Genomic DNA, 57,671 nt, shown 5'->3' on the forward strand with positions numbered 1-57,671 from the left:
AAACCGTAGTAACCCCAACCCCGCACATTTTAGCAATATCGATAATTGTAATTGAAGCCATGTCCGATCTTCCCTTACATTATAATCTTTCCTTCATATACTCATAGAAAATATAGCAATTAACCCCCCGGAAAACAAGGGCGGATACAAAAAAGCAGGGTTTCCCGGCAAGTTATTCCCCGGTAAAGAACCCTGCTTCGCCCGCTGCGTCTATTGCCTCGGGCATTGTTTCTGACCTTAACCTTTAACAGCGCCGGCAACGACGCCCTCAATAATATATTTTTGACAGAACAGATAAAAGATTACGATAGGCAAAATAGCCAATACCAGCATCGCCATCATCGCGCCCATATCAATTGAGCCATAGCCGCCCTTCAAGTATTGAATCGCGATCGGAATCGTTCTGTGCTCGGTGCCGATGACCAGCATAGGCAGCAAGTAGTCGTTCCAGATCCACATGACATTGAGGATAGCCACTGTAATCGCAATCGGCTTCAATATAGGCAGAACCACTTTAAAGAAGGATTGGATCGGGTTACAGCCGTCGATCAGGTCCGCTTCTTCGATTTCAAGCGGTATCGACTTCACGAACCCGCTGAACAGGAACACCGATAATCCGGCCCCGAATCCCAGATAGATGAAAATGATGCCGACCAAATTATCCACGTGCAAAATGTTAGCCACTTTCGACATCGTAAACATGACCATCTGAAAAGGAACGATCATCGAGAATACAAAAATGAAGTAGAGCATTTTAGTGAATTTCGTTTTGACCCGGGTAATGTACCAGGCGGTCATAGCGGTAAGCAGCACGATGACGGCCACGGAGCATACCGTAATAAACAAGGAGTTTCCGAAAGCATTGAAAAATCCGATCTTGGCAACGCCGCCCGTATAGTTTTTAAGGCCAATGAAGGTTTGGGCATCGGGAAGCTTGAACGGAGTGTCGCTGATGAAGAACTTTCCTTTGAAGGAGTTCATCAGCACGATCAGGATCGGTGCCAAAAACAGTACGGCTAGAATGAATAGCACTGTAACTACAACAGAATCTCTGCCCCTTGTTTTTTGCATCAGCTCTCAACCTCCTTGCTTCTTGTTGCGACAAGTTGAATCAATGCGATCAGGGCGACCAGTACAAAGAATACAACCGCTTTGGCTTGGCCGACGCCTTCCCAGCCTACGCTGCCGTAGAACGTGTTATAAATATCCAGCGCCAGCATCGAGGTTTCCTTCGACGGTGCCCCGGCTGTTAGCGCCAGGTTCTGGTCAAACAGCTTAAACGAGTTCGATAGGCTCAGGAACAAACAGATCGTAATGGAAGGCATCACGAGCGGGATAGTCACGTTGCGCAATATACCGAAACGGGTACTTCCGTCGATCATGGCCGCTTCAATAACGTCCTTGGACACATTTTGAATGCCGGCGATATAAATGATCATCATATACCCGATTAATTGCCAATTCATAAGTACAACAAGTCCCCAAAAGCCGTAGTTGGCGCTGGAGGTCAAAGTTACATCGAATTTAATCAGTACGCCGTTAATGATAAGCTGCCAAATGTAACCCAGCACGATTCCGCCGATCAGATTTGGCATGAAGAAAATCGTTCTGAACAGATTGGTCCCTTTCTTTCCCCGGGTCAACAGCATGGCCAGAAGAAACGCGAACACATTGATCGTTAACACGGAGACAACCGTAAACTTGACCGTGAACCACAATGCATTCAGAAATTCTTTATTCGAGAAGGCTTTAAGATAATTGCTGAGGCCTACCCATTTCGCATCCGTGACTGTCGTAAATTCCGTAAAAGACAAGTACACGCCGAGAACAAACGGAATGATGAACATGACCGTAAAGGCCAGAACTGTCGGTAATGCAAAAAGGGCGAAATATCTTTTTATCGATTTCTGCATGGTGTTCTTCTCCTTACCCAGGATTAAAAAAATTGCGAGGCAGAAAGAGGTCCTCTATAAGTAACCGGTCATAAAATATGCCACGGTGCACCGGTTTGGCCCACCGTGGCATGAGAGTACATGCTAATTACTTGGCTTTTTCGGCTTTCCAGCTGTCTTTAAAGATCGTTACGACTTCGTCCCAAGTTTTGTTGCCTTGAGCATATTGCAGCAGTGCGTCGCCGAATACGTTCTTGAACTCTTCACTAGGGAATGCGGCGAACGTCCAAGGTACGGATACGATACCGTCTTTGGCCATCCAGTTCGTTACTTCTTTGGCCAGCGGATCGGCCGGTTTTTCGTTTTCGTTGAAGGTGTTGAAAGGAGCGATAAATCCAAGCTCATTCGTTACGTAAGCTTTACCTTTGTCACTGGAGAACAGCCATTCCAGGAAAGCGATCGAAGCTTGTTGTTTTTCAGGAGATACCTTACTGTTGATGGAGAAGTAGTTCTCCGTACCGATAGCCAGACCTTGATTTTCTTCGCCCGTTACACCGGTGTAAATAGGCAGGAACTTGATGTCTTCGGCTTTAACTACGTTACCGTCCACTTCGTTGATTTGGGACCATCCCCAGTTTCCGTTTTGAACCATTGCGGATTGACCCAGTGCGAACTCGGCCATCGAGTCGGTTACAGATTTACTGCCCAAGAGGGAGCCTTTCGTAACCGAGTTGTTGATGTAGAGATCAAAAATGTTTTTGAAGTTCGGATTGTATTTGAATTCGACTTCGTTGGAGGCAAGACCGGCCAAAATCGTGTTGTCATATTCGGTGTTATCTTTGAATTCATAGTACAGCGGCATATTGGCCAAGTGAGTTTGCCATCTCCATTGTTCGCCGGCAGCCAGCGAAGTGGAGGAGAACACGCCCTTGATTCCTAATTGGTCTTTCTTCGCGGTCATATCTTCAACAACCGCTTTCAAAGTATCGAAGTTTTTGACATCGGCCATCGAGGATACCGAAACGGCTTTATCCGACAACTCGAAGTATTTCTTCATAATCGCGTCATTGTAGATAATGCCATAGCCTTCTACGACATAAGGAATCCCGTAAACGCCGCCTTCATTAGTTACGGCAAGGCTTTGGTCGGACAAGTAGCTGTAAAGCTTGGTGTCTTTCAAGTCGAGGGAGTAATCCTTCCAGTTCTGATAACCGACAGGACCGTTGATTTGGAAAATCGTCGGAGCGTCAGATTTGGCGATTTCAGCCTTAAGCGTAGTCTCATAAGTTCCGGCAGCCGCGGTTACGACTTTCACTTTCACGCCTGTTTCAGCTTCATAATCCTTGGCGATCTTCTCGTAAACCGGAGCAATTTCCGGCTTAAAGTTCAGGAAGTAGATCTCTCCGGCTTTGGCTGGAGCGGTTCCTGAATTGGCCCCCGAGTTCGTTGTGTCGGATCCTTCGTTTTTGTTACCGCAGCCGACCGCAAGTCCGGCGACCAAAGTTAAAGCCAGCATCAAACTCCATAGCTTTCTGACTTTCATGTGTACTTTCCCCCTCGAATGTATTCGAATTATATAGCGGAATGAATGCGCTTCCGATAATTCCGGTTTCGTTTTCGGTAATGGTTCCGAAAACGTGTCCGGCATCCTTTTCGGTAACGTTTTCAATCTCAACGTCATATTAGCACACACCTCAGGAATTCGGCAATATAAAGTTTAAAATTTCATTTATGTCGGAGTAAATCCGACGGTTTCGCTAGGTACGGTTTTCGATAGATGTTGATAACTATGCTCCCCATTGGATATCTCCAATGAAAAAGCATCTAGCCGTTTAACATCTGTGTTTTGATTGGATATTTCCAATGGAGTAAAGGAAAAGCCAACCACACACCACTGGTACGTACGGATCACTAAGGTTGGCTCTTGGGATGACAAATGGGTTCCTATGGGTCACGAACGTAACTCCCCACGCCACACATGTATCAAGCACAATTCGCCACTCAACCCGCCCACCTTAAAGAATCACAAAAAAACCGGGCTCATTCGCCCGGTTTTTAACACTATTCCACAATGCTCGATAGTTACACGCCCAGCCAGCGTTTGAACATATGCTTGCTGGTCGCCTTGTTCATTTCGGCGATGGAAGTGGTCAGCGGAATGCCCTTCGGGCATGCGCGGACGCAGTTTTGCGAGTTACCGCAGCCCTCGATGCCGCCTTCTTCCATCAGCGCCTCCAGACGTTCCTCCGCGTTCATTTCACCAGTAGGATGCGCATTGAACAAGCGCACCTGGGAAATGGCCGCAGGGCCGATGAAGTCCGTCTTCTCGTTGACGTTAGGGCACGCCTCCAGGCAGACGCCGCAGGTCATGCACTTGGACAGCTCGTAAGCCCACTGGCGCTTCTTCTCCGCCATCCGCGGGCCTGGCCCAAGATCATACGTGCCGTCGATCGGAATCCAGGCTTTGACGCGCTTGAGCGCGTTAAACATCCGGCTGCGATCGATGACCAGGTCGCGCACGACCGGGAACGTCCGCATCGGCTCGACGCGGATCGGCTGCTCCAGATTGTCGATTAACGCTGCGCAAGCCTGGCGCGGCTTGCCGTTGATCGTCATCGAGCAAGCGCCGCACACTTCCTCCAGACAGTTGGACTCCCAACATACCGCAGAGGTGTTCTCGCCTTTCAAATTGACCGGATTCCGCTGAATTTCCATCAAGGCGCTGATGACATTCATGCCCGGACGGTAATCGAGCTCAAACTCTTCCGTATAAGACGCCGACTTGGGATCATCCTGGCGAGTAATCACAAATTTCACTTTCTTCGCCGTTAATTTTGTATCCGCTGTTGCCATAGTCTCTCCCCCCCTATTTGTCCTTCGAATAATCGCGTACCCGCGGCGGGATCAAAGAGACGTCCACTTCTTCATAAGAGATCTGCGGACCGTCAGGCGTCCACGTCGCCTTGGTTGTCTTCAGGAATTCCTCATCATTACGAGTCGGGAACTCCGGTTTATAATGGGCCCCGCGGCTCTCGTTACGGAGCAGCGCGCCGAGCGTCATCGCTTCGGACAGCTCCAGCATGTTCCACAGCTGGCGGGTAAAAGCGGCGCCGGCATTGTTCCAGCGGGACGTATCGTTAATATTGATATTTTTGTAACGCTGCTTCAATTCCTTGATCTTGCCGATCGTCGCTTCCAGCTTGCTGTTTGTACGAACTACGGTCATATTTGCCGTCATCCATTCGCCCAGCTCCTTATGCAGCACATACGGATTCTCCGTGCCGTTCATGGCCAGCAATCCTTCGTACTTATCTTCTTGCGCTTTACGATAGCTCTCATAAATCTGCGGGCTAAGATCCTCCGCCGATTTTTTCAGGCCGCGGATGTATTCCACCGCTTTCGGCCCGGCCACCATACCGCCATAGATCGCGGAAACCAACGAGTTGGCCCCAAGCCGGTTCGCACCGTGATACTGGTATTCGCATTCCCCTGCCGCAAACAAGCCGGGAATGTTCGTCATCTGATTGTAATCGACCCACATGCCGCCCATGGAATAATGGACCGCCGGGAAGATCTTCATCGGAATCTTGCGAGGGTCATCGCCCATGAACTTCTCATAAATCTCAATAATGCCTCCGAGCTTCACGTCGAGTTCTTTCGGGTCCTTATGGGACAGATCGAGGTATACCATGTTCTCCCCGTTAATCCCCAGCTTCATATCGACGCAGACGCTGAAGATTTCCCGGGTCGCAATATCCCGCGGAACCAGGTTACCGTACGCCGGATATTTTTCCTCCAGGAAGTACCATGGCTTGCCGTCCTTATACGTCCAGATCCGTCCGCCTTCCCCGCGCGCGGATTCAGACATCAGCCGCAGCTTGTCATCTCCGGGAATCGCCGTCGGGTGAATTTGGATAAATTCGCCGTTCGCGTAGTTCACGCCCTGCTGATACACCGCGCTTGCCGCTGTTCCTGTATTTATAACCGAGTTCGTCGTTTTGCCAAAAATAATGCCAGGGCCGCCCGAAGCCAAAATGACCGCATCGGAAGCGAAAGTAACGATTTCCATCGAACGCAGGTTTTGCGCGCAAATCCCGCGGCATACGCCTTCATCATCCAAAACGGCAGACAGGAACTCCCAGTTCTCATACTTGGTGACCAGACCTTCCGCTTCATAGCGGCGTACCTGTTCATCCAAGGCATAGAGCAACTGTTGTCCCGTTGTCGCACCGGCAAATGCCGTCCGGTGGCGCTTCGTGCCGCCGAACCGGCGGAAATCGAGCAAGCCTTCCGGTGTCCGGTTGAACATGACGCCCATCCGGTCCATCAGGTGAATAATCCCCGGCGCCGCCTCACACATCGCCTTAACCGGCGGTTGGTTCGCCAAGAAGTCTCCGCCGTATACCGTGTCATCAAAGTGCTCCCAAGGGGAGTCGCCTTCGCCTTTCGTATTTACGGCCCCGTTAATGCCGCCCTGCGCGCAGACGGAGTGGGATCTCTTCACCGGAACGAGCGAGAACAGATGCACCTGTACCCCGGCTTCCGCCGATTTTATCGTAGCCATCAGGCCGGCCAGACCGCCGCCGACAATAATTACGCTTTGTTTAGCCATCTCTATCTTCAACTCCTAAAAGAGGTTGTTCAAAAATCAACTTTGAACTCTCATCAATTGTTTTATATAGCCATTATCCTACGAATACACGAAGCGTCTCCAGCAATGCCGTCCCATCCGCCTGGAATTCCACGCCCCGGAAGGCGAACAGCGACCAGGTGAAGAGTACCGACACAATAACAAACAGGGTCATGCAAATATAAGAAGAAACCCGTTGGGCCCGCGGACCGACCGTGATACCCCAACTGACCATGAACGACCAAAGTCCGTTGGCAAAGTGAAATGCCGCTGAGAGCACTCCGATCAAATATAGAATGAAGAAGAACGGATTCATCACGATATCGTGCATCACCCCGCCGAGTTCTTCATGAGTTACATTACCGATAGCGACCTGAAAGCGGGTCTCATAGAGATGCCAGATTACGAACGCAAAGACAAGCACTCCTGTGATCCGCTGAAGCAAGTAGCGCAAATTGCGTTCATTCCGGAACCGCGTATTGTTCGGCTTCGCCTGGAAAGCGATGAACATACCGTAAACGGCATGATACAGCAGCGGTAAAAAGATCCCAAAAATCTCAAGTACAAGGACCAGAGGCAAGCTATTAAGAAACGCGACGCTGTCCTTAAACCCTTGGCTTCCTCCTTCAACCGCGGAAAAATTCGTAATCATGTGTTCCAGAATAAAAAAACCGAGCGGGATGACACCCAGAAGCGAGTGCAGTTTTCTGGAATAAAACCCTTTCATAAGTCCATGTGCCCCTTTCCGTTTCCATCGTTCCTCTAATAATCTCATCATTCAACAAATGTCGACCGCTTGACGTATATGATAAATTACACAAAAGCGCGGTCTTATTCCCTTGTTACAAAAGTAACATGTGAACATCTTGTGTCATATTTCATGTTACTCCTTTTTATCTTATAATGGAATTGCAATATACTTATTAATACTTATAACAAATTAACATAAGGAAGGTTGGCCACGGCTATGATTGAAGATTTGCTGGTGTTTACCACGGTCGTTGAGCAATCCAGTTTAAACAAAGCTTCCAAGCTGCTTAATTTGTCACAGCCCGCACTGTCCAGAAAAATTGCCAAGCTGGAGGAAGAATGGGGAGTCTCTTTATTCTCGCGAAAAGGAAAGCGGCTGGAGCTCACCCGCGTCGGACATGAAGCCTATATCTATGCCTTGGAGCAGCGGCAGCGCCATCAGAACTTCCTGCAATCCGTCTCCAGGTTCAAGGCGAGTGAACGCAGTGTAGTTACGCTTGGCGCCAGCCTCACTACAATTCAAACGACGCTCCCGCCGCTGGTTACGGCATTAATGAACAAGTTCCCCGAAATAGAGCTTAAGCTGGTTACCGGGAAGACGCATGAGATCGTCTCCTATGTCCGCGACCGCAAAGTCGATATCGGTGTTGTCGCCTCCTCAATCAGCGAAACGGGACTCCGGTGCATTCCCTTGTTCCAGGACCATTTGGAGTTAGTGGTCCCACGGGGGCATGAGCTGGCGGGCAATCGCCGCGCGGCAATGGAGGATCTGAACGGCCGGCCGATGATCATTTTCTCGAAGGGCACCTGGTATCGGAAGCTGATCGACGATCTGTTCGGTCGTTACGGGATCATTCCGGACATCCGGATGGAGATCGATTCTTTTGAAGCGATCGTCCGCTTGCTGACCACTTGCAAGGCTGCGGCCCTGCTGCCGAAATCGTACTTACGCAAGCAATTGCTGAAAGACAACGACCTCGTCGCCGTTCCGATGAAGGAGCTTGAACAGACGCGCAGAGAAACATGCCTTGTCTACGGCGACAAATCGGAACTGAGCAAAGAAACGATGGAATGGTTTACGGGCATTAAAGAGAGTCTTGCAGAAGTGCTTTCTCAATAGAATAGAAAATTCCAGTATTCAATGCAGCAGTCGGATGATCCGGCTGCTTTTTTCATGATCTGACCCTTTGCCTGTTGACAATTCATTCCTATGGTTGTATGGTTAGTTACATAAGTAATTAACCAACATGGTGGTGAAGAAATGGGTGTGTTAAGCGACGATGGTCGGCCGATTTTTCAGCAAATTGCCGAAAAGATCGAAGATGACATTATTGAAGGTAGATTGCCCGAAGAAGCCCAGGTGCCTTCTACCAACCAATTTGCGGCCTTTTATCAGATCAACCCGGCTACGGCGGCCAAAGGCGTTAATTTGCTGGTGGATCAGGAGATTTTGTACAAGAAAAGGGGGATTGGCATGTTCGTTGCGTCGGGAGCACAAGCGGTTTTGGTCGAGAAGCGGAAGCAGCAATTTTTTGACCAGTATATCGTAGTCATGCTACGTGAAGCGGCTAAATTGGGAATATCGCCGCGGCAGATCGCGGAAATGATTCAAAAGGCAGAGTCTGCCGATTCATGAGGACGAGAGGAGAAATTGTTGTGAATTCTATTCTGGAATGCCGTCAAATTGCTAAAAATTTCGGCAGTACCGAAGCTATCCGAAACGTGACCACGACTTTTGAAGAAGGAGCCGTTCACGGGCTTCTGGGAGCCAATGGCGCCGGCAAGACAACCTTGCTTCACATTCTCTCCGGCCTGATCTATCCGAGCCAAGGGCAAGTCCTCTACGACGGCCAACAGGTCCATGACAACCCCGCCGTCACCCCGAACATCTGCCTGGTCAAGTCGGATGAACGTTCTTGGGCCGATTATAAAGTCAAAGATCTGATGCATTATTGTTCACTGCTGCTTCCGTACTGGGACGAAAAGCTCGCAACCGAGCTGCTTAGAAAATTCCGCTTGCCCGCCAAAAAGAAATATAAGCAGCTTTCCAGAGGCATGCAGTCGATGGTAGGGATCGTGAAAGGACTGGCCAGCGGCGCCCCATTGACTTTGTTCGACGAGCCGACCCTGGGGCTGGACGCCGACATGAGAGAAACTTTTTACGAATTAATGATTAACGATTGCGGTCAACGGGAGCGGACGATGATCCTGTCGACCCACCAGATCGATGAATCCTCCAATCTGTTCCAGTACATCACGCTGCTGGAGCAAGGGGTCATCACCTCCCATATGGATAAGGATGCCTTTGTGGCACAGGCGCATTACCTCCAAGGCGATTCTTCGCAGCTGCTGGCATTGGTATCAGACCCGCATGTGCTCCACGAAGAATCACTGGCCGGAACAACCGTCCTCGTCTGGTACGGGGAACTGGATAACCGGGTCGAACTGGAACGCCGGGGTATCAAAATCAGCTCAGTACCGCTGCAAAAACTGTTCGTTTATTTGACCCGCAAAGGGAATCTGAATTCGGAGGAAACAAATAATGGTTACTTCTCGTAAGATGCTGCGATTCTATTGGATGGATAACTTCAAACCGGTGACGTATTTTTGGTCTATCCTTCTGCTGGTTGATATCGCACAAGTGGTAATCATGCTTTATTTTCCGGAAATTATGAACTCCACTAACAGTTTTCTGTTCTCAGCCAACTTCGGAGCCATCGCCATCTATCTTTTGGTCTACGGCATTTTAATTGCAACGAACAGTTTCCCTTTGATGATGAGCTTTGGAATTCCCCGGCAGAGGTTTTATCTCTCTGTGATCGGAACGACGGCCATACTCTGTGCCGCCATGGCCTTGATGCAAAATATCGTCGTCTATGTAGGTTATGGGGTGACGTCGCTGTTAGGACATTCTATTGAAGAAAGCATCCCTGCGTTCTTGTCCTTATGGTACTCCCAATTTGCATTCTACCTGTTCGACATGTTTCTGTTCATCCTGCTTGGTACCGTTTTTTACCGGTTTGGCACGCTTCCCGGCTTGATTACAATCGCTTTTTACGTACTGATTTTAAACCTCAGCCCCGGAAACATGGACTTCGCGGAAAACTTTGAATTGTCGGCGCCAGGAATGTCCAACGTGATGGTTTCTCATCTATTTCTGGGATTAACCGTCATTCTGATCGGAATCGGCTGGATGCTTTACCGCCGGGCCCCGGTCCGTACTTATTAATCCAAGGAACCGGAAACCGACCCGTAAAATTAAAAGAAGCTGCCAGCAAAAGCCCTAAGGCTTTGCCGCAGCTTCTTTGATTTCGAGGCCAAGCTTTCGCGCCGCCCAGGCTGTCGTGCTCGCCTGAACGATAATCGTAAGCACGATCGCCATGAACGTAATCGCCGCAATGATCTCGGCATGCGGGACGCCCATTCCGACAATCATTCCCGACAACGCAGCCGGTATAACTCCGGTTTCGCGGACCCAGCACATAAACAGCAGCTCCCGCCAGGTCCACTTCACTTTCCGGTCCGGAAGGGCGCACAGCAGGATGGTCAACGGACGGGCTACAAACATAAGCAGCAGCACCGCCCCCAGACTCTGCCACAGGTAATGGCCCAGCGTGCCGAAATTAACCTGACTGCCCAGCAGAACGAAGATCAGCATGCGCATCATCACCGTGATATTTTCCGCAAAAGAGCCGACCTCGATATGTCTTTCCTTCATTGAAAGATTAAAGGTTTCCGCATTACCCCAAATGATCCCGGCCACAAACGTCGCCATAAACCCGCTGACATGCATCAGGTCGGCAATCAAGTAACTCGACAGGGCGCAGACAAGCATTACGATAGTCGTATATTCCCGCAGTACGCCATGCCGCGCATGTCCCGTGAAATAGGCCAGCAGCCCGGAAATGATCAGCCCGATCACAATTCCGCCGAGCGCGGTTTTTACAAAGTCCAAGGTCATCGCGCCAAAATGGAGTTCGCCGCCGCCCGCGACCGCCGCCAACAAAGCAAACGTAAGAATCGAACCCGTTGCATCATTAAATGCCGATTCGCTCTCCACCGTCTCGCGGACACGCTCCTTGATCTTCACCTGTTTGAAGATGGGGATGATCGATGCCGGGTCCGTAGATGCAATGACCGCAGCTGCGAGGAAGGCAAAAATCCAATCCACCCCGAACAGAAAATGCACGCCTGCCCCCACAACCAATACCGAGATGATTACCCCCGGGACGCTAAGCAAGGATAGGGTGATCCAAACCTTACGGAGACCGCTGAGCTTAAGATTCCTGCCGCCATCAAACAGAATGAGCGCCGAACCCAATGTTAAAATGAGCTGATTGATCAGCGAGCCGCTGGATTCATGAATGAGCTTCAAGCCGGGCCCGAGCAGCATGCCGACGGCGATGAATACGGCAACATCGGGCAGCTTGAGCCAAGCGGCTAATTTGCCGGAAACCATGCCGACACTGAGAACAAACAATACTAGGATCAGAAAATGCCGAATTGCTTCCGTTGCAGCAGATTCCATGCAGGTCACACTCCAAGAGCAGAATCACTAAAATGATTAATCATTTATAATAGCTTCGAATTCATCGATGTTTTTCTTTGCCCCGATGATGACCATGATGTCCCCAAGGATTAGATGATCCATTGCCGTCGGTGCAATAATGACGCCGTTCTCCCGGTGGATGGCTACGATGCTGCAGCCGAAACGTGCTCTCGGGTTCAGGTCGCCGACATTTTTTCCGTCCAGGCATTGCGGTACTCTCATTTCGACAAGTCTGTATTCTTTGGAAAGTTCAATGTAATCCAGCAGGTTTGGAGTTACAAGCTGATGGGCGACCCGAACCCCCATATCCCTCTCGGGAAAGATAACCCGGTCGACGCCGAGCTTCTCCAGCGCCCGGCCGTGAAGGACGGAAATCGCCTTGGCTACCACCGTTTTAATCCCAAGGTCTTTGAGAAGGATGGCCGACAGGATGCTCATTTGAATATCATTGCCGATCGCTACGATCCCGCAGTCGAAATTTCGAACGCCCAACGACTTCAGAACTTCTTCATCCGTCGCATCCGCGACGACGGCATGCGTAAGCCGGTCGCTCCATTCCTCGACCACTTCCTCGTTCCTGTCCACGCCCAGAACCTCGTAGCCGAGGTCCATCAGCTCTAGCGCCAGGCTGGAACCGAAACGCCCCAAGCCGATCACTACAAACTGCTGTGTTTTCATCTCACTTTTCCCCTTATCCTATAATCATTTTGCCTTCGGGATGTCTATATAATTCTTTACCCTTCTTCGGCCCGAGCGCATAAGCTAACGTCAGCAGCCCTAACCGTCCGGCAAACATGGTGAAGCTGATAATAATTTTCCCCGCAATCGTCAATTTTCCCGTCAGCCCCATGGAAAGGCCGACCGTACCGAAAGCGGAAGTCGTTTCGAACAAAATGCTCAGGAAGCTGGCATCTTCCGTAGTTGAAAGCACCATCGCCACGGCGATGACCAGGAACAAAGCGAGCATCGTGATCGTGACGGCTTTGAATATCCGCTCCTGGGCCAGCCGGTAACGGAACAACACGAGATCCGAACGGCCGCGGATCATGGAAATGACCGCCCCGACCAGAATCGTGAACGTCGTCGTCTTGATCCCGCCCCCGGTGGAGCTTGGCGATGCCCCGATGAACATCAGGATGATCATAAAGAATTGCGTCGCCTGCCTAAGCCCGCCGATATCCACCGTATTGGCACCCGCCGTTCTCGGCGTAACCGACTGGAAGAACGAGCTCCAGATTTTTCCGCCCCAATCCAGCGGTTGCAAGGTATTGGAGTTGGTGAATTCAAACACGAAAATAACGAGCGCTCCGACCAGAATCAATGTGGCGGTCATGGAGAGAACCACCTTGGAATGAAGCGACAATTTGCGGCGTTGCCGAAACTCGATCAGGTCGGACAAAACGATAAAGCCGAGCCCTCCGGAAACGATCAGGAACATCGTTACGAGATTGACGACCGGATCGTTTACATACTGGGTAAGGCTGCGGTACTCGCCGAACAGGTCAAAACCAGCATTGTTGAACATGGAAACGCCGTGAAAGATACCGAAGAACAGCGCCCGGCCAATCGGCATGTCGAACGACCAGCGGATTGTGAACAGAAGTGCGGCGCAGCTCTCGATAATCAGGGAATACATCAGCACCTTACGGATCAGCCGGACGATCCCTTCCATCGTATTTTGGTTCATCGCCTCCTGGAGCAGAAGCCGGTCTTTCAGCGAAATCTTTCGTTTAAACACCAGAGCGAACAAGGTCGCCATGGTCATGAACCCCAGACCGCCTACCTGGATCAGCAGCATAATGACCACCTGGCCAAATGTTGAGAAATAGGTTCCTGTATCCACTACGACAAGCCCTGTTACACAGGTTGCTGAAGTAGCGGTAAAGAAAGCGTCAATAAAAGGAAGCGACTCTCCCGTACTACTGGAAATCGGCAGCATCAAAAGCAGCGAACCGGCCAAAATAATGAACGCAAAGCCCAACACAAGGACTTGGGGTGGGGAAAATCTGATCCATTTGGAAAGCAACGGGCTCACCTCATTACTCAATTTGGCAAAAAAGAAACAATGAAAAAAAGCACTGGAAATCCAATGCTTTTTGATTGGTCCCTGCTGCAAAGGCCTACGAGGTTAGCTGACGGATTCGGGCTTGCGCGGTCTGCCCTATTCGCTTTTTCACCAGGCGCAATGCAAGTGAAGCAGCGAAATTCACCCCTAAATATCGGTTCCCCCGTTTTCGGTAGAAATTCGGCCAACATATTAAGTTACATTCATTTTCATTTCATTTTCGTCAAATTGGATTATAATCCTTATTCACTTCCATCACAAAGGTTTAATTGGATGAAATAGATCGAAAATGACTTAAAAGAGTTGAAACAGACCGTAAGGTGAATGCTTATCTAAGCCATGCTGGGATTTGCCGTGGTTATTGCGCTTTTACGCGAAACAAGCTTCGTCTCTGGCGAAGAAATCTCCCCTGTGTTATCTTTACTGTGACATGGAAGTACCGAAATCATACAGATTCAACAAAAAATCGTTAAAAGGAGTTTTCGTATGTATTCCGATTTAAAACCGAAGACGCGCGGGATAAAGACCAGGACCTTATGGATACTCGCCGTCATTGGACTCATCGTCTTTATTTTACTCCAGATTGTCCCGACTACCGCTTCCGAAACGCTGCAGGTCGAACAATCGACTCAGCTAATCACGAAGGAGCAGGCAAAGGAAGCCGCCGTCAAATTCGCGGAATCGACGCTCGGATTAACCGGTCCCTTCAACGATGCCCTGGTTACTTACGAGACGCGCGCTGATGTATACGGGTATTTGACCCGGGAAGGTTTAATGGAAGATTACCTTAAAAAGTATGAAAAGCAGTTCCCCTACGACATCTTTCAAGTCCGCATCAATAAGCCAGGCGGGCTGCTCAAAGCCGTAACGGTAGATATCCATATGACCACGGGCAAGGCGGTCGGCTTTAAAGAATACCCCGAAACCGGGTTTCCGGACATCGAGGGATTGGGCGGCGGTTCATCCGAAGCTGATGCCGCTACCTCGGGAGTGCAGGACCTATCGTGGGAAGAAAAGCTGGCGTTAGCCCAACCTTACTTGAAGTCGCTTGGTTACAGCGAAGATATGCAATCTTCCGTGGGCGAAACACCGGATGGTCTGTCTTTAACGCTGGTGGGATATGAAGCGGGGAAATCGAATGCCCAAATCGATATTCATTATTTCGAAGGCCAGGTCTCCGAAATCGATAGTTACTTCTCCGTGCCGCAAAGCCATACCGATTATGTAAAAAGCCAAACCACGCTCGCCAACTGGCTGACCTATGTAGGATATGCCCTATTGACTTTTGTGCTGGGAATTCTCGCGATCGTGTACAGCGCCATGACAAGAGTACATACTTCGTTCAAGCGGGGAATCGTGCTCGCCTCCCTGTACTTCATCATTTCCATGGGTTCTGCGCTTAATATGATGCCTTATTTTGAAAAAGAAGGCTTAAGCGGTGCAATGCTGATCTTCGGGCTTGTATTTCAGGGCGTCGTCACGCTGATTCTGGCCGCCTCCGTCTATTTCTCCCTCGTCGGAGGCGATGGACTCTGGCGCAAGCAGGGGATTAATCTCTGGGCCCGGGCCAAGGAACAGGGTTATGGACGGCATGTAGTAAAATCGATGGCGGACGGATACGCCTGGGCACTTATTCTGCTTGGAGTTCAGTCCGTGATCTTCTTCATTCTGGAAAGAACGATCCACACCTGGTCGACCACGGATGCCTCCCAATCACCGTATAACATGCTCTATCCTGCGCTGCTCCCGCTGCTTGCCTGGGTGGCAGGGATCGGGGAAGAGGCCGTATACCGGCTGTTCGGGATTCCGATGCTGAAGAAAATGTTCCGCAGCACGCTCGTCGCAAGTATCATCACGACGCTGATCTGGGCGTTCGGCCATACGTTGTATCCGATCTACCCGGTCATCTCCCGTCCGATCGAGCTGCTCATTATCGGCCTGTTGTTCAGCTATATTTTCCTGCGCTACGGTTTTATTGCGGTCCTGTTCTCGCACGTCATCTTCGACAGCATCTTAATGTCGCTGAGCATTATGTTTACAGGTGGAACGCTGAATATCACGGCAGGCATTTTCTATATCGTGTTACCGGCGATTGTTGCCTTCGTCATCTACTTGTTCAATCCACCGGGTAAGGAACGCCCTTCAGCACCATTGCCAAAAAAAGAGGAGCCGTTGTTCACGACTCCTCATCATCCCGAAGGGCATCTATAATTTGTTTGGCTAGCTTGTCGCCAATGGAAAGGGGCCGGAAGTCTTCGACTGAGGCCTCTTTCATTTTTTTGAGCGAACCGAAGTGCTTCAGCAGCGCCTTACGACGCTTCTCCCCGATGCCCGGAATCGCATCCAGGCGCGAAGCCACCATCGATTTCGCCCGCTGCTCGCGATGGAACGAAATCGCAAACCGGTGAACCTCGTCCTGAATTCGCTGGAGCAAATAAAACTCCTGGCTGTCGCGAGGCAAATGAACCGGCTCGGGCGGATCGCCCACCATCAGCTGCGCAGTCCGGTGCTTGGCATCCTTGACCAAGCCGCCCACCGGAATGAATAGACCGAGCTCGTTCTCCAGTACGTCGATTGCAGCCGAAATCTGCCCTTTGCCGCCGTCGACGATGATCAGATCAGGCTGAGGCAAGTTCTCCTTCAGCACGCGCTCGTATCTGCGGCGGATGACCTCGCGCATCGTTTCATAATCGTCCGGACCCTGAACGGTCCGGACTTTGTATTTCCGGTAATCCTTCTTGGCCGGTTTGCCGTCGATGAACACAACCATCGCCGAGACCGGATTCGTCCCCTGGATGTTGGAGTTATCAAACGCTTCGATCCGGGATACCCGATCCAGTCCGATCGAACGGCCCAGGTTCTCCGCGGCTCCCCGAGTCCGTTCCTCATCCCGCTCGATCAGGCGGAATTTCTCGTCAAGCGCCACGCGCGCATTCTCCTCAGCCATCGTCACCATCTGACGCTTAAGGCCGCGCTGCGGCACCAGCGTCTTCACGCCGAGCCACTCATGAAGCGCCGAAGCCCCGCTTGCCGCGTCGAGCGCCTCGCTGACGCCTTCGGTTGCGGCAGATGAGGCTTTGGCCGCCTCCGGCTCGCCTGGGGCTTCCTCGCCCTGTCCAGGCTCCTCAGCCATGCCGGGGAGCAAAATCTCTTTCGGCAATGCCGGGTTATCGCTGTAATATTGAGTCACGTAAGACAGAAAGTCACTGTAGGCATCCCCGTAAAAAGGAAAGACCGAGGCATGCCGTTCAATCATTTTACCCTGACGCATATACAGGATCTGAACGCACATCCAGCCTTTGTCCACCGCGTAACCGAATACGTCCCGGTCCTTGGCGTCCGCCGTCGTAATCTTCTGCTTTTCCATGAGCGCATCGATGTTGATGATCTGGTCTCTTAGTTCCTTGGCGCGCTCAAAATACAGGTCTTCCGCGGCCTCCTGCATCTTCCGCTGCAGTTCCTTCTTAATCTCTTCATGTCCGCCGCTGAGGAAAGAAGTGATTTCCTGCGTCATCTGCTCATAGGCGGATTGCGGCACTTCCTTTACGCACGGAGCCAGGCATTGGCCCATATGATAATACAGGCATACCTCCTTGGGCATCACATTGCATTTGCGCAGCGGATACATGCGATCGAGCAGTTTTTTGGTCTGCTGCGCGGCATAGGCGTTAGGATACGGACCGAAATATTTGGCTTTATCCTTCAGCAGGCGGCGGGTCACCTCAAGGCGCGGATGGGGCTCATTCGTGATTTTAATGTAAGGAAAGGTTTTGTCGTCCTTCAGCAGCACGTTGAAACGCGGATAATGCGTTTTGATTAAATTACACTCCAGAATGAGTGCTTCCATGTTGCTGCCTGTCACGATATATTCAAAATCCCGGATCTCCGATACCAGGCGTTGAGTTTTTCCGTCATGGCTTCCGGTAAAATAGGAGCGGACCCGGTTCTTCAGGATTTTCGCTTTGCCGACATAAATAATCTTGCCGTCTTTATTCTTCATCAGGTAACAGCCCGGCAAATCCGGCAGCAGCGCCAATTTGTGGCGGATCGCCTCCATTGCCTTTTCCTGTTCCTGAATGTCGTTCGTTATGGAATCCATGCTACAAGCCTCCTCCCCCACATGGAATAGCTTCCGCTTTTACGCAGAAAACGCCCCCGGACATGCCGGAGGCGTAAACCAGGCCGTATTGAAGCAATTGGACCTTATTGATGTTTAGCAAGAATGTTCTTCAAGTTTTCTTTGGAGTTCAAGCCTACAACTTTATCCACCGGTTGACCGTCTTTGAAGAAGATCAGGGTAGGAATGCTCATTACGCCGAAACGGGAAGCCGATTCCGGGTTTTCGTCCACGTTCACTTTAGCGATTTTCACGGAATCGCCTACTTCGTTTGCCAGATCTTCCAGAATAGGAGCGATCATTTTGCAAGGTCCGCACCAAGGTGCCCAGAAATCAACGAGAACCGTGCCTTGACCTTCAACTTCATTATTAAAAGTTTGATCGGATACATTAACAATTGCCATGAATAATCTCCTCCTTATATTTGTGCCCAGTCTGCAAAATCCTTGCCGGGACAGGTTTTAAGATATTTTTATGAATCATGACATCGCCGTAGCGACGTGTTGTCAATTATACCACATTTTTTTAGTAAAAGAAAAATCGTAATGAATACGCCTTCTTTACAAATTTCAGGGCGATTGGTTATACTAATAATAACCCAAAAACGAATTGTCTATGATGTTTATTATTGACAACGAGTTTATTTTGCGAGGAGGCCCTGTCTTCATGGATGCAAACACACATGTGACCGACCCCCGGGAGCATATTAACGAAGAACCCCGTAACGATTTATTTGATCTGATGAACGGATTTTTCGGCATGCTCACGTTTATGGCAGTTATTTTCTTCGGAATGGTAATCGTAAAATTTATCGCCGGCTAAGAACGTCGGTAAGTTGTATTTACGACAAAAAGTCGGGTAAGGGATCATCCCCTGCCCGACTTTTTTGTTTATGTTTACACTATACCCGACCGCGCTTGTTGCTGCCGCCAACGGGGACCACATCCACGAACGGAGCGATCCGGTCCATCAGCCGCTGTCCCTTATGCATTTCCTCGCCGTCTTTGCTTGTGAAGCTAAGATGCTTCTCCAGTACGTTCAAGGAATAATTCGAGGTATAAAATGTAGGTTTGCGGTTCATCCGGTAGTTCAAGATCGATCCCAAAACATGGTCACGGGCCCACGGATTCAAATTCTCCGCTCCGATATCGTCAAAGATGAGCAGGTCCGCCTGCTTCATAATTTCGGTCATTTCCTTCAGCTTCTGGCTGTCCTGCATCATCGATTTCAGGTCTTCCACGAATTCCGGCATGTATACGATAACCCCGGAGTATCCTTCCTTGGCAAGTTCATGCAACAGATAGCTCATCAAAAATGTCTTACCTGTTCCGAAATGTCCTTCAAGATAGAGTCCACGGGTTTGGAGACCCGACTCCTTGGTCTCATTGATATATCGGAATACCTGGCTCACGGCCGGAGCCCGGACACTATCCTTCGACATGATCTCAACTTCATCATATCCCTGCTCCAGAGCCCGTTCGTCTACATAAAAGCTATGGATCCGCTTCTTGATGGACAGTTCCCGCTCAAAACGCAGCTGCTTGGGGCAAGGCACCTGGCGGTCAATAAGCTGGGTTCCCGCTCCAGAATCCTCCACCGTCAGCTTCGTGAAATGTCCGGGGAAATCATTCGGGCATTGGTCCAAACCCGGGCAGTTCGCGCAATGCCGGCTGTCATTAACGTATTGATACAGCTTCGCCATACCCCGAAGCAGATGTTCTTCGCCAAGCTCCGGGTGGCGGATGCATAGATCGCGTACCAGCGGTTCATTCAACAACCTGGCCTTCAATTCTTCCGAACGCCGCCGAAGCTGCGGGCTTTTCATTTGCGACATCAATTCCCCAAGGGACTCCATTCTTTATTCACCTTCTTACTTAAGTCTTATCCTTTTTTCTTGCTGGCCTTCATCCGCTCGGCCATTTTAAGCAATTCGGCGAATTCCTCTTCCGAGACGCCCTGCTCTCCGCCCGAGCTCTGTACAATCGGAATTTCCGGTTTTGGCTTGGCGGTCCGGCCGCCATAGGTTCTTCCCCGCCCGTTTCCTGCCGCGGGTGACGTCTGCGCTGCCGTCTTCTCCTTCACCTTGGCTTGATCGCGAATATACTGAACCGCTTTTTCATACGTATTAATCTGCTTCATCAGCATATTCGACGCTATCGCGTCCACGAAATTACGGTTGATGCGCTGTTCACCGCCCGATGTCAGCAAGGCCATCAAGTAATGGATCAGCACGTTGATGACTTCGCCGGGCAGCTTATAATTCAAATCTATTTTCTCAAAAATATCGAGCAGATTATCAGGCACCGCTCCCGGGAAAAACGTCTTTAACAACCGGGTGTACGGCTCGTTCCGCAGCATCATATTGTATTGATGCACATCGCATTTATTAATAAATTGAGGCGGCACCTCGACGTAATATTCCATCTGAACGGCGACTTCCTCCTGATGGCTTCCGGCTTCTTGGGCGTTCTCTTCCCCTCGAATCGAAACCACCTTGGCGTAAGCGACTTCCCGCTCTTCCCGGCGCCGTTTCCCCTGTCTGAAATGAAGATTGGCTTTGTGCTGCAGCTCATCGAGGAGCAGCGTTCCGCCGGAATCGAACACGCCGTCTTCGTCCAATAACCGGCATAAATCCTGCACGGAAAGATCGTATTTGCGGACGACATAATTGGCGATTCCCATCCCCTCCGGGTCAAACCGCAGCTTCTCCACGAAGGCCCGGTTCACGGATTCCCGCGGGAAACGGACAATAATATCGGCATAATTCAGCGCTTCCTCTTCTTCAACCAGTTTCATTCCCGGCTGTCTGGCAATGGAAGTCTCGGCAATCGCCTGCTCCAATTCATAATCGATAGAATGCGTATTAAGCTCGAAGATTTCGTAAAATGGCACCGATATATTCTCTTTATTATAAGTCAAGCCATACATATCCCCAGGCTCCATGCAAAAAAAGCGTTCCCGCAGCGACAACACCGCAAACTTGCCGATTTTATCGCGAAGCAGCAGCGTTAAGTGCTGAGTGCGGAAAAACTCGGCCGGAGACAGCGGCGGTTGAAGTTCATATTCATACAAATAATCGTCGCCATCCGGTATGTATAACCGGCTTGTCTGCAGCAATCCGACGGCTTCCAGTTTGGACGCCTGTTCTATCAGGATCGCCCGCCCTTTCTCGCTAGGTTCAAGCCCCATCGTCAAAAACAGACCCCGCTGCTGCTCAATAGCCGAATAACCCACCTGATCCAGCGCCACTTGATCCGCAAGCAGCCGATACAGTGACACAGCAAGAGCTCCGACCATAGGCTGGTAGATCAACCCTAGCATTTTGTCATCCACGGGACTGAGAGAGAAGTCACGGTATACGCAATAACGGTGATTTTCAGTATAATGCAGCATGTTGTTCATGCGCACGGCTTCATCGCTCCTTCCCTAACACGTTCATTTAGACTTTCTATATTCTATCATAAATCCCTTCGCCCCGAATCGTTAAAACCTTACAAAAAACGCTAAATATTTCCCCTCCCGAGGCTCTATCTATATTTCTCGGCTTATTTGCCCAATTCCCTTATTTCGTATCGACCCAAAAAAGAAAAACGGAGACCCCCTATCAAGTAGGACGATCTCCATTCTTCAATTTTGTGTTACGCACCCTAATATATTTAACCGTTATGCTCTAAATACCCCCGATAATCCCCTTTAAAAAAACTGCGGACAACTTCGATCGGAATTCCCGACTCCTTGGCCATAATAAGCAAGCTTACCCATTCCGGATCCACTTCCATGCCATACTCTTCATCCATGAAGACCTGGGCGGACTTTTCCAACTACATTCTCCCCCTAAGTAATCTTGATATATCCCAGGCAGTCCGGCCATCCTAGTATTTCTACCTTAGATCCGAAACTTTGCGCCCTTGCCTTTCAGCAAGTTTGCCCCTTACTGGCATCACCCGAATTAAGTAACCAAGTTAGCAAAGACAATGAAGATTTGAATTCATTATATAAGAATCTTCCTAAAAACACTGTCGTTGTAGGTAAAAAGAAAAATGGATTTTTAATATACTTGTTAGCTTATTTTGTTAGAAGATCAGTAATTTTCACGAAAGGGGTCTAATAACCGAAGCGGAGTCTTTGGTCGTTCTCAATAAAGAATAAAATTGCTAATAATTAACGATTTCCTAAGAAAAATCGTGATTTAATTAGCAAACTGTTCGTTATAAGGAACTTTTGCTTGAATATCCAAGTTTCCATTTGGGCGCAAATTGAATATATTCGAGTTGCTTGATGGTTCGTTATAACGAACAACTTACAGAACATCGTGACTACGAAAGGTAAATGGAAAGGAGGCCTTTGTCTGCGAAGAACCAGATCCGGATCCATTCGGAAAACCAGGAGAATACAGCGGAAACGATATATGTTAAAAACGGTTCAATCCAGCATGGCACTATCCACTTTATTATTTTACGCTTCGCAGCAGGTCGGTACCACGTACGGTGAATTCAACAGCTTCAAGGAGGACTTGACGGGAATTCAGGCCTGCGAAATATTTCCGGAGAAAATCGAAAGCTTACTGACGGATTTAAATAACTCTCTGCAGCAAGCTTCAGATTATAAAAGAAGTCTACAGTCAGTTTCAGTAACCTATGCAACTTATGAAGAGACATGGAGCGCATGGGCACCGAGGAACCACACCGTCACCAGTTCGACTTACGGCGAAGATGAACCCGCAGACTCTGCAGGATCAGACCTGGAAACGGCCGCAGGCGACATATCGGGACAGATTGATAAATTATCTGATCAACTTAAGAACCTTCAGCTTATTTATGACAGTAACCGGATCGCATGGGATCATTTATCCGAAGAAATGGCGGCCAGCTCGGCGATCGCCCTCGATTTGCTCCAGCATATTCAATTGTCCCAGCCCAATTGTGTTGAAATCAAGCAGGCTTCGCTTCTAAGCAGTATCGGCAACCGGTTAAATCAATCACAATTTCTATCCGATTCCCTTCGAGACTCACTCAATAGCATTCTTGTATTCTTACAAAAAATATATGATACAGGACTCGAGCTCGACCGACTTCCCTATCAATCCAGCAATCGAATCGAAGGGATTTATATATTCGAGGGATATGCCGCCAGTGGAGATCCCGTGAGTCAGGAACTGCTGTCTTATTACAACGGGCTGCAACAGTCTTTGTCATCCTCAATAACCAATCTGTCATCTGACATCCTCAAATTGGAGGGTTTACGGGAAACCCTGCTCGAAGCCGCAGAGGCACAACGACTGGCTGAAGAAGAAAGGATGAAGCAGTTTGAGTTAGAACAAGCAAAACGATTGGAGCAAGAACAACAGGAGCTACAGGAGCTACAAGAGCAACAGGAGCTACAAGAGCAACAAGAGCTACAAGAGCTACAAGAGCTACAAGAGCTACAAGAGCTACAAGAGCAAGAGCTGTCGCAGGCACCGGAAGAGCAACAACCTGAGCAACCTGCTGGCATTGAATCCGGCAATGCCGGAACGCCACCGGACGAGGAAAGTCCTTCAGAAACTAAAGACGGAAGCGGGCCTTTTGCCGCCCCTGAAGATACAGATTCGAATCAAACAGATACAGGAGTCGATGCAAATGATTTATAAAAGAATACTAGGCCAAGGTCTAACGTTTATCATGGTGCTTCTATTTATCATAGTTGCAGGGTCAGTCATTCTGTCCAAAATTTCAGGCGGTACACCGACCTTTTACGGTTACCAGCTAAAAAGTGTTCTTTCCGGTTCAATGGAACCGGTAATCCATACAGGATCTATCGTAGCGATAAAACCCGGAGGAGATACCTCAGGATTCAAAAAGGGAGATATCATCACATTTCATGCTGACGAGAATCGGTTGATTACCCACCGCATCGTAGAGGTTGTTAGAAATGAGCAGACCAACCAGGTAATCTACCGGACCAAAGGCGACAGCAACGACGCCCCGGATATAGAACCCGTCCTATCGGCAAATGTCGTGGGCCGCTACACCGGCTTCACAATCCCTTACGTCGGCTATATTTTAAGCTTTGCCGGGACGAAACTCGGAAACGTCACCCTCTTGATCGTACCCGGGCTGATGTTATTCATCTATGCCGTCATCTCCCTCTGGAAGACCATCTCGTCGTTGGAGGAGAAAAAACAAGGGTCCTCCATAGAAGAAGCTAATCCGAAAACGACTTAACTCAACTGCGGTTGTTCTCCTTATGATTTTCATAGGGATGCAATATAAAAATTATTGAGAAATCGGGAGGAATTTGTTCATGGGAATCAAGAAAACTTTGGGCTTTGGCGTAGTAACCGCAGCACTCGGCTTAACCTTGATCGGAGGAGGGACGTTCGCTTACTTTAGCGACTCCGTAGAAACCACCGGAACTTTTGCGGCGGGCACTCTGGATCTGAATGCCGATCCGACAGCCATTATCGACGTTGGCAATTTAAAGCCTGGAGACTTTGCAATCCGTACTTTTAAGCTGAAAAATAACGGCTCCCTGGACATCGGAAAAGTAAATCTGGCTACTTCTTATACAGTAACTAATCGTGCGGGCGCTCCTGCAAATACCGACGATTTCGGCAAACACATTAAAGTTAAATTTTTGACGAATATCGATAAAGATGAGACCGTCATATATGAAACTACGTTATCCGCTCTGCAAAGCCTCTCCCCGGATGCGGTAGAAAACACCTGGCTGGGCTGGTTTGAAGAACGCGGCGGACTCCGGGCCGGAGACTCAGACAACCTGATTGTTAAATTTGAATTCGTGGACAATAATGAGGACCAAAACCAATTCCAAGGCGATTCCCTGAATCTCAAATGGACTTTCACAGCTAAACAAGGTAAAGGCGTAGCTAAATAATTTCCACGCTTCGGTCTACTTAACAAGAACACCGTATCCCCCGTTTGCCGGTGGTTGCGGTGTTCTTTTCTATCCCGGAATGGGGCTTGTCTCCTTTGTTCAATACTGCATTTTTTGGTATAATGACTAAAAATATTATTTATAGAAGGGCGACGGCTACATGGCAGACCATATTGGGGAACGCATCCGAAAAATCAGGCAAGATCGTGGCTTTTCCTTGTCAGAGCTAGCCGATACGGCGGAAGTCGCCAAATCATATTTGAGCAATGTTGAACGGGGAATCCAATCCAATCCTTCGATCTCATTCCTACAAAAAGTGTCCGATGCCTTAAATGTTTCTATCAACTTGCTACTATATGGAGATCGTCCTTCAGACTCGAACCTCGACCCGGAATGGGCGTCGCTGGTTCAAGAAGCCATGTCCTCCGGCATAAGCAAGAAGGAATTTCGGGATTTCTTGGAATATCAAAAGTGGAAACTGGGGCAAAAGGATTGATCGGCTCCAGCATGCGAAAGCCCCAGGCAACAAGGCCTGGGGCTTTCTTCATTTCTTTAACTTTTCCATCTCCATCAAAACATCTTATAGCCGCCGATCCGCAGCTTGCGAATCGTCCAACCGCTTAATATCGCTCCTGCGAGCCCCGCAAGCGCCGTCAGGTAGTCAACAACCCGGAAGGAGGCCAAGTAGGCGCCGAAGCCTTGGTCATGGTCCCACAAGCTGTATACGACGATCGGCAAGATGACGATAATAAAAATGTAAGCTGGAAACCAGGTTGTCTTCATAAGCATATTAAGAATAAATCCGATGCCGAACATCATGACAAAAAACAGAACCATCAGCACCAAAACGATGAGCCATCCCAACCCAAACTCCACCCTTCATTAGTCACACTATAATTAATATCACAAGATCAAGAACTAGTAGATAGTTTACTAAAAAAAATGTTGCGAATCAATGAACTTTCACCGAAAGCAGGGGAATTCCGTTTGCTCCCTGGCTCAACGTTGGGATACAATAAGAGAAGCGCATCCTGCGGGCTGCGGAGAACGGACAATAACTATGATAATTTGGGAGTGATCATAAATGAATGAAGCGGCATTAACCCTGGAAGGATGGTACGCCCTGCATGATTTCCGGTCCATTAACTGGACGGCATGGAAAGCGGCGGACGACGAGGAGCGCGCGGGCTGTTTGGAAGAACTGCATAATTTTTTGCAGGAATGGAGCCTGGCGGAGCAAAATAAAACCGGAAGCACGGCGGTTTACTCCATCGTAGGACAAAAAGCCGATTTCGTGTTCATGCATTTGCGCGAAACGCTTGAGGAATTGAATGCTCTGGAGAATGCCTTTAACAAAACGACTTTTGCACAGTATACAACCAAAGCTTATTCTTACGTCAGCATTGTCGAATTGAGCAATTACATGGCTTCGGGCGACGGAGATCCAAAAGCCAACCCTGAAGTGATGGCGCGGTTACAGCCGATCCTGCCGAAATCGAAATACATTTGCTTCTATCCGATGAACAAAAAACGCGATCTTGACGACAACTGGTACATGCTATCGATGGAAGAGCGCCGCGGAATGATGCGCAGCCACGGCATGATCGGTCGCGGATATGCCGGCAAAGTAAAACAGATCATTACCGGCTCCGTCGGCCTCGATGATTGGGAATGGGGCGTTACTCTGTTCTCCGACGATGCTTTGCAGTTCAAGAAGCTGGTTTATGAAATGCGCTTTGACGAAGTCAGCGCCCGTTTCGGAGAATTCGGTTCCTTCTACGTCGGCAACCTGCTGAATGAGCAGTTGTTTGAGGACATGCTTAAACTATAACACGCTTACCATAGCCGCCCGGCATGCCCGGGCGGTATTTTTAACATTAAAGAAAGTTTAAGACTTTGAGGAAGGTAGCCATTTTTATTGTTGCCTGACTAAGGTGTCTGAGCAGACTGAGTTACTGAGAAGACTGAGTTGTTACGCTGAAGATACTGACCGTACTCACTAATGGCGGCATAGTCTCGTGCTGCGCTTTCTGGCGTAAGGTAACAGCCGATTCCGATTCTAACGGACGTGAGAGACGTTAAACCTCCCGAAAATGGGGATTTACGATTTTAACGGACACCAGAGACCTTATTCGTGTGAAACTTCAAAGAAAATAGAAATTTTGGGGCTAATAAGGTCTCCTGTGTCCGTTAGATTGCTTAGGCCGCAATAAACAGCTAGTTAAGGTCTCCTATGTCCGTTAAAAAATACACGCATCCCATCACGCCTCATCACATCACCCGCATTGCTAATTTCTCATCATCACATCATTACATCGCTCACATCGCCTTCTCGTTCTCATCGTCCTCATTTGCTTAACATCCCTCCTCACTCCCGACCTCTTACCTCAAACCAATGGATCATCAGTCCACCATTCATCCTACCGGCACGGGCGCAGATTTGACAGAAACGGCTTTCCATTCGGTAGAAATCCAATCGCTATAAGGCGATAATGCTGAGCGCTCCCCAATTTTCAATCTAAAAAAGACCGCCCCCGCCGGGACGATCTCACATTATTTAATACATCAGTCTTCTTCTTGCTGTTCCCGCAGCGATTCCAGGAATTCCGCCGTAGCACGGTCGCGGTCCCTGCTCTTCTCCTTGAGGCGCTCGATGGCCGGGAGGATCAGAATATCGACTTCCTTTTGAACCGTATAGGCCAAGTCGTATTGCTGCTGGGATTCAAGATAGGAACCGACCTCCATCAGGCCGTTGTACCGGTCGAGCTCCTCCCGGGTCAGCAGTCCCCGGACTTGAACGCTGCAGTGGCGCATCTTACAGGAATCTGCCTTTCTTCAAGACGAGCGGAATCCCGCCGATGGTAAACAGGTAACGAATATCGACCATCTTTTTGAGCTGAGCGGCCACCCAGCCTTTATACTTCTTGCCGAAGGCTGTCGCCACGGCTTCCCCTTTACCCAAAGAAGCAACCGTCCCCTTGTTGCTGAAGACGAATTTCTTAAGCTCTTTGCCGCGGATCGAAGCCACCACGTTTTGCGCACAGGTTACCCCTTGCTGCATGGCGATTTGTGCGGTCGGAGGATACGGACGGCCTTCCGGGTTAAACATCAGCGAGTTGTCCCCGATGATAAACACATGATCATGGCCAGGAGCGCGCAGGAAGTCATCAATCTTGACGCGCCCTCTTGCCGTTTCGAAGCCGGCCGCTTCAATGAGCCGGTTCCCGCGGATACCGCCTGTCCAGACGACTGTCGCGGACTTGATCTCTTCACCGGTAGCCAGCAGAACGCCATCCGGCGTGCACTCTTTGATCGCTACGCCGATTTTGAACTGAACGCCTTTTTTGACCAGGACGTCCATGGCATACTCGACCAATTCCGGATCAAAGCCCGGAAGCGCGGACGGTGCAGCTTCTACATTATATACATTCACCATGTTCGGATCGACATCATATTCTTTGCATAGATAAGGAATACGGTCGGCCAGCTCGGCGACGAATTCAATGCCGCTGAAGCCTGCGCCGCCCACAACGAAATTAAGACGGTCCGTACGGCTTTCGTCCGCCTTAAACAACGCAAACTGATATTCGATATGCTGACGGATCAAACGTACCGAGTTGATGCTGCGGATCGTCATGGCATATTCCGACAAGCCGGGAATACCGAACGATTCAGGTTCTCCGCCGAGAGCGATAATCAGGTAGTCGTAGGATAGGGTTCCGTCCTGGAGAACGACTTTTTTGTCCGAGAGACGGATCTCTTGGACATTCGATTTAACGAGGTCGATTTTGAATTCATCGATCAATTTAGAGATCGGAACGCGTGTATGTTCTATGGAATCGGTTCCGGCCGCCGGCATATGCAGGTGCGTGGTGAAGTAATGATAATCATGCCGGTTCACCAGGGTAACGTCTGCTTCATTGTAATTTAATTCTTTTTGCAGCCGTTGCGCAGTCAAAATACCGCCATATCCCGCTCCAAGAATGACGATTTTAGGTATGGTACTCATCAGGCTTGTTCTCCTTCCGGGGGTTGAAGCTCTATATTTTATATAAAACCAAAAACTCTAATGTGAAATTATACACATAAAAAAATAGTCTCTGGTGATAACCCATTTTGCTATTGTGCGACATTTGTCACATTTATTTTAAACCGTTACGGAATAATTATCAAAAATAATACACACCATTTTGTAAATGTACTCTTTTCGTCACAAATCTGTGTACATACATTTGAATAATATCGGCTTTTGTTTAAAAGATCAAGTCTTATTTTACGCTGTTTCCCGGCGTTTTGCAGGCCTTTCTGACGTCAAATTCGACAATTTTTGGTCTGCTTTGCAAGGCCCTGATGGGATAGATATAATAAAGTAGAAATGACAATATAAAGTTTTTGAAATTAACCGGAGGTGTTTGCCTGTGTCATCCCAACCTGCAAGCGGCGAATTTACCGACCTGCTCATTATCGGAGGCGGGCCGGCAGGCATGTTTGCCGCTTTTTACGGCGGAATGCGAAAAGCGTCCGTTAAATTAATCGAAAGCATGCCTCAGCTGGGAGGGCAGGTTGCCGCCCTTTACCCAGAGAAATATATTTACGATATCGCCGGTTTCCCTAAGATTACCGGACAGGAACTGGTCAACAACTTGCACGAGCAGCTTAAGCTGTTTAACCCGGACATCCGTCTGGAAGAAAAGGTGCTGCAGATCGAGAAGAAAGACGAGCGCCATTTTATCGTAACGACCGACAAAGAAGTCCATCATGCCCGCGCCCTGATCATTACGGCCGGGGTCGGCGCATTCGAACCGCGCCGTCTGGAACTTGATAACGCGGCCCATTTCGAGAAGAGCAATCTTCATTATTTCGTAAGCGATCTTAGTAAATTCCAAGGCCGCCGCGTTTTGATCAGCGGAGGCGGGGATTCCGCGGTAGACTGGGCACTCATGCTTGAACCGATTGCCGATCAGGTCACGCTCATTCACCGCCGCGATAAATTCCGCGCCCATGAACATAGCGTGGAGAACTTAATGGCTTCCAGCGTGCAAGTAATTACACCGACAGAAATTAGCGCTTTGCATGGGGAAGACAAGATTGAGCGCGTCACCCTTTCGCATTGCAAAACACAGGAAACTCAGGAGATCGAAGTCGATGACGTCATCGTCAACTTCGGATTCGTTTCCTCCCTCGGACCGATTGCGGAATGGGGGCTGGACATCAACTCCAATGCGATTGTGGTCGATTCACGCATGGAGAGCTCCATTCCGGGAATTTTTGCAGCCGGCGATATTACCACTTATCCCGGCAAGCTCGATCTCATCGCCGTCGGATTCGGCGAAGCACCGACCGCTGTCAACAACGCGAAGGTGTATATTGACCCGGACGCCAAATTGTCGCCTGGTCACAGCAGCAACATGAAGATATAGCTACATGAGATGAAACAAAAAGGGGTATCTTAACTTTACGCAGGAAATACTTGCTGTAAAGGAGAGATACCCTTTGTCTTATATATGCCCGCTATGCAACGGAATGGCTAACTTGTCAGCGACCTGTCCCGATTGCGGTCACGGTCTGGAAAACGCCGGTAAGAAGGAGGACTATGCCGGACCTTACAGCCCTTACGGCTCGGCAGACCAGTATACCTCCGCCTATTCCGCTCAAGCTCCTTCAGGTTGCGAACATGTTGTAATGTGTTCGCATTGCCATGAAGCCTATATTTATCATGTCAACGCTTGGAAAGCGCCTTAACGTTAGCTTGTCCATCACAAATCGACAGTTACTCTCTTAATGCAATAAGGGTGAAACAGTCATTAGCTCGCGTCTATGGATCTCTGCCAACAGCAGTGCGATGAACTCCCGGTCCAATTGAAGCGAAGTAGCCATATGATAGGATTCAAGCAGCATCTCATCTGTCAACATCGCCATTGATAACACATCCCTTCTATATTTTTCCTCATCATATCAAGAAATTCCCAGTAGAACAAGCGTTCCTGTTATCCACAAAAGGCTGTGGAAATCCTGTGAATAACATGTTAGTAAGAAAGCTCATTCATTGTAGAATAAGATAGGATAATGTGGATAAAAGTTATTCACAGGATATTTCCGCCCTTTTTCCGACCAATTTTTTTTTGTAAAAAGCTTAATTTTTATAACTTATTAACCCTAGGAACCTGGAAATAAACCATTTTCAGGGAATTTTTTACTGCGGCCGCGTGTTCACTTCAAATATCCACACCTTCCCGCTTCGATCAATCCCGTAATCAAACCCCAGTTGATCGATGCCCGGAAACGCGGATTCAAGGATCCCGATACAGGTGTTCGTGAGGTTCCGCATCTCCTGTCGTTTTTGTCGCGCTGCCCCTTTTCTGCGAAGAGAGAGAACTAAACCTTGTTTGGCAGTTAATAAGCTCCCTCCCTTACACAAGTTCGTGACAAACAATCCAGGACGGGCCAGTCTCCCTACCATCGCGCGGTAAACCCAGGCTCCATTCTGCTTAACGACTTTTACCCGGTAGTCAATCGGACGGCCCCCAATTCTGGCCAGATGAATACCTTGCTGAATCATATATTTCCGGCCTACTTTCACCCGGTTTAACGCTTGGAACATTGCATCGAAGCTGCGGAACGCTTTCTGGGCGGACATGTTAGTGAAGGCGTATACCCCTCGGGAGTAGGTCACTTTTATAACGCCGTAGCCCCCGCCGCCTCTAAGCGGCTTGATGACCACCATGCCAAATTGATGCAGCATGCTCCTTAACGATTCTGCACTGTACATTCGGGTTTGCGGTATGTGGGCGGCCACGTCCGCGTTGCGTAGTAGCGCTTCCGTTTTCAGCCATTTGTTGGCCAGTTGTCTTCCCGCCATGACACCATCCCCTTTCCGTTATAAGTTATTCATACTCAAACCGGGTCTGGTGTTCCTGTATGTTTGTCCAAGGCGTATGCCTGTTTTACGATCATTATCGCTTCTTTGCAAAATGAATAATTTAACGTATAGTAGGGGCTAACGAGATTTTTTGCAGAGGGGGATTCCTTGCATTATGGAAGATAAGACGATGGAGAAACTGTTCGAAATTCTATACTGGTTCGCCATGATTGCCATGTCTCTTATGCTGGCAGCGATCACAGTGATGTTGTTCATTACGGGACTCAAGTTCGCCAAGGGATCCCGCAAAGGGCTGGGCGCCGGATGCATCGCGTTCTCGCTGGTGGCCGCCGTTATGGTATTTTTTATGGTAGAAAGGCAGTTCTTCTAAACCCGTTAAACGGTGGGATTCATAGCCTTCGGCAACCCGAAGGAATATGAATTCTTTTTATTTAAGAGGATTTTAAAGGCTTTTTTTGAAAAACTCTGAAACTAAATGATTTTTTTGCGTAATACTATATTAGTGCGAATTCAAAAAGTCAGAGGATTGCAGGACCATAGCAAATGCTTTCGAAGTGCGTTTTTACAAAACGCTTTAGGTTGGATGAAGATAGGGACTGAGTAGCGGAGCTAAACGTTTTCGTAGAAAACGACTTCGTAAGCATTTGCTCATGAGGTACGTGAGCAACGGAAGGCCCGGCTGAATTCAAGATTCGACGTCGAAATGGCTTCATGATCTGCTTCGTCGTGGAAAGATGACTTTTTGAATAACCTATATTAGTAACTTTTTTATTGACAGGAGGACTTTGCTTTCATGGGAAGCACGAACACTTGGGGTGATCGCTTCAAAAAGTTTTTTCTGAACAACCGATTTGTAGTCTTTCTTCTGATTCTGGCATTGATAGGACTGAATATTCTAATATTCGACAAAGTCTCTTTCGTGTTCAAGCCGATAACCGTACTGCTCAAAACCGTGCTCTTTCCGATTTTATTGACAGGCGCGATCTATTATCTGCTGAACCCGCTGGTGGATTGGCTCGAACGCAAAGGCATTCCTCGCGTCTATACGATCGTCGCTCTTTACCTGTTAATCGTAGGGATCATCACCATTGTGATCATTTCCGTGGTTCCGATCGTTCAAAGACAGATCACTGAATTGATCGATAATTTCCCGAAATACAGTTATGAGGTGCAACTGCAATTCGAAAGTGTCATCGGCAGCAATTTCTTTCATCAGGTTCAGGAATCGACCGGATTTAATCCGACCAAACTAGGGGAAACGATTTCCGAACAGGCTACCACGATTCTCGATAATGCCTGGTCCGGCATCGGCGGATTTCTGGGCGCGCTGAAGGATATTATTCTCGCCGTTGTAACCGTTCCTTTCATCCTGTTTTATTTGCTTAAGGACGGCAAGAAGCTCCCCGGCTTCATCTTGAGATATGTCCCTGTCCGTTTCCGGAACCAGACCAACCGGGTTATGTCGGAAATGAACGGGCAAATCAGCTCTTACATTCGGGGACAGATCATCGTCAGCTTCTGCATCGGGATCCTGCTGTATATCGGATTTTTGATTATCGGCATGGATTACTCCCTGGTGCTGGCGATCATCGCTTCGTTTACCAGCATCGTTCCTTATCTGGGGCCTGCCATTGCTATCACACCGGCGCTCATTATCGCGATCGTTACGTCACCGTTCATGCTGCTCAAGCTGATCATCGTCTGGACCGTGGTGCAGTTGATCGAGGGCAAATTCATTTCCCCGCAGATTATGGGAAAAACGCTGAGAATCCACCCGATCACAATTATTTTCGTTATTTTGACTGCCGGCAATTTGTTCGGCGTGCTTGGAATCATTTTGGCGGTACCTGGTTATGCAGTGCTGAAGGTGGTCATTACCCACCTGTTCAAATGGTTCGAGATGCGTTCCCATCTGTACGACCCGCTGGAGAACGACCAGGAGCCCGGGCCTGATGTGGAGGTTACCGTCAAAGTAACCAACCCGGAACAAAGCCAGTAAGCAAACAGAAAGGCGTTACTGAAAGGTCTAAGGACCCTCCGGTAACGCCTTTTTCGCGGTATTATTCCGTCGGCGTAAATTCCAAGTCTCTTTTTACTTCGGGATAAATATCAACGTTTTCGGCCAGGAGCGCTGACTTTTTACCTTTTAGATAAGTATCAAAGAAATCCAGTACATAATCATTCACTATACCGGCACCCCTGTTTGCTTCGAGTGTCCCTGTCATCCCGGTCAGCGATACCAGTGGAGAGTAGAGGGGGAGATCGGTGAAATTATAATGCTCACTGCCTTCGATGTAGATAAAATGACCATTATTTTGCTGGGCACTCCCGATTATGGACTTTTCATTATTGATGATTTCTCTCATTCGTTCCGGTTCGGCTCCCTCTCCATCCAATCCACTACCTTGAATGAAGCTTTTGAATGCACCCGATTCCATGAACAAAAAAGGTTTGGTCAAAATATGGTCCTTATCGAACACATCATAATTCGTCCCGTCCATATTGATACCGGCTTTAATTTTGTCGCGGGTAGTTGTAAGATGATAAGCGGTTGCCCCGCCGAAAGAGTGGCCCATGACTCCGATCTTGCTGACATCCAGCATTCCCTTGAATCTCCCGGGATTCTCCCCTTGGTTAAAGCGTTCCAAACACTCAATTACGTAATCGACGTCAGCAGCCCAAGTCTCACCGAGTTCTTTCCCGGATTTCAAGAAGTCGTCTCCGTCCATCTTCGCTTGAAACCCGGTGACTTCCCCATCCGGGAACACCGTAGCCGTGGTGCTGTAGGTGTGATCAATGGCCGCCACGACATATCCCTGGCTTGCCAGGTTTTCCGCTTGCGAAGTATGAAGCATTCTCGTGGTCCCCAGGCCATGGCTGAGCAGAATGATCGGGTAAGGAGCCGTGCCTGATGAAGCTATCTCAGCTTTTTCATAACTGTTGCCTCGAAGGTACTTCCAGTAATCCAGCGCAAAATCAGGGAGTCCCATTGCTTCCGAATAGGTACTCAAAAAATGCTTCTCCATTCCTTCGGCTCCCGATTGCGGGAGAAGCATGGCTCGTTTTCCTGTTGCCGCTCGTTCCGCCGGATACCAGATTGTTACCATCAGGGTTCGATGCTCATCAGGATCTTCCGTATAGGTCTCCATCCGCTGTGGATCAACAAACATGAAGCTCTCCGTCCCTACTGCATACATCCCGTCCGGTTCAGGAAGCCGGAAAACGGGAAGCAGTACAGCCAATGCGGCTGAGACAAGGATTCCGAGGCCGGATACCGCGAGCAGCAGAAACTTCCCCGCCTTTCTCCGCCAGTTCCCCTGCAGTGGTGTCCCCGGCCTTTTTAAGGCAACAGCTGCCGCCAGCAGAAGTAATGAAAAATAGGCCGGAATCAGCTGCCACCGATACCCCTCAACGAGCCATTGAACAACTAGAGCTATTAAACAAATTCCCCCGATGAACCATCCGACTTTTCTGCTCAACCGGCGTATAAATAATACCGCCAGCCAGAGTAGAATTATCCCCGCAAATAAGAAAACTTCTAAAGGCCTCACCATATCCCTCCACCATAAAAATACTTTGATATCTCTATCGTACTTCCCACAGGTTAAAAATGAGGGCGCCTCCGTTTAAATGCGGATTAATTTTTACGGAAACATACTGGAAATACAAAAGCCTTCCCTTATGGGAAGGCTCTAAGTTGAACTTAATGCAGGTGAATCAGTCGCAAACTTCAGGACGGCCCTCTTCGTTACGCATACGGAACGATTGACCGCAGCCGCAGGAAGCGATGGCGTTCGGGTTGTTGATCGTAAAGCCGCCGGACATGCCCGACTCCTGGAAGTCAATTTCAAGCCCGTTCAGATAACGGACGCTCTCCTTGTCGACCACGACCTTAATACCTTTAATATCCTGGTAAATGTCGCCTTCGCCTTCCTGATCATCAAGTCCCATGCTATATGAAAAGCCGCTGCAACCGCCGGGATTCACTCCGAGACGGAGAAACATATCCGGCGTTTCCTCTCCGGCAATCATGTCCTTAATCCGCTGTACAGCACTATCAGAGATTTCAATCATCGTTACCCCTCCTTTATATACAAAGTATACTCCACATCCTCGTTCCCCTCAAGCGAGTGTGATTTTTATAGCAGCGTCTTTCTTTTACGCCTGTTCCATGTGTTGTCCCTTTTCAAAACGGGGTTTATAATAGGAAAGTGGTTTAATATGCCTGTAATGATGGATCCGGATGGATCCTCCAAAGGAAACGGAGGTATCGTCATGTTCACGACCGCAACAACGAACATCGATAGAAGAATGGCTGAAATTGTTGAGAAAGTAAAGCAAGGGGAACGCTTGACCCTCGAGGACGGGGTATACTTATATGAGAGCGACGATTTGTTGACCATTGGACAGTTAGCCAATGAGGTCAATTTAAGAAAGAATGGGAAAAAAGTTTACTTTATCGAAAACATGAGTCTCTACTTCACCAATATTTGCGAATCGCATTGCGCGTTCTGCAATTTCCGCAAAGACCAGGGCGAAGAAGGCTCTTATACCTTATCCGGCGAAGAAATGATCGCCTACGTGGAGCAGCATATTACTCCGGGCGTACGCGAATTCCATATCGTGGGCGGACATAACCAGCACGTTCCGTTCCAATACTATGTAGACTCTCTGAAGGCGCTCAACGATCGTTTTCCCGACATTACGCTCAAAGCGTATACGGCGGCGGAAATCGAATTTTTCACCCGGATCAGCGGGCTTAGCACAAAGGAAGTCTTAACGGAACTGCAAAAAGCCGGGCTGAAATCCTTGACCGGGGGCGGCGCGGAGATCTTGTCCGACCAGTACCGGGAAAAGATGAAAGTGGAAAAAGCGAACGTGGATCAGTATCTGGATGTCCATCGCACAGCCCACAAGCTGGGGATGAAAACTCATACGACCATGCTCTACGGCTCGATCGAGTCCCATGAGGACCGGATCCGCCACATGATCCAGATTCGCGAGCTTCAAGACGAAACCGGCGGGTTCATGGTATTCATTCCGTTGTCGATGCAGCCGCGCAACAAAAATGCGGGGATCATGCGCCGGAACTCGGCATACGAGGATCTCAAGACGATCGCCATCAGCCGGTTGATGCTGGACAATATTCAGCATATCAAAGCTTACTTTATCAACATCGGGGTTCAGTTGACCCAGGTAGCTCTGACCTTCGGTGCTTCCGATGTGCATGGCACGATTTTGAAAGAGCAAATCAGCCACGCTGCGGGCGCTCTGACGCCGGACGGATTAACCCGGAAAGAGCTCGTGTGGCTGGTTAAAGGGGCCGGACGGATTCCGGTCGAGCGCGACACCTTCTATAACGAAGTCCAGGTATATGAATAAAGCATAGCGGGCTCCCAAAGCAGCCCCTGCAGAAAGGAATACGAGGAGATGAAACAATTCGTTATTCTGGGTGGAGGCTATGGCGGAACCACCATCATTCATGAACTTTTTAAAGGACATATTCCTGCGGATATTCAAATTACAATGATCGACCGGATGCCGTTTCAAAGCCTGAAGACCGAATACTACGCTTTAGCCGCTGGGACGGCGTCCGATCACGAGCTAAGGGTCCCATTTCCTCATTATCATGGACTAAATATCAAGTATGGCGAGGCCGTCTCCGTCGATCTGGAGAACCGGAGGATCCATTTCTCGGAAGAGGGGGAACCCCCTCTGGAATACGATCAACTTGTCATTGCTTTGGGCTGTACCGATAATTATCACAATATTCCAGGGGCGAAGGAGTTCTCCTGCAGCATCCAATCGTTCTCGGCGGTACGCGAAACTTATATGAAGCTGAACAATGCCAAGCCTAACAGCAAAATCAACATTGTCGGCGGAGGACTCAGCGGGGTTGAGATTGCAGCCGAGCTCCGGGAGAGCCGTCCTGATTTGAATATAGCGCTCATCGACCGCGGATCTCGCCTGCTATCGGCTTTCCCGCCGAAAGTGTCCACCTATGTTACGAAATGGTTCCACGAGCACGACGTGGAGACGCTGTCCCATATCTCGATTCACTCCCTAGAGCCGGGAGTTATCCATCATGAGAACGGAAATCTGCTTTCGGATGTCACCGTATGGACGGCGGGAATCCGGCCGGTGGACCTTGTACAAAACCTGAACGTTGCCAAAGACCGTCAAGGGCGCGTGCTTCTCGATGAGTATTATCAAATCCCGGATTACCCGGAAGTTTTCGTCTGCGGAGACTGTGCCAGCCTGCCTTTTGCACCGAGCGCTCAGGCTGCCGAAGGTCAGGGGCACCAAATTGCGCATATTGTGTCCGCACAGTGGCGCGGCGAAACACCGAAGCTCCAACCTATCAAACTCAAGGGAACCCTAGGCTCCCTCGGCAAAAAAGCCGGATTCGGCTTAATGGGCAAAGCCCAGGTTACCGGCCGGGTACCCCGCTTGCTAAAGAGCGGTGTGCTGTGGATGTCGAAGCACCATCTTGGATAAGCCGGAGCGGAATCATAGCAGGGCTATTCTAACGCCTCAATCTCCTTGATGAGTTTCAGAATGGTCTCATACAACTGTTCGGCGGTTTCTGCCGCTACCGTTTCTCCATTGACCAAGGCGTAGGGAGACATGTAGCACATGCCGCAGCCCGTAAGGCAACCGTACTCGATAACTTCGCAACCGTGCTGTTCTTTTAATCGGTTCAATATCGTATCGGTTCCAAACCCGGCATTGTTTGCACAAAATTCAATAATCGGTTTCAACCGTATCTCTCCCGTCATTGAAGCATTTAAATTTAAAGGTTTTTGTAATATAATATATAGGAAAGGAAAGGAGTTGAAAACAATGAGTGAAAACGTACAAGATAAATTGTATGACGAGGTGCTGGAAGTTTTGGACAAACTTCGTCCCTTCCTGCAACGTGACGGCGGCGACGTCGAATTGGTCGACGTGGAAGACGGAATCGTCAAATTGAGATTGATGGGTGCCTGCGGCAGCTGCCCAAGCTCCACCATCACCCTCAAAGCCGGTATCGAACGCGCACTGTTTGAAGAAGTAGAAGGCGTTCAAGAGGTCGTACAAGTATTTTAAGATATACAGCAGCACAAATAACACGGTCCTCCGGCATCGCCGGAAGGCCGTGTTTTTATTTTGTAGATCTACCGATAGTTAAGAGGGTTTGACCCATGGACGAATCGGATCGAGCCCACCGGAAATGTCCATAATGTTGCCGGTAATAAAGTCGGAATCCGTATGACAGAGGAACGAAATCACACGGGCGATGTCTTCCCCGCTCCCCGGACGGCCCAAAGGCGTTTCTCCGTCGGATAGCTCGCGCGCTTCAGCGATGGAAATCTCTTTGTTCCGGCCGCGTATATCTCCCGGGCATACCATATTCACCGTTATTCCGTAAGAGGCCTCTTCCACCGCCAAGGTTTTCGTAAATGAGACAAGCCCGGTTTTGGCTGCGGCATACACCGCGCGATGCGGCCAAGCCCGGGATTCCGACGCATGGCCGAACCCGAAATGAATAATCCGTCCCCAGCCTTTGTCCCGCATACCCGGAAGGACCAGATGATCCAGCAGCATCGTGCCTACCAGGTTGCCGTCAATCATCGCCAGAATATCCCCCTGACTGTAGTCGGTGAACAACCTGCGCTCCCGGATGAACGGCCCTGCATTGTTCACAAGGATATCGATCGTCCCTAGGCTATCCTGGACTTGACTTGCGAGTGTCTCAATTTCTTCCCGCCGAGAAATATCTGCCCGGACGGCGATGCATCGGACGCCGAGCTTTTCAATTTCGGATTGAAGAGCGTGCGCTTCCGATTCACTATGTACATAATTCAGTGCGATATGACAGCCTTGTTCCGCCAGCGTCAACGCGGTTTTCTTGCCCAAGCCTTTGGCGCTTCCCGTAATCAGGGCGACTTTTCCCACCAACGTCCTTCTCCTCCTCACCAGTACCTTCTTTTCAAGTATAAAAGATTTAAGACATTCTCACAAACGAGTTTCCGGTGAAGGGCAACAACGTCCTCCGGGACAGTTCAGGTATATAAACAAATATCCCGCTGCATTTAAGCAGCGGGATGGTCAGGCGTTTAAGGCTAATTCGTTATTTATTAAAATGCCGGTACCAAAGCACCTTTATAGGTATCTTGGATAAATGTCTTAACATCTTCGGAAGTCAGCGCTTTAGCCAGCTTTTGGATCGCTTCGGAATCTTTGTTGTCCGGACGGGATACCAAAATGTTGGTGTATGGCGAATCAGCATCCTCGATGAACAGCGCATCTTCAACCGGGTTGAGGTCGGCTTCAAGCGCATAGTTCGTATTGATCAGCGCCAGGTCCACTTCTTCCAATTGACGAGGAAGCATTGCGGCATCAGCTTCGATGAATTTCAGGTTTTTCGGATTTTCGGTAACATCCGCTTTAGTAGCCATGATTCCTGCATCTTCTTTAAGCTTGATCAGACCTTGTTTTTCAAGCAGCAGCAGAGCGCGTCCGCCGTTCGTTGCATCGTTCGGGATCGCTACTTTCGCGCCGTCAGCAATTTCGTCAGCCGATTTCAGCTTCTTGGAGTATGCACCCATCGGTTCTACGTGCACGCCGACAACGGATACCAGATCAAATTTGTTTTGAGCGTTTTGCTCGTCAAGGTATGGCTGATGTTGGAAATAGTTTGCATCCAGTTGTTTTTCGAATACTTGAACGTTCGGCTGTACATAGTCCGTAAATTCTCTGACTTCCAGCTCTACGCCCTCTTCCTTCAGCTTCGGAGCAATAAACTTGAGAATATCCGCATGCGGTACGGTTGCGCCAACGACCAGTTTAACCGGTTCGGTTGCAGCCGGAGTATTCGCGGCGTCGTTCCCTGCAGCCGGCGTATTGCCTGCCGCGGAGTTGTCGTTCTTTGCATTGTTGCCGCAAGCGGCGAGTACCAGAACCAAAGCCAGCGTCAATAACGAAAAAGTCCATTTCTTCATAACAGTATGACCTCCTAATAGTTTTTGAATAAGGATTTAATCTATATAAGGTTTCCTTATTTCCTCGTAAAATGAATCACCAGCCGGTCACCAAGCATTTGCAGCACTTGCACCAGGATGACCATGAAAACAACGGAGACAATCATAACTTCCTTCTCGTAGCGGTAATACCCGTAACGAATCGCCAAGTCGCCGAGTCCGCCGCCTCCTACCATACCCGACATCGCGGTGTAAGATACCAGGGTAACTGCGGTAATGGTCATGCCTGCGATTAGGCCGGGCAACGATTCCGGCAGCAGCACCTTGCGGATGACCTGAAAGGTCGTAGCTCCCATCGCGTGCGAAGCTTCAATGACCCCGCGATCCACCTCGCGCAGCGCCGTCTCGACGAGACGGGCAAAGAACGGAGCGGCTCCGATCACGAGCGGCGGAATGGTTCCTTCCACTCCGGAAGATACCCCCATAATCGCCCGGGTAACAGGGATTAGAGCAACGATCAGAATGATGAACGGTACGGAACGGATAATGTTGACGATGAGGGACAGAATCCGATAGACCCACCCAAGAACCGGCGAACTGGAACGGGAAAAGGTATATAAGAGCACGCCCAGCGGCAATCCGATCAGAAACGTGAACAGGGTGGCATAGCCCATCATTTGCAGCGTATCCGTAGAAGCTGTGCCCATTTCGGCCCAGTCGATTTTAGAAAAGTCCAACCCCCACATTACCCGATCACCTCCACATCAAGATCCCGTTCTCTTAACAAAGCAAGCGTCCGCTCCACTTTCTCGTCGTCTCCTTCAAAGGAAACCGTCAGTTTGCCGTACGGCACGTCCTTGATCGTTGAGATCGTCCCCTGCAGAATCGCGAAGTTTACGCCGGTTTCCCGGACCACCTGGGACAACACCGATTCATAGGTCTTGGCGCCGAGGAATGTGATCTTCACCAGTCTCGCCCATTCCGGATGAGGCACCGATGCCGCCAGCTTCAAGCCTTCTTCGCCGGCCGAGCCGGCTGCGTCACGATTGATGAACTCCCGTGTTACGAAATGCCGCGGTTTCAGGAACACCTCGGTGACCGGCCCTTCTTCCACGATGCCCCCTTCATGAATGACCGCGACGCGGTCGCAAATGCTCTGGATGACATGCATCTCATGCGTGATCAGCAGAATCGTCAGATTGAACTTCCGATTGATATCAAGCAAGAGCTTCAGAATGGAATCCGTGGTTTGCGGATCCAGGGCCGACGTAGCTTCGTCGCATAGGAGCACATCCGGATCGCTGGCCAGGGCCCGCGCGATGCCTACCCGCTGCTTCTGTCCGCCGGATAACTGGGCGGGATACTTCCCGCGGTGCTCTTCCAGCCCGACCAGAGCCAGCAGTTCATTCACTTTGTCCTGGATCTGGGCCTTGGGAGTCCCGGTCAGTGTTAGCGGAAATGCGACATTATCATATACTGTGGCTGAAGACAGCAGGTTGAAATGCTGGAATATCATACCGATCTTCCGGCGGTGCTGTTGAAGCTCCCGCTTGCCCAGCTTGGTCAGATCCGTGCCGCCGACCCAAACCTCGCCTTGGGAAGGTCGTTCCAGCAAGTTGATGCAGCGGATGAGCGTACTTTTACCCGCGCCGGAGTGCCCGATTACCCCGAAGATTTCACCTTTGTTCACCTTCAGGTTAAGACCGGATAACGCGGTGGTCGTCTTCTTTTTGCTGCCATATATTTTAGTGAGCTGTTTGAGTTCAATCAAACTTATAGCCTCCTGTTTGCGCAATTTTTCCATGTATATCCAGCAAAAACAGAAAAGAGCCCCACAGATTCAAAGGGCTCTCTTTACGTAAAGACAATGCCTTCTCATCTGTCAAAACCTGCGATGCATGCACAACGCGATTTTGAAGGAATTAGCACCATGACATTCGGTATCGGCATGACGGGGCCGTAGCTCCCTACCTGATTCGAATCGGTTGCTGGGCTTCATCGGGCCTTTCCCTCCGCCTCTCTCGATAAGAAAAATATGAAATTATTTCTGAAACTAGTTTAGAGTATAGGAGTTTTGCCCTGTTTTGTCAAAGGAAAAAATACGTAGCCCGATCGGAAATATATTCTATCTCCCCGAAACCTTCTTCCAGCGCTGATTCGCGTATGAAAAAGACGCTTCCAGCGTTTCGCAAACCATGAGATAACCTTGCTCCAAATCGTGCAGATGACGGTCCAGATCCTCAAGCTCTATTTTCCCATGCAAAGTCTGATGCCGCTGCCAAAGATCATCCTTCATTTCCGAATTCATGTAATGGATCTCCGTATTGCGGCGCTGTCTCAAGACGGCGAGCGGTTCCTTATACTTCTCTTTAATGGCAACCAGCCGATCTCCCAGCTCCATATGTACCTTCATGTACCGGAACTGCCGAAGCACCGTGAAGTATGAGAAATGAGCTTTGACTTTGGAGGTTTTGAGATCGAACAGCTCGTTGAGCACCGTGCCCAGCTTGTCCAGCGTGGCAAACACGCGGATGAATCCGTCCTTGTAAAAAAATACGTATCGCGCATAATCGCCCCGCTCGATCGGATCCATATCCGCCTCCGAATCGTGGACTACCTTCTTCCGAAAGAAGGAAGCCGCATGCAGACACTGCTCCAATTCATCCAGCGAAGCGATCAGACCGAGCGTCCAAATTTCGAGCTTCCGAAAATCATGGGTCGGGTCTTTATGAAGCTCCGTTTCTTTTTGCAGCAGCTTCGTCATTTGTACCATGGCGTCGATAGCGTCCTTCAGCAGACCTTCATTTTCTCTTGGCGGTTCGCCAAGCAAGCTTCGCAGCATATTGTTTCCTCGCTTCCGTCAATGAATCCGGGTATCCGTTCTCCCTGCCTATTGTATAACACTTCCCGAATGTCTCTAAGCTCATTCCTGCACAATGTTATTGAGCACGTCCGTCCTTGTTTCTGCTTAACTGCCAAGTTCTGACGCTCATATAACAAAGTACCCCGAACAAGGCCGCCAAAACAATGATATGGGCAAGAGAGGTAAACAAATACACTTCATAATTGTTCAACGTGAACACAATACTTGCGCCGGTGAATACCTGTACCAGGATCAACACGGTGGCCGCTACGCCGAGTGAACGGATTTCCCGATTCCCCGGATGTTTACGATAGGCAAAATGACCGACCGTGGCTACCAGGATTAACAGCAGCGCAGCCGCAACCCGGTGAATAAAAGCGATGCCGACACCGCCCGAAAGTTCCGGGATGAGTTCCCGGTTACAGAGCGGCCAGCCTGTACAGCCGCCGGCGGAATCGGTATGACTCACATAGGCGCCGATATATACCACGATGTATGTGTAGGCTGTAGCGAACCAGGTCAAATTACGGAATCCGCGGGAAACATACAGTTTGGTCGGCGCGGGCTGCTTCCCGTTCTCCCTGGCTTCATCTTCGCGAATGCCAAGGACGAGAATCACCGAGCTGGCAAAAGCTATCAGTGAAAAGCCGAAGTGCAGCGCCATGACTGCCGAAGACGTAGGAAATATGACCGCCATCGCGCCCATGACGGCTTGAACCATGACAAATACAAGCGCAAGAAAAGAATAAATCTGCAGATCCCGGCGTTGCTTCCGGTACATCCAAAACGCCACAAAGGCCGCCAATGACAACAAGCCCGCGGCTCCGCTGACTGCCCGGTGCGAGTATTCGATCAAGGAGGCGATCGTGTGGGCCGGTACGAATTTCCCGTGGCACAGAGGCCAATCATTGCCGCAGCCGAGGCCCGATTCGGTCTTGGTAACCACGCTTCCGCCCAGTGTTGCCAAGAACATGACTAAGCAAGAAATATAGCTAAGCCATTTCAATTGCTTCGTATTCAAAATGCTCACCCGCTATATCAGTGTAAGGAGATACAAACATCCATAAATCATAATCATTATACCTGATCGAATAGAGCTAATCATAGAGAAACTGTGACAAAATGTTCACAAATACAAACATCGCCGCCTGTACGAGCCAGGGGCGATGTGATTTTTGTCGTTTGAATAATGTGAAATACGTGTTCAAAAAGTCGGGTTTTCAGCTGGGCCGATTATCCGTCTTTTCGTTCCGGCGTATCGTGTAATGTATGGTAAACATCAAGCGCCTTGTTCAGGAAATCCTCGATCTCCTCGCGCGATTTGCGAAGCTTGTTGACGAAACGGATCAGTTCACGGCCGTCCGCATAAGCGACAAAGCTGGGGATTCCCAAAATGTTCTGTTCCTGGCTAACGTCCCCTACCTTGTCCACGTCCACCTCGATCAATGCTATTCTGTCACCGTATTTCTCTTCAATTTCAGGCATAAACGGATCGATAAATTTGCAGTCTACGCACCAGTCCGCTTTAAAGACCGCTACTACGAGATTGCTGGATTGAATACTTACATTAAATTCAGCTGCGCTTTGCACCTGTTTCATTAGCTTCATTCCTTTCTGCCTGTAGTTTATGAACTCCTTTACTTAGTCAACCAAAACCCGGAGTGGAAGTCAAATTTTTGGCCATACTTATAATGGATGTTCAAAGTAAAATACGTGATGCATAAAGTCTCTACAAAGAAAGCGGGGATACCATGAAGCAAAGCCCACGTAATCCGGACGGTCCGGCTTCGGCCCCCGGCCTCAAGGATTTTTTGCGGCGGCTGCCTTCCGTGATCGGGGAGGCGGTAAAGGGCAAAGCCGCCGGAATTGCCGAATCCAGCCGGCTGCGCGAAGAGCGGCTTTCCCTCGAATGGAATGAAGCCTCCGCCCGGACGGTGGCGACGGAGCTTGAAGATTTGCTGCGTCGGGGTCCCGCGGCCAGAGCGGCCCGGGAAGATGCCTGGAGCGAGGCGGACCGGGAGCTGGCGGAGGAAATCGCCTTGGCAACCGGCCGGGCGGTAAGCAGCAACATTACCCGCACGGAGGCATATCTGGCATGTTACCAGGCCTACCCGGAGCTCCATTGGGCGTTTCTTGCCCATATGGTGTCCAGAAATGCCGGTTGGAATATGACCGACCTGCGCGGAAGATTGGCCGATCTCTTGGATGAGAGCGAGAAAAAGGCGTACTACCGCTTCTTGGAGCGGAGCAATGCCTTGATCTTCCAGGACGCTTACCCGCAGCTTCTTCTCTATATCAAGAGCCGGGAGCTCGGGTCCAGCCGTTTTCATCTGCTGCCCTATTTTCATGTGTCCGAGTTTATGCGCCCTTTCTGGGAGCGCTTCTGGATCGACCGGGGGAGCGCGCTGCTGACGGTAGGGCTGATTATCAATGAACAGAATTACATCGAGAAGCGGGTGATTCGCCATCCTTATTACCAGAAGCATATTACCGACAAGCCGTCCTTCCACCTGAACAGTCTGGCCGGACTGAATCAGGTGGTGTTCCCGCTGCTTGAGGCGGAGTCCTCTCATGCGGCCGATGATGAACCGGCGGAAGAGACCGGGCAGGAAACGATGAATGCCACAACCCCGGGTGAATCGGATCACGATGACGGGAGTGATCCTGCCTTGGTGGAGGGAGGCCGTGCCAGATACGAAGTGCGCCGCCTGGCGGGGCGCGTCGTTTCCGACTTCGGCAGCCTCCAGGACCGCATCGCGCTCGGCAAGAGCCTGTACGCGATGCTCATGGGCCTCCGCGCCGTGCGCAGCGGCGCGGAGCGCTTCGCCGTCAGCGTGCCGCACAGCGGCTCGCGCTGCGACTATTGGCCGGAATTGTTCACGGCCAATAGCAAAGAAGCACTGACCTCTGCGATGCAGGGGTCAGTGCTTCTGGAGGGCGAGACGCTGCCGCCGGGCATGCGTCTCTTCAGCCCCAAGCTGCTGGACGCTTGGGGCGACACCCCCTATGAGCCAATCTCCCGGGAGGATTGGCTCAAGGACCATAGCGCGCTGGATGGTATCAGCGCGCCGCAGCCGCCGTATTTGTGCGACATCAGTCGCGAGCATCGCGGCGGCATCCTCAAAGCCGCGCTCGCCCACGATGTCGCGGGCGATTAGGACGGCGGGCAGCCTTAGTACGCGGCCTGCCCTATTTCGCTACGCCCGATTGTCCCGAGCGCTGCAGCCGCATCAGCGGGGACAGCAATTTACGCAATGGCGCCGGATAACCGGACAACTCGTCCTTGCGTACGACGCGCAGCAAAATCAGCAGGATCGGGTATAACCCGACCACGGCAACACCGACGATACAGCAGGTCAGGAAAAAGGCGATCCGTGCCGGCATGATCGAAACCATTTGAATTCCGGCCTGATTCAGTCCGTATCCAGCCCCCATCAACACGATGACCGTCAACAGGAAGCCGACCCAACGGTTCCCCATCAGGGAGAACGGCACGATCTTTTTCATTGTCCACAAATTCAGCAGCGTAATGACCAGGAAACACAACCCCGTAGCGGCGATGATTCCGTAAATGCCCCAAACCGGTGCAAGCGCGAAGCTGGCCGCCAGTTTTACGACGATCCCGACCATTACGTTCACCATGGACAAATAAGGCTTGCCCACTCCTAACAGGATTGAGTTGCTGGTCATCATCGTGATCTGGAAAATCGTCATTAACGTTAAAAATCCGACGATCCCGTACCCGTCAAGCGATTTGAACAATAGACCATTGACCGAGTATGCTGCGGTTCCCAGAACGATAACAAGCGGCAAGCCGGAGAGAATCGAGATCCGCATGGCAAGCGTAACCTGATTCTTCAGATGCACCTCATCCTTCTTGACGAAGGCCGCCGAAATGACCGGAATCAAAGAGGTACTAAGGGCGATCGCAAGAATCGGCGGAATCCCTGCCACCATTTGCGCTCTGGAAGTCAGAAATGCTAAAGCTTGTTCGGCCGGACCTTCCCCGATGTGGTCGATCAGCAGTGTCTTGACGATGGAGCCGTCAATAAAGTTTACCGCGGATACCGTTAGGGAGGTCAATACGATTGGAATCGACAGCTTGAAAATATCAAGATAAATCCGTTTGAACGGAAGATTGGCTCCGCCGGTTCCCGTTCCGGTACCTGTCGTGATTCCCGGTTCCAGAGTCAGTTTCCCCTCGTCCGACTTACGCATTTTCATCGCGTAATACAGCATGACTCCAAACGCCCCAATGCTGCCGAACACACTGCCGAACGAAGCACCGGCAGCCAGCCATTTATCGGAATAACCCATACCGTACATTACAAAAGCCAATCCTATGGCCGTAATAACCCGAAGAATTTGCTCCATAATTTGAGAAATCCCCGAGGCGGACATATTGCCGCGCCCCTGGAAATATCCCCTCATCATTGCAATCGTCGGGAATAGCAACAGGGCAGGCGCAATCGCCCGGATTGCCACGGAAGCCTCCGGTACCTTCGCGATGTTCGTAGCATAATAAGGAGCGACCAGGTATAGGAACACCGTAATCAGAAGTCCGGAAACAGCGCCGAACATCAGCGCAGCCTGGTAGATTCTCTTGGCCTCCTCCGGTTTGTTCAAAGCGTATTTTTCCGATACCATTTTGCTGAGCGTGCTTGGAATGCCCGCCGACGCGATCGTCAGCAGCATCAGGTATACGTTATTGGCAAGCCCATACGAGGCATTCCCCGTATCTCCAAATACATGCTCCAGCGGCACCCGTTGGAACAAACCCAGCAAACGGACAAGGAGTGCCGCCCCCGCAAGGATCAGCGTTCCTTTAATAAACGACTCTTTCTTAGACAAAGAAAATTCCTTCTTTCTAGACGATGATCCAAATGATGAAAACAATAATCATGGCGAGTTGGAGTATCACTTTTACGACGATGCTGCTAAAAAGTCCGACAACGGAGCCAACCCCGACTTTAAAAGCTTTGGCGAGCGACTCCCCCTTGATTAACTCGCCGATCATAGCGCCGAGCAACGGACCGATAATAAGGCCGAAGGCGGGGATCACGAACGGGCCGACGATGATGCCGATCGTGCTGAGCCAAACGGACAGCTTGCTGCCGCCGAACTTTTTGACCCCCCAGGCGCCCACGGCGTAATCCGCCACTAGAAGGACCACGACGATCAAGGTCTGAATAATCCAGAAAAACCAGCCGAACGGTTCAAACGAGAAGAACCAGCCATACACGAAAAAGGCAAAGTATATCGCAAGAACCCCCGGTAAAACGGGATATACCGCTCCCGCCATCCCGATCACAAATAAAGCGATGACCAATATCCAGCCGAGCACAGCTATCACCTAGACCTCACTCTCCCGCCAAAATATAATCGCGGATGATCCGCGCAATGCCGTCATCATTGTTGGAGTCGGTTACCACGTCCGCATTCTCTTTAACCGCAATCTGAGCATTTCCCATCGCCACGCCGAGTCCGGCCGCTTGAATCGCAGCGAGGTCGTTAAGGCTGTCGCCTATAGCTACGGTCTCCGACATCTCGATGCCCAGCAATTTGCAAACGGTACGAATGCCGCTGGCCTTATTGATGCCTGCCGGATTAATCTCGAGGTTATAAGGCGACGAGTTCGTGATTTCTAGTCCCCCCATGTCCTGAAGCTGCAGCATGATCTTGTGGCGAATCTCGTCATCCTCGGTGTGATAACCGAATTTGAGCCATTGATTGCGATCCAGCAATTCCGGCTCCCAGCTGTTCTCGTTGTAGCTTCCTTCCACCGCATAGGCCCAGAACCATACATGATGCTCCTGTGCGATATCATACATCCGGGCAATGATCGTCTTGTCAAACAATTCCCGGTGGTAAAGCTCATGAGGCGATCTCCAAACCTCACTGCCGTTGACAGTGATCATGGGCGTTTCAAGGCCGAGTTGGTCTCCAAAAGGAACCGCCTCATTATAGCCTCTGCCGGTAGATAAACAAACGTGTACCCCTGCGGCGGCCGCCTTGTGGATCCACTTCTCCGTTTCGGGTGAAATTTGATGATTATCGGTCAGCAGTGTTCCGTCCATATCGAGCGCCAGTAATTTATACTTCAACAGAAAATCCTCCATTCAGCCCAGTTCGCATATTTGCTTCCTACCTTGTGAATTCATGGGTCTTCGTTAGCATAACGCCATTTTATCATAAACGCCCGAACCCAACAAAGACAGTTACCGCATTCCCCTGTCCCAATATGTGCCTATGGAACTCAGCCATCCTTATTTAGTCAAAATAGAGCCGTTTGAGATTCTTACGAACCCTGGTAACCATATTTCGAGCTAAACGGAACTTTTCTCACCTAAAATTACTCAATAACGCCGTTGGAGTTCCTTAGATCAGGTCGATGGCCATTTTTACGCTAATATGCTCTTTACGATTCGTTAGAAGTTCGCCCATGCCGGAACCGTCCATTTGTGGATCTCCTCTCCGTGCCATTAACAACTGTTCACCAATGATTAACCGCCCCTCCGGTCCTTTCCGACTCAAAAAAGCAGGCTCTCGTCCTTCCGACGAAAGCCTGCCTGAATTCCACTATTTAATTGGATCCGCCATTCGCATCATTCGCAACAGCCCATCATCTACTTCATCCGTTTAAGCCGATGCCGCCTTTAAGCTCCGGCGTTTTTGGTAACGCGCCACCAGACCGTGCAGCGGTGAAAATACGAAGGCCAAAACGAAAAGGAGTCCGGCGACGGTGATCATGGAGCCTGCAATTGAAGCGTCCAGCCATTTTGCTGCGTAATATCCGCCTGCTGAGCTGACTGCACCGATCAGCACGCTGTAAAGCAGCATAACACTGAGCCGGTCGGTCATCAGGTAGGCGGTAGATGCCGGAACGATCAGCATCCCGACAACCAGAATAGCGCCCACGCTTTCAAACGAAGCTACCGTCGAGAGCGATACCAGTCCCATAAGCAAGTAGTGGAACAACGCCACAGGAATGCCGACGGCCGCTGCCAGCGCGGGATCGAATGCGCACAGCTTAAACTGTTTATAGAACAACCCGATTACTACAAGGACAAGCAACAATGTCCCGCCCAACAGCCATACGGCAGCCGGTCCCATATCATAACCGTTTATGATCAGCGTATCCCACTGCACATAGGCGATTTCTCCGAACAGCACGCAATCGAGATCCAGGTCGATATGAGCCGCGTTCCGGCTAATCAGAATGACCCCGATCGCAAACAAAGCGGTGAACACGATTCCTATGGAGGCGTCAGACTGCAATCCTCCGTTTTGAAGACTCTGGATCAGAAATACCGTAATCAAGCCCAACACGGCCGCTCCCGCCAGCATTAGAATCGAATCCCTCGAATTGCTGATCAAAAAGGCGATGGCAATGCCCGGCAAAACAGAGTGGCTGATCGCATCTCCGACCATCGCCATTTTTCGGAGAACGAGAAAGCATCCAAGCACCCCGCACGTGGCCGCCACCAAGGTCCCGGTCAATATGATCCAAAAATCCGCCATTAATCTCCACTCCTTTCCGCCGTGTGTGCCCTATTGGAGATAACGGCACGCTCACCATCCAGAGCCACCGTCTCAAAGCCGCGTCTCACTTCGTTGCGCTGACGTATGCGGCGAAGTAATTTGGATAACAGCCCCCTGCCAGGCGCAAAAATGACGGAGACCAGAAATAAAGAGGTAGCGGCTAATACGGTCACCGGTCCCGTCGGCAAATTCGACAAAGTGCCGCTGATTAAGGTACCGGTAACTCCGGACAGTGCACCGAACACTCCGGACAGAACGATCATCACGCCCAAGGCGTCGGTCCAGTAACGTGCAGCCACCGCGGGTGTAATCAGCAGTGCGGCGACGAGTACGACGCCGACCGCCTGAATACCGACAACGACGGCTATGACCGTCATCAGGAGCAGCAATTGATCGAACAGGCCGACCTTGAGTCCCATACCTCTCGCAAAGCCGGGGTCAAAGCTGACCAATTTAAATTCCTTGAATAACAGAGTGCACACCGCAACTAAAATCAGGGATACGATGCCGACCAGGTAAACGTCGGACAGCATCATGGAGGCCGCCTGCCCGAACATATACTTATCCAGCCCGCTTTGGTTTCCGTTGCCGCTATGCTGGATTTTGGTCATCATGACAACCCCGATGCCAAAAAATACGGACAGCACAATACCGAGCGCCGCGTCCTGCTTAATCCGGGAATAGCGGGTGATGGCATGAATTCCAAACGTCGCCAGCATTCCCGAGACGATGGCTCCAAGCATGAAGAGACCGATCGATTTCACCCCGCTGAGCATAAACGAGATGCAAATCCCGGGGAGCGCGGCATGAGCCAGCGCGTCGCCGAGAAGGCTTTGTTTGCGCAGGAAGGTAAATGAACCGATCACTCCGCTCCCCAGGCCGAGCAGTAGCGAGCCCATCAGAATCCATTGCATATTCGGATCAGTAATCCAATTCACAAATGTTAAGAGCATAAGGTCTACACCCTCCCGGCAGGAACGGCCGCGAAGTCTTGCAGCATGGCGATCCGCCCGCCATAAGTTTTCTGGAGATGATCCGGCGTGAATATTTCCTCCGTCGGTCCTGCCGCGATCAATTCTCCGTTCAAGAGCAGGACATGGTCAAAATACTCCTGAACCGTCGACAAATCGTGATGGACGACCAGAACGGTTTTTCCTTGCTCTTTAAGCTCATGCAGCAGTTGGATGATCGCCTTTTCTGTAGTAGCGTCTACCCCGGCGAACGGTTCATCCATGAAGTACAGATTGGCGTTTTGAGCCAAAGCTCTAGCCAGAAATACCCGCTGCTGCTGGCCGCCCGACAATTGGCTAATTTGCCGTCCCGCGTAGTCGGCCATACCGACTTTGCTCAAGCATTCTAAAGCGATTTCCCGCTCCTTGCTTCCAGGCCGGCGGAACCAGCCCAGATGCCCATAGCGTCCCATCATCACCACATCCAGCGCGTTCGTCGGAAAATCCCAATCCACCGATTCCCGCTGCGGCACATACCCTACGCTCTTGCGCATCTCCCGGTAGGGGCGGCCGAAAATGCTCACCTCACCTTCCACCTTTGGGATCAGGCCGAGCACGGCTTTTAACAACGTGGATTTCCCCGCCCCATTCGGTCCGAGCACACCGATCAGCTTTCCGGACGGAATTTGGAACGATACTGAATTCAACACCGGCTTTTTCTGATAAGCCACCGTTAAATGATTTACTTCTATAGGATAAGTAGTCATCTGATTTCTCCTTTTCCCCGGGTCAAGCTGCACCCGGCCATTTATTTCAACGCTGCGGCAATGGTGTTCACATTATGACGGACCATTTTGATATAGGTGTCCGCATCGGAACCCGGCTCTCCCATCGAGTCGGAGAACAATTCGCCGCCGATTTTAACGTCATGCCCCATTTCCTTCGCTCCGGCGATGACCGCCTCCATCGATTTCGTAGGAATGCTCGATTCCACAAATACCGCCTTGATCTTGTTCTCCACGAGAAAGTCACGTAATTTGCTCACATCCTTCGAACCATACTCCGAAGCCGTGCTGATTCCCTGAAGCCCCATCACCCGGATGCCATAAGCGTCTCCAAAGTAACCGAATGCATCATGGGCCGTCACCAGAACGCGTCCGGCTTCCGGAATTTCGGCGATTCGTTCCCTGACCTCGGCATCAAGCGCATTAAGCTCCGCAATATATGCTTCCGCATTCTGCTTATATACCGCAGCATGATCAGGGTCATATTCAATCAGCGTATCCCGGATCGTCTCGGCAGCCGATACCCAGTGCTTCACATTGAACCAAATGTGCGGATCGTATTGCGATCCGCCGGCATCCTTGCCTGAACGCAGCACCGAAGGATCGATATTCTTCGAAACGGCAACCGTCGGCTTGCGCTGTTCCAGCTTCTCGAAGATTTCCTGCATCTTTCCTTCCAAATGAAGTCCGCCGTACAAAATCATATCCGCATCGTCCAGCTTCTGAATATCGCCCTGGGAAGCTTTATAAAGATGGGGATCTACGCCGGGTCCCATCAAGCCTTGCACTACCACCTCTTCGCCGCCGATTTCCTGAACGACATCCGTAATCATGCCGATCGTCGTCACGATGTGAATAGGGCCCTCGCCTTCCGCACGTTGCTGATGACCAGGCTCTCCCTCCACTTTGGAGCAAGCCGCAATCACGATAAAGGCCAGTATGCTCAGCGTCATTTTTGCCCTTTGCAGCGGGCTTTTCTTTACCTTCAACTCATCCACTTTGATCTCTCCTCCCGCAATGTCACTTTTACCGGTTATTTGTTGTACAAGTAAACACTTGTTTCCCTCGAGCTTAACTTTTAGTCATATATAAAAATGTTTCCCTAAGGCAAATTCTAAGGTATAAACATACAAAAAAGCAAGAGGAATTTTTCCTCTTGCTTAAATAAATTTACGGATTGACGGGTCTGTCCTGAAGTTATTGTCCGTTATTCGCGGAGTTTTGATTACCCGTCTGTTGATTTTGATTTGTTGTGCCCTGGCCTGTTTGTTGTTGCTTCAAGGCCTTCTTCGGTACACCATCCAGCCCATACTCCTGGTCATACGCATCGAAAATTTTGCGGGCAACCGGCGCAGCGCTCCAAGCACCAAAGCCGCCTTCAGGAATAATAACCGCTACAGCAAGCTTCGGGTTCTCGCGAGGTGCAAAAGCGATAAATACGCCGTTATCTCTATTTTTCCCTTTGGCATACTGCTCAGAGGTGCCTGTTTTCCGGGCAAAATCATACGGGAAGCCAGTGAACGCCGATTTAACATCCGTCTTCATTCCGCTGATAACTTCTTTCCAATAAGCTTCCTTAAAATTAACCTCATTAAGTACCGTAGGTTTAAATTCTTCGATGATATTGCCGTTCTCGTCCGTGATTTTGCTGACGAGATGCGGTTGCATCCGTTTGCCATGAGTTGCCAGCGTAGCTGTGTACTGAGCTAACTGCATCGCTGTATATCCTCCGTTCTGACCGAAGGAAGAGTATACCAACCGGGATAGCGATGTTTCGGATTCATCATTATAACCTAAGGTGCCAAGGAATTCCCTCGGCAAATCTACACCTGTAGATACTCCAAGGCCAAACTGTTTCATGTACTTATCCCATACCCCAATGCCATCTGCCTTATACTTTTTATATAGGCTTTCACCCACCATTTTGACCATGAACGTGTTGGAAGAGTGAAGAATCGCCCCGGACGGATCCAATGGACCATAAGCATGGCTACCCGAGTTACGTACACTTGATGAATCGTTTTTGCCGAAGTAAGCGATACCCCGGTCATTATAATACGTCGATGTCGTAAACAGATTTTCGTTAAGCCCGATCAAGACAGATAAAGGTTTAATCGTAGAACCGAGCAACACGTTCGAACCAAAACCATGTCCCGATTGGCCTGAGCTATAGGGGGTAATCGTTCCATTCTGATAATTCGATTTAATTTTATCCCAATCTTGCGGATCAATCCCGCCACTTTGCCACACGTTTGTATCATAGTCAGGCATGCTGGCCATGGCCACTACATTGCCGGTATCCACTTCCATCGCTACGGCATATCCAGTTTTGGCATTAGGATGGGTTTCACCGGATACCGGATTTTTATGAACCCAATCAATTTGATCCAAAATTGCTTGCTCTGCGATTAATTGAATATTTTTGTTAATCGTCGTGTGCAAGTCATATCCCTTTACCGGCGGAGTCACTTCCGGGATACCTGTTGCCATGTTGCGAGGATCGATCGGCACGCTTTTGTATCCGTTTTTTCCACGAAGTTGTTCCTGATAATAAAGTTCCAGCCCATCATAACCGACGAGTTCTGTTTCTGTATATTGGAGTGCCGGGTCCGTTTCTTTTTGCTCCCGAATATCACTATAGTACTTGAGATCGGAAGCCTTGGTAGTTGACGCATTGGAGAACTTTTTCATATACCCGACCGTTTGCACCGCCACCGTATCCTTATCATAGTGACGAATGCTTTCCTCAACAACCTCGATACCCGGGAACTGATCCTTGCGCTCGAGGAAATAAGCTATTTCCTCTTTCGTCAGACCAATCTTGAGTCTACGAGCACTAAAGCCACCGCTTTGGCGGTAGTCCAGATCCATCGCTTTGACGATATCTTCCTTAGACATTTTCTCTGCATTTGGATCGCCGTATTTATCAAAAACCTCTTTCAATTTATCGGCCAAGCCCATCGCTTCCGGACGATTTTCTTTCCCACGGTCGGTTGTGGTGCTGTAATCCTTCTGCAAGGTGATATACAGAGACTGGACCGGTGTAGAGTAAGCCAACTTCTCTCCCCCGTCCGCGAAAATGGTTCCCCGGATCGGCGATAAAGGCACGTCCTTTACTCTCATGGCCGTCTCTTGCTTGGACAGGCTAGGTCCTTCGACAAACTGGAGAATGGCAAGACGAACGATAATAACCGTAAAAATAGCAAATGCGCTGAAAAAGAACATATTCAGGCGGATATTAAAATGACGCTGCATCGCGGCTTCCTGTTCGCGCGGGTCGTCGGAATATACACTTTTCATTTCCGTTTCTCCTTATTCCATCAATTCATCCCTTATATATTAACATAACGAAAATAGGCATGGCGAAGTTACAGCGTTTCCCTATTTTTTACTCATAAAAACTCCAGCTATTTCTCGGCCTTTCCCAGGAAATAACTGGAGTCTCATCGATAAGACGCTATACGATCTTATCGGGGATATGCGTCTCATTAAAAGCGGGAGGGTTGAACCAGTATCCGCTACCGGCCCAGGTCGAGTCGAGCGGAATCCATTGCTCCTTCTCGGATAAGTACACCTCGTTCCAGGCATGCGGGCCGTATCCTCCCCGGCCGTCGTAGCCGAGTCCGGTAACCACTTTGACCTGGAGGCCCTGCGAACGGGCCATTACGGCATAAAGGCGTGAATAATCGATACATACGCCGCGCTTGGAATCATACGTCATTTGCGGCGTTTGCTCGCGCCAATTCCCGTTTTTCTCGTAGTCGTCTACCTTATCATAATCGTAGGTCACCCTTGAGCCGACCCAGTCATAGAGTAGGCGTGCTTTTTCCTCGTCGCTTTGGGCCCCTTCGGTGATTTTGGCCGCGGCCTGTCCGATATCCCGTGGAATGTCGGCGTCGATTACTTCGTATCTTCGCTGCAGTATCCCGTTCAGCTCTTCTTCGACACCGCGGGTAAACACCGGAAGCTTTTCTTTGATCAAATTGCCGGACAGCGGTTCAATTACGCTACGGGCTCCCTGCTGATAAACGGGGGAAGCTTCCACATAGCGGCTGAACCCGCTGTCCGGAAACAGCGTCACCGAAATGAATAATACGGCGATGACGAACAGGCATCTTGCCGCACCGATTACCGCGCCGATTCCCGCTCCGGCCAACCGGCTGAGCAGCGTTGCGGGACGCTCTCCTCCAAAGACCAAGCGCCCCAGCCAGGAGCTGCCACCGAAGGCAAAGGCGGATACGAGGCCAAGCACCGTGCGGATCAGCCAATAGCTCAGCATGAACACCACGGCAACTCGCATCAGCGGAAAATCACGGATCGCCGTAAGCAACGTGTAATAGATCTGCTCCCATTTGTTCAAATCGCGCTCCGGTAGCGTGACCCCGGATAACCAGCTCTGTACCAGCGGTGCCAGCCATAACGTTAGCGGTATGGACGCCAGTATTCCCAGCACCGACAGCACGCCTCCGCTCAGCAAAGACACCAGTCTTCCGGCGCTGCGCGAGGCGCCTCGCAGTAAACCTTGCAGTATTGAGAACAGCAGGATGAACAACAACAAGGCGGTAACCCAGTTGAAGTCTCCCAAGCTATGCAACCAACTCTCCGTCATCGTCAACCTCCGTTCTGGATGTCCTGTTTCTTCTTCATCAAGAGGATCTTATTGAGAGTTCCGTTTCGCTTCTTGGATAAAAGCTTCCAGCGTATCGCTTACTTTCCATTCGCCCAAGGAAACGCCGTGAAACATCACTTTAACTTTGTCTGCGCCTTCCGAACCGCTGACCTCCAAGTTCGGGGTCGTAATGGTGAACG

60 protein-coding genes and 3 riboswitches (2 of these 63 running past the window's edge) are annotated in these 57,671 nt (G+C 50.0%); of the genes, 19 read left to right on the forward strand and 41 right to left on the reverse strand.

Features of this window, described 5'->3' with window-relative positions; genetic code table 11:
* From NYE70_RS12150 to NYE70_RS12180, 7 genes are all read right to left on the reverse strand, one after another.
* Positions 1-61 carry the 5' portion of a LacI family DNA-binding transcriptional regulator gene (locus NYE70_RS12150; protein WP_213655972.1) on the reverse strand. 968 nt of this gene lie to the left of the window's left edge, so 61 of the gene's 1,029 nt are visible here — the first part of the coding sequence; the start codon lies at positions 59-61; its stop codon lies off the left edge, out of view.
* A gap of 176 nt (positions 62-237) precedes the next feature.
* On the reverse strand, positions 238-1,071 hold the full coding sequence (locus NYE70_RS12155; protein WP_211023503.1) for a carbohydrate ABC transporter permease: 834 nt from the start codon (positions 1,069-1,071) through the stop codon (positions 238-240).
* Positions 1,071-1,913, reverse strand: coding sequence for a carbohydrate ABC transporter permease (locus NYE70_RS12160; protein ID WP_211023505.1), 843 nt, complete (start codon positions 1,911-1,913; stop codon positions 1,071-1,073). The genes NYE70_RS12155 and NYE70_RS12160 overlap by 1 nt, the downstream gene beginning before the upstream one ends.
* A 127-nt stretch (positions 1,914-2,040) precedes the next feature.
* Complete coding sequence (locus NYE70_RS12165; protein ID WP_341046189.1) at positions 2,041-3,435, reverse strand: ABC transporter substrate-binding protein; 1,395 nt, start codon at positions 3,433-3,435, stop codon at positions 2,041-2,043.
* Positions 3,436-3,974: 539 nt separating this feature from the next.
* On the reverse strand, positions 3,975-4,745 hold the full coding sequence (gene sdhB / locus NYE70_RS12170) for a succinate dehydrogenase iron-sulfur subunit (RefSeq protein ID WP_211023509.1): 771 nt from the start codon (positions 4,743-4,745) through the stop codon (positions 3,975-3,977).
* A 13-nt stretch (positions 4,746-4,758) separates the two neighbouring features.
* Positions 4,759-6,504: a succinate dehydrogenase flavoprotein subunit gene (gene sdhA, locus NYE70_RS12175; RefSeq protein WP_211023511.1), complete on the reverse strand. Its 1,746-nt coding sequence runs from the start codon at positions 6,502-6,504 to the stop codon at positions 4,759-4,761.
* Positions 6,505-6,577: 73 nt separating this feature from the next.
* Positions 6,578-7,249 carry a succinate dehydrogenase cytochrome b558 subunit gene (locus tag NYE70_RS12180; protein ID WP_211023513.1) on the reverse strand — a complete coding sequence of 224 codons (672 nt, stop codon included), beginning with the start codon at positions 7,247-7,249 and terminating at the stop codon, positions 6,578-6,580.
* Between the two features lie 240 nt (positions 7,250-7,489).
* Between NYE70_RS12180 and NYE70_RS12185 the strand changes: the two genes are divergently transcribed.
* The 4 genes from NYE70_RS12185 (at position 7,490) to NYE70_RS12200 (ending at position 10,501) form a co-directional block, all read left to right on the forward strand.
* The gene (locus NYE70_RS12185) at positions 7,490-8,392 is read left to right on the forward strand and encodes a LysR family transcriptional regulator (protein ID WP_211023515.1); all 903 of its coding nucleotides are present in this window, start codon (positions 7,490-7,492) and stop codon (positions 8,390-8,392) included.
* Positions 8,393-8,533: 141 nt separating this feature from the next.
* Positions 8,534-8,908: a GntR family transcriptional regulator gene (locus tag NYE70_RS12190; protein ID WP_211023518.1), complete on the forward strand. Its 375-nt coding sequence runs from the start codon at positions 8,534-8,536 to the stop codon at positions 8,906-8,908.
* A gap of 20 nt (positions 8,909-8,928) precedes the next feature.
* Complete coding sequence (locus NYE70_RS12195; protein ID WP_341046192.1) at positions 8,929-9,831, forward strand: ABC transporter ATP-binding protein; 903 nt, start codon at positions 8,929-8,931, stop codon at positions 9,829-9,831.
* Positions 9,815-10,501, forward strand: coding sequence for a hypothetical protein (locus NYE70_RS12200; RefSeq protein ID WP_213655966.1), 687 nt, complete (start codon positions 9,815-9,817; stop codon positions 10,499-10,501). Before NYE70_RS12195 ends, NYE70_RS12200 begins: the two co-directional genes overlap by 17 nt.
* A gap of 54 nt (positions 10,502-10,555) precedes the next feature.
* Here the strand turns inward: NYE70_RS12200 and NYE70_RS12205 are convergent, their stop codons facing one another.
* From NYE70_RS12205 to NYE70_RS12215, 3 genes are read right to left on the reverse strand one after another with little or no spacing between them, the layout of a single operon-like run.
* Positions 10,556-11,800: a cation:proton antiporter gene (locus NYE70_RS12205; protein ID WP_213655965.1), complete on the reverse strand. Its 1,245-nt coding sequence runs from the start codon at positions 11,798-11,800 to the stop codon at positions 10,556-10,558.
* 36 nt (positions 11,801-11,836) lie between these two features.
* Positions 11,837-12,499, reverse strand: a complete 663-nt coding sequence (locus NYE70_RS12210; RefSeq protein WP_211023526.1) for a potassium channel family protein — start codon at positions 12,497-12,499, stop codon at positions 11,837-11,839.
* A 13-nt stretch (positions 12,500-12,512) separates the two neighbouring features.
* Complete coding sequence (locus tag NYE70_RS12215) at positions 12,513-13,847, reverse strand: TrkH family potassium uptake protein (RefSeq protein WP_373316841.1); 1,335 nt, start codon at positions 13,845-13,847, stop codon at positions 12,513-12,515.
* Positions 13,848-13,922: 75 nt separating this feature from the next.
* A riboswitch (cyclic di-AMP (ydaO/yuaA leader) is annotated at positions 13,923-14,082 on the reverse strand.
* A gap of 290 nt (positions 14,083-14,372) precedes the next feature.
* On the opposite strand from NYE70_RS12215, the gene NYE70_RS12220 reads away from it, so the two are divergent.
* Positions 14,373-16,097: a CPBP family intramembrane glutamic endopeptidase gene (locus NYE70_RS12220; protein ID WP_341046195.1), complete on the forward strand. Its 1,725-nt coding sequence runs from the start codon at positions 14,373-14,375 to the stop codon at positions 16,095-16,097.
* On the opposite strand, the gene uvrC is transcribed toward NYE70_RS12220, so the two are convergent.
* Positions 16,063-17,985 carry an excinuclease ABC subunit UvrC gene (gene uvrC, locus NYE70_RS12225; protein WP_211023530.1) on the reverse strand — a complete coding sequence of 641 codons (1,923 nt, stop codon included), beginning with the start codon at positions 17,983-17,985 and terminating at the stop codon, positions 16,063-16,065. The genes NYE70_RS12220 and uvrC overlap by 35 nt on opposite strands.
* A gap of 104 nt (positions 17,986-18,089) precedes the next feature.
* The gene (gene trxA, locus NYE70_RS12230) at positions 18,090-18,407 is read right to left on the reverse strand and encodes a thioredoxin (RefSeq protein ID WP_211023532.1); all 318 of its coding nucleotides are present in this window, start codon (positions 18,405-18,407) and stop codon (positions 18,090-18,092) included.
* 262 nt (positions 18,408-18,669) lie between these two features.
* Between trxA and NYE70_RS12235 the strand changes: the two genes are divergently transcribed.
* Entirely contained in the window at positions 18,670-18,825 is a 156-nt protein-coding gene (locus NYE70_RS12235) for a YqzM family protein (protein ID WP_114496945.1), read from the forward strand.
* Positions 18,826-18,904: 79 nt separating this feature from the next.
* Here NYE70_RS12235 and dnaI read toward each other — a convergent pair whose 3' ends face one another.
* The 3 genes from dnaI to NYE70_RS12250 all read right to left on the reverse strand — a co-directional run bounded on the left by dnaI (position 18,905) and on the right by NYE70_RS12250 (position 21,824).
* Complete coding sequence (gene dnaI / locus NYE70_RS12240; protein WP_211023534.1) at positions 18,905-19,858, reverse strand: primosomal protein DnaI; 954 nt, start codon at positions 19,856-19,858, stop codon at positions 18,905-18,907.
* 26 nt (positions 19,859-19,884) lie between these two features.
* Positions 19,885-21,411, reverse strand: coding sequence for a DnaD domain protein (locus NYE70_RS12245; RefSeq protein WP_211023537.1), 1,527 nt, complete (start codon positions 21,409-21,411; stop codon positions 19,885-19,887).
* Between the two features lie 248 nt (positions 21,412-21,659).
* Positions 21,660-21,824: a hypothetical protein gene (locus NYE70_RS12250; RefSeq protein WP_341046198.1), complete on the reverse strand. Its 165-nt coding sequence runs from the start codon at positions 21,822-21,824 to the stop codon at positions 21,660-21,662.
* Positions 21,825-21,857: 33 nt separating this feature from the next.
* Positions 21,858-21,942, reverse strand: a riboswitch (cyclic di-GMP riboswitch).
* Positions 21,943-22,411: 469 nt separating this feature from the next.
* Between NYE70_RS12250 and NYE70_RS12255 the strand changes: the two genes are divergently transcribed.
* The 4 genes from NYE70_RS12255 (at position 22,412) to NYE70_RS12270 (ending at position 25,375) form a co-directional block, all read left to right on the forward strand.
* On the forward strand, positions 22,412-23,632 hold the full coding sequence (locus NYE70_RS12255; protein ID WP_341046199.1) for a hypothetical protein: 1,221 nt from the start codon (positions 22,412-22,414) through the stop codon (positions 23,630-23,632).
* The gene (sipW, locus tag NYE70_RS12260; RefSeq protein ID WP_341046200.1) at positions 23,622-24,206 is read left to right on the forward strand and encodes a signal peptidase I SipW; all 585 of its coding nucleotides are present in this window, start codon (positions 23,622-23,624) and stop codon (positions 24,204-24,206) included. Before NYE70_RS12255 ends, sipW begins: the two co-directional genes overlap by 11 nt.
* A gap of 79 nt (positions 24,207-24,285) precedes the next feature.
* Positions 24,286-24,879, forward strand: coding sequence for a TasA family protein (locus NYE70_RS12265; RefSeq protein ID WP_211023545.1), 594 nt, complete (start codon positions 24,286-24,288; stop codon positions 24,877-24,879).
* Positions 24,880-25,039: 160 nt separating this feature from the next.
* Entirely contained in the window at positions 25,040-25,375 is a 336-nt protein-coding gene (locus NYE70_RS12270; protein WP_290406578.1) for a helix-turn-helix domain-containing protein, read from the forward strand.
* Between the two features lie 74 nt (positions 25,376-25,449).
* Here NYE70_RS12270 and NYE70_RS12275 read toward each other — a convergent pair whose 3' ends face one another.
* Positions 25,450-25,743 carry a YuiB family protein gene (locus NYE70_RS12275; RefSeq protein ID WP_211023549.1) on the reverse strand — a complete coding sequence of 98 codons (294 nt, stop codon included), beginning with the start codon at positions 25,741-25,743 and terminating at the stop codon, positions 25,450-25,452.
* A gap of 220 nt (positions 25,744-25,963) precedes the next feature.
* Here NYE70_RS12275 and hemQ point away from each other — a divergent pair, with 220 nt between their 5' ends.
* Entirely contained in the window at positions 25,964-26,710 is a 747-nt protein-coding gene (gene hemQ, locus NYE70_RS12280; protein ID WP_341046202.1) for a hydrogen peroxide-dependent heme synthase, read from the forward strand.
* 734 nt (positions 26,711-27,444) lie between these two features.
* Here the strand turns inward: hemQ and NYE70_RS12285 are convergent.
* Both NYE70_RS12285 and NYE70_RS12290 read right to left on the reverse strand, forming a co-directional pair.
* Entirely contained in the window at positions 27,445-27,693 is a 249-nt protein-coding gene (locus NYE70_RS12285) for a hypothetical protein (RefSeq protein WP_341046204.1), read from the reverse strand.
* Position 27,694: 1 nt separating this feature from the next.
* On the reverse strand, positions 27,695-28,888 hold the full coding sequence (locus NYE70_RS12290; protein WP_211023555.1) for an NAD(P)/FAD-dependent oxidoreductase: 1,194 nt from the start codon (positions 28,886-28,888) through the stop codon (positions 27,695-27,697).
* 409 nt (positions 28,889-29,297) lie between these two features.
* Between NYE70_RS12290 and NYE70_RS12295 the strand changes: the two genes are divergently transcribed.
* Positions 29,298-30,299: an NAD(P)/FAD-dependent oxidoreductase gene (locus tag NYE70_RS12295; protein WP_211023557.1), complete on the forward strand. Its 1,002-nt coding sequence runs from the start codon at positions 29,298-29,300 to the stop codon at positions 30,297-30,299.
* A 73-nt stretch (positions 30,300-30,372) separates the two neighbouring features.
* The gene (locus NYE70_RS12300) at positions 30,373-30,621 is read left to right on the forward strand and encodes a hypothetical protein (RefSeq protein WP_211023559.1); all 249 of its coding nucleotides are present in this window, start codon (positions 30,373-30,375) and stop codon (positions 30,619-30,621) included.
* A 36-nt stretch (positions 30,622-30,657) separates the two neighbouring features.
* On the opposite strand, the gene sda is transcribed toward NYE70_RS12300, so the two are convergent.
* Both sda and NYE70_RS12310 read right to left on the reverse strand, forming a co-directional pair.
* Positions 30,658-30,798 carry a sporulation histidine kinase inhibitor Sda gene (sda, locus tag NYE70_RS12305; RefSeq protein ID WP_211023561.1) on the reverse strand — a complete coding sequence of 47 codons (141 nt, stop codon included), beginning with the start codon at positions 30,796-30,798 and terminating at the stop codon, positions 30,658-30,660.
* A gap of 274 nt (positions 30,799-31,072) precedes the next feature.
* Positions 31,073-31,738, reverse strand: a complete 666-nt coding sequence (locus NYE70_RS12310) for a YheC/YheD family protein (RefSeq protein ID WP_211023563.1) — start codon at positions 31,736-31,738, stop codon at positions 31,073-31,075.
* 175 nt (positions 31,739-31,913) lie between these two features.
* Between NYE70_RS12310 and NYE70_RS12315 the strand changes: the two genes are divergently transcribed.
* Positions 31,914-32,129 (forward strand): hypothetical protein, encoded by a 216-nt coding sequence (locus tag NYE70_RS12315; protein WP_244861622.1) that lies wholly within the window; start codon positions 31,914-31,916, stop codon positions 32,127-32,129.
* Between the two features lie 423 nt (positions 32,130-32,552).
* Complete coding sequence (locus tag NYE70_RS12320; RefSeq protein ID WP_211023565.1) at positions 32,553-33,758, forward strand: AI-2E family transporter; 1,206 nt, start codon at positions 32,553-32,555, stop codon at positions 33,756-33,758.
* Positions 33,759-33,819: 61 nt separating this feature from the next.
* Here the strand turns inward: NYE70_RS12320 and NYE70_RS12325 are convergent, their stop codons facing one another.
* Together NYE70_RS12325 and NYE70_RS12330 are read right to left on the reverse strand one after the other, a co-directional pair.
* A complete protein-coding gene (locus tag NYE70_RS12325) occupies positions 33,820-35,238 on the reverse strand; it encodes an alpha/beta hydrolase family protein (protein ID WP_341046205.1) in 1,419 nt (472 codons plus the stop codon).
* A gap of 238 nt (positions 35,239-35,476) precedes the next feature.
* On the reverse strand, positions 35,477-35,833 hold the full coding sequence (locus NYE70_RS12330; RefSeq protein WP_211026014.1) for a HesB/IscA family protein: 357 nt from the start codon (positions 35,831-35,833) through the stop codon (positions 35,477-35,479).
* A 201-nt stretch (positions 35,834-36,034) separates the two neighbouring features.
* Between NYE70_RS12330 and mqnE the strand changes: the two genes are divergently transcribed.
* Positions 36,035-37,141, forward strand: a complete 1,107-nt coding sequence (gene mqnE / locus NYE70_RS12335) for an aminofutalosine synthase MqnE (protein WP_211026028.1) — start codon at positions 36,035-36,037, stop codon at positions 37,139-37,141.
* A gap of 48 nt (positions 37,142-37,189) precedes the next feature.
* Positions 37,190-38,257, forward strand: coding sequence for an NAD(P)/FAD-dependent oxidoreductase (locus NYE70_RS12340; protein WP_341046206.1), 1,068 nt, complete (start codon positions 37,190-37,192; stop codon positions 38,255-38,257).
* 23 nt (positions 38,258-38,280) lie between these two features.
* Here NYE70_RS12340 and NYE70_RS12345 read toward each other — a convergent pair whose 3' ends face one another.
* Positions 38,281-38,520 carry a YuzB family protein gene (locus NYE70_RS12345; protein WP_213655995.1) on the reverse strand — a complete coding sequence of 80 codons (240 nt, stop codon included), beginning with the start codon at positions 38,518-38,520 and terminating at the stop codon, positions 38,281-38,283.
* Positions 38,521-38,602: 82 nt separating this feature from the next.
* On the opposite strand from NYE70_RS12345, the gene NYE70_RS12350 reads away from it, so the two are divergent.
* Positions 38,603-38,848, forward strand: coding sequence for a NifU family protein (locus NYE70_RS12350; RefSeq protein WP_211026008.1), 246 nt, complete (start codon positions 38,603-38,605; stop codon positions 38,846-38,848).
* A 78-nt stretch (positions 38,849-38,926) separates the two neighbouring features.
* Here the strand turns inward: NYE70_RS12350 and NYE70_RS12355 are convergent, their stop codons facing one another.
* From NYE70_RS12355 to NYE70_RS12385, 7 genes are all read right to left on the reverse strand, one after another.
* Positions 38,927-39,700, reverse strand: coding sequence for an SDR family oxidoreductase (locus NYE70_RS12355; protein WP_290406583.1), 774 nt, complete (start codon positions 39,698-39,700; stop codon positions 38,927-38,929).
* Between the two features lie 179 nt (positions 39,701-39,879).
* Entirely contained in the window at positions 39,880-40,743 is an 864-nt protein-coding gene (locus NYE70_RS12360; protein ID WP_341046209.1) for a MetQ/NlpA family ABC transporter substrate-binding protein, read from the reverse strand.
* A 56-nt stretch (positions 40,744-40,799) separates the two neighbouring features.
* Entirely contained in the window at positions 40,800-41,468 is a 669-nt protein-coding gene (locus NYE70_RS12365; protein ID WP_290406585.1) for a methionine ABC transporter permease, read from the reverse strand.
* Positions 41,468-42,493, reverse strand: coding sequence for a methionine ABC transporter ATP-binding protein (locus tag NYE70_RS12370; RefSeq protein ID WP_290406586.1), 1,026 nt, complete (start codon positions 42,491-42,493; stop codon positions 41,468-41,470). The genes NYE70_RS12365 and NYE70_RS12370 overlap by 1 nt, the downstream gene beginning before the upstream one ends.
* Positions 42,494-42,594: 101 nt before the next feature.
* Positions 42,595-42,753: riboswitch (SAM riboswitch) on the reverse strand.
* Between the two features lie 94 nt (positions 42,754-42,847).
* Entirely contained in the window at positions 42,848-43,564 is a 717-nt protein-coding gene (locus NYE70_RS12375; protein ID WP_290406587.1) for a Cthe_2314 family HEPN domain-containing protein, read from the reverse strand.
* 97 nt (positions 43,565-43,661) lie between these two features.
* Positions 43,662-44,606, reverse strand: a complete 945-nt coding sequence (locus NYE70_RS12380) for a COX15/CtaA family protein (protein WP_290406588.1) — start codon at positions 44,604-44,606, stop codon at positions 43,662-43,664.
* Positions 44,607-44,818: 212 nt separating this feature from the next.
* Positions 44,819-45,184 (reverse strand): thioredoxin family protein, encoded by a 366-nt coding sequence (locus NYE70_RS12385; RefSeq protein ID WP_211025993.1) that lies wholly within the window; start codon positions 45,182-45,184, stop codon positions 44,819-44,821.
* A gap of 152 nt (positions 45,185-45,336) precedes the next feature.
* Here NYE70_RS12385 and NYE70_RS12390 point away from each other — a divergent pair, with 152 nt between their 5' ends.
* Entirely contained in the window at positions 45,337-46,743 is a 1,407-nt protein-coding gene (locus NYE70_RS12390) for a DUF2515 family protein (protein WP_341046210.1), read from the forward strand.
* A gap of 31 nt (positions 46,744-46,774) precedes the next feature.
* Here NYE70_RS12390 and NYE70_RS12395 read toward each other — a convergent pair whose 3' ends face one another.
* The 11 genes from NYE70_RS12395 to NYE70_RS12445 form a co-directional block, all read right to left on the reverse strand.
* Positions 46,775-48,436, reverse strand: coding sequence for a putative polysaccharide biosynthesis protein (locus NYE70_RS12395; protein WP_341046211.1), 1,662 nt, complete (start codon positions 48,434-48,436; stop codon positions 46,775-46,777).
* A gap of 16 nt (positions 48,437-48,452) precedes the next feature.
* On the reverse strand, positions 48,453-48,935 hold the full coding sequence (locus tag NYE70_RS12400) for a DUF456 domain-containing protein (RefSeq protein WP_213655994.1): 483 nt from the start codon (positions 48,933-48,935) through the stop codon (positions 48,453-48,455).
* Between the two features lie 10 nt (positions 48,936-48,945).
* Positions 48,946-49,704: a Cof-type HAD-IIB family hydrolase gene (locus NYE70_RS12405; protein WP_211025987.1), complete on the reverse strand. Its 759-nt coding sequence runs from the start codon at positions 49,702-49,704 to the stop codon at positions 48,946-48,948.
* A 259-nt stretch (positions 49,705-49,963) separates the two neighbouring features.
* Entirely contained in the window at positions 49,964-50,119 is a 156-nt protein-coding gene (locus NYE70_RS12410) for a hypothetical protein (RefSeq protein ID WP_341046212.1), read from the reverse strand.
* 105 nt (positions 50,120-50,224) lie between these two features.
* A complete protein-coding gene (locus NYE70_RS12415; protein ID WP_341046213.1) occupies positions 50,225-51,106 on the reverse strand; it encodes a metal ABC transporter permease in 882 nt (293 codons plus the stop codon).
* Positions 51,106-52,080, reverse strand: coding sequence for a metal ABC transporter permease (locus tag NYE70_RS12420; RefSeq protein ID WP_341046214.1), 975 nt, complete (start codon positions 52,078-52,080; stop codon positions 51,106-51,108). Before NYE70_RS12420 ends, NYE70_RS12415 begins: the two co-directional genes overlap by 1 nt.
* Before the next feature lie 5 nt (positions 52,081-52,085).
* On the reverse strand, positions 52,086-52,844 hold the full coding sequence (locus NYE70_RS12425) for a metal ABC transporter ATP-binding protein (RefSeq protein WP_341046215.1): 759 nt from the start codon (positions 52,842-52,844) through the stop codon (positions 52,086-52,088).
* A gap of 41 nt (positions 52,845-52,885) precedes the next feature.
* The gene (locus NYE70_RS12430; RefSeq protein ID WP_290406592.1) at positions 52,886-53,860 is read right to left on the reverse strand and encodes a metal ABC transporter solute-binding protein, Zn/Mn family; all 975 of its coding nucleotides are present in this window, start codon (positions 53,858-53,860) and stop codon (positions 52,886-52,888) included.
* A 199-nt stretch (positions 53,861-54,059) separates the two neighbouring features.
* Positions 54,060-56,162 (reverse strand): peptidoglycan D,D-transpeptidase FtsI family protein, encoded by a 2,103-nt coding sequence (locus NYE70_RS12435; RefSeq protein ID WP_290406593.1) that lies wholly within the window; start codon positions 56,160-56,162, stop codon positions 54,060-54,062.
* 157 nt (positions 56,163-56,319) lie between these two features.
* Positions 56,320-57,471: a transglutaminase domain-containing protein gene (locus NYE70_RS12440; protein WP_341046216.1), complete on the reverse strand. Its 1,152-nt coding sequence runs from the start codon at positions 57,469-57,471 to the stop codon at positions 56,320-56,322.
* A 48-nt stretch (positions 57,472-57,519) separates the two neighbouring features.
* Positions 57,520-57,671, reverse strand: the final stretch of a protein-coding gene (locus NYE70_RS12445; protein WP_213655992.1) for a hypothetical protein. It continues 289 nt past the right edge of the window; the window shows 152 of its 441 coding nt (coding positions 290-441); its start codon lies off the right edge, out of view; the stop codon is at positions 57,520-57,522.

It is taken from the genome of Paenibacillus sp. FSL R5-0407, assembly GCF_038009185.1.
Lineage (GTDB): Bacteria > Bacillota > Bacilli > Paenibacillales > Paenibacillaceae > Fontibacillus > Fontibacillus vini.

Coding starts and splice junctions, on each gene's coding strand:
- NYE70_RS12200 (WP_213655966.1), top strand. CDS start 9,815: ATGGTTACTTCTCGTAAGATGCTGCGATTCTATTGGATGGATAACTTC.
- NYE70_RS12440 (WP_341046216.1), bottom strand. CDS start 57,471: ATGACGGAGAGTTGGTTGCATAGCTTGGGAGACTTCAACTGGGTTACC.
- NYE70_RS12220 (WP_341046195.1), top strand. CDS start 14,373: ATGTATTCCGATTTAAAACCGAAGACGCGCGGGATAAAGACCAGGACC.
- uvrC (WP_211023530.1), bottom strand. CDS start 17,985: ATGGATTCCATAACGAACGACATTCAGGAACAGGAAAAGGCAATGGAG.
- NYE70_RS12330 (WP_211026014.1), bottom strand. CDS start 35,833: ATGATTGAAATCTCTGATAGTGCTGTACAGCGGATTAAGGACATGATT.
- NYE70_RS12435 (WP_290406593.1), bottom strand. CDS start 56,162: ATGAAAAGTGTATATTCCGACGACCCGCGCGAACAGGAAGCCGCGATG.
- dnaI (WP_211023534.1), bottom strand. CDS start 19,858: ATGGAGTCCCTTGGGGAATTGATGTCGCAAATGAAAAGCCCGCAGCTT.
- NYE70_RS12255 (WP_341046199.1), top strand. CDS start 22,412: ATGTTAAAAACGGTTCAATCCAGCATGGCACTATCCACTTTATTATTT.
- NYE70_RS12340 (WP_341046206.1), top strand. CDS start 37,190: ATGAAACAATTCGTTATTCTGGGTGGAGGCTATGGCGGAACCACCATC.
- NYE70_RS12425 (WP_341046215.1), bottom strand. CDS start 52,844: ATGACTACTTATCCTATAGAAGTAAATCATTTAACGGTGGCTTATCAG.
- NYE70_RS12315 (WP_244861622.1), top strand. CDS start 31,914: ATGGAAGATAAGACGATGGAGAAACTGTTCGAAATTCTATACTGGTTC.
- NYE70_RS12415 (WP_341046213.1), bottom strand. CDS start 51,106: ATGGCGGATTTTTGGATCATATTGACCGGGACCTTGGTGGCGGCCACG.
- NYE70_RS12235 (WP_114496945.1), top strand. CDS start 18,670: ATGGATGCAAACACACATGTGACCGACCCCCGGGAGCATATTAACGAA.
- sda (WP_211023561.1), bottom strand. CDS start 30,798: ATGGCGATGTTGACAGATGAGATGCTGCTTGAATCCTATCATATGGCT.
- NYE70_RS12390 (WP_341046210.1), top strand. CDS start 45,337: ATGAAGCAAAGCCCACGTAATCCGGACGGTCCGGCTTCGGCCCCCGGC.
- NYE70_RS12265 (WP_211023545.1), top strand. CDS start 24,286: ATGGGAATCAAGAAAACTTTGGGCTTTGGCGTAGTAACCGCAGCACTC.
- NYE70_RS12350 (WP_211026008.1), top strand. CDS start 38,603: ATGAGTGAAAACGTACAAGATAAATTGTATGACGAGGTGCTGGAAGTT.
- NYE70_RS12405 (WP_211025987.1), bottom strand. CDS start 49,704: ATGGAGGATTTTCTGTTGAAGTATAAATTACTGGCGCTCGATATGGAC.
- mqnE (WP_211026028.1), top strand. CDS start 36,035: ATGTTCACGACCGCAACAACGAACATCGATAGAAGAATGGCTGAAATT.
- NYE70_RS12205 (WP_213655965.1), bottom strand. CDS start 11,800: ATGGAATCTGCTGCAACGGAAGCAATTCGGCATTTTCTGATCCTAGTA.
- NYE70_RS12155 (WP_211023503.1), bottom strand. CDS start 1,071: ATGCAAAAAACAAGGGGCAGAGATTCTGTTGTAGTTACAGTGCTATTC.
- NYE70_RS12385 (WP_211025993.1), bottom strand. CDS start 45,184: ATGAAACAGGTGCAAAGCGCAGCTGAATTTAATGTAAGTATTCAATCC.
- hemQ (WP_341046202.1), top strand. CDS start 25,964: ATGAATGAAGCGGCATTAACCCTGGAAGGATGGTACGCCCTGCATGAT.
- NYE70_RS12270 (WP_290406578.1), top strand. CDS start 25,040: ATGGCAGACCATATTGGGGAACGCATCCGAAAAATCAGGCAAGATCGT.
- NYE70_RS12160 (WP_211023505.1), bottom strand. CDS start 1,913: ATGCAGAAATCGATAAAAAGATATTTCGCCCTTTTTGCATTACCGACA.
- NYE70_RS12420 (WP_341046214.1), bottom strand. CDS start 52,080: ATGCTCTTAACATTTGTGAATTGGATTACTGATCCGAATATGCAATGG.
- NYE70_RS12185 (WP_211023515.1), top strand. CDS start 7,490: ATGATTGAAGATTTGCTGGTGTTTACCACGGTCGTTGAGCAATCCAGT.
- sdhB (WP_211023509.1), bottom strand. CDS start 4,745: ATGGCAACAGCGGATACAAAATTAACGGCGAAGAAAGTGAAATTTGTG.
- NYE70_RS12290 (WP_211023555.1), bottom strand. CDS start 28,888: ATGAGTACCATACCTAAAATCGTCATTCTTGGAGCGGGATATGGCGGT.
- NYE70_RS12210 (WP_211023526.1), bottom strand. CDS start 12,499: ATGAAAACACAGCAGTTTGTAGTGATCGGCTTGGGGCGTTTCGGTTCC.
- NYE70_RS12165 (WP_341046189.1), bottom strand. CDS start 3,435: ATGAAAGTCAGAAAGCTATGGAGTTTGATGCTGGCTTTAACTTTGGTC.
- sipW (WP_341046200.1), top strand. CDS start 23,622: ATGATTTATAAAAGAATACTAGGCCAAGGTCTAACGTTTATCATGGTG.
- trxA (WP_211023532.1), bottom strand. CDS start 18,407: ATGGCAATTGTTAATGTATCCGATCAAACTTTTAATAATGAAGTTGAA.
- NYE70_RS12360 (WP_341046209.1), bottom strand. CDS start 40,743: ATGAAGAAATGGACTTTTTCGTTATTGACGCTGGCTTTGGTTCTGGTA.
- NYE70_RS12320 (WP_211023565.1), top strand. CDS start 32,553: ATGGGAAGCACGAACACTTGGGGTGATCGCTTCAAAAAGTTTTTTCTG.
- NYE70_RS12375 (WP_290406587.1), bottom strand. CDS start 43,564: ATGCTGCGAAGCTTGCTTGGCGAACCGCCAAGAGAAAATGAAGGTCTG.
- NYE70_RS12310 (WP_211023563.1), bottom strand. CDS start 31,738: ATGGCGGGAAGACAACTGGCCAACAAATGGCTGAAAACGGAAGCGCTA.
- NYE70_RS12365 (WP_290406585.1), bottom strand. CDS start 41,468: ATGTGGGGGTTGGACTTTTCTAAAATCGACTGGGCCGAAATGGGCACA.
- NYE70_RS12285 (WP_341046204.1), bottom strand. CDS start 27,693: ATGCGCCACTGCAGCGTTCAAGTCCGGGGACTGCTGACCCGGGAGGAG.
- NYE70_RS12190 (WP_211023518.1), top strand. CDS start 8,534: ATGGGTGTGTTAAGCGACGATGGTCGGCCGATTTTTCAGCAAATTGCC.
- sdhA (WP_211023511.1), bottom strand. CDS start 6,504: ATGGCTAAACAAAGCGTAATTATTGTCGGCGGCGGTCTGGCCGGCCTG.
- NYE70_RS12180 (WP_211023513.1), bottom strand. CDS start 7,249: ATGAAAGGGTTTTATTCCAGAAAACTGCACTCGCTTCTGGGTGTCATC.